General features: G+C 45.0%; 70 protein-coding genes and 1 tRNA gene. 61 read left to right on the top strand and 10 right to left on the bottom strand.

Annotated features, from left to right (window positions below):
- The first annotated feature begins 226 nt into the window (after positions 1-226).
- The 9 genes from AB3351_RS22695 to AB3351_RS22655 all read left to right on the top strand — a co-directional run bounded on the left by AB3351_RS22695 (position 227) and on the right by AB3351_RS22655 (position 9,127).
- A tRNA-Ile gene (locus AB3351_RS22695) sits at positions 227-300 on the top strand.
- 270 nt (positions 301-570) lie between these two features.
- The gene (hppD, locus tag AB3351_RS22690; RefSeq protein WP_371149387.1) at positions 571-1,692 is read left to right on the top strand and encodes a 4-hydroxyphenylpyruvate dioxygenase; all 1,122 of its coding nucleotides are present in this window, start codon (positions 571-573) and stop codon (positions 1,690-1,692) included.
- Positions 1,692-2,636: a fumarylacetoacetate hydrolase family protein gene (locus tag AB3351_RS22685; protein ID WP_371149386.1), complete on the top strand. Its 945-nt coding sequence runs from the start codon at positions 1,692-1,694 to the stop codon at positions 2,634-2,636. The genes hppD and AB3351_RS22685 overlap by 1 nt, the downstream gene beginning before the upstream one ends.
- A gap of 22 nt (positions 2,637-2,658) precedes the next feature.
- Positions 2,659-3,765 carry a histidinol-phosphate transaminase gene (hisC, locus tag AB3351_RS22680; protein ID WP_371149385.1) on the top strand — a complete coding sequence of 369 codons (1,107 nt, stop codon included), beginning with the start codon at positions 2,659-2,661 and terminating at the stop codon, positions 3,763-3,765.
- Between the two features lie 15 nt (positions 3,766-3,780).
- Positions 3,781-4,941, top strand: coding sequence for a homogentisate 1,2-dioxygenase (locus tag AB3351_RS22675; RefSeq protein ID WP_371149384.1), 1,161 nt, complete (start codon positions 3,781-3,783; stop codon positions 4,939-4,941).
- Positions 4,942-4,954: 13 nt separating this feature from the next.
- Positions 4,955-5,578 carry a flavin reductase family protein gene (locus AB3351_RS22670; protein WP_371149383.1) on the top strand — a complete coding sequence of 208 codons (624 nt, stop codon included), beginning with the start codon at positions 4,955-4,957 and terminating at the stop codon, positions 5,576-5,578.
- A gap of 24 nt (positions 5,579-5,602) precedes the next feature.
- Positions 5,603-7,039 carry an amino acid permease gene (locus tag AB3351_RS22665; RefSeq protein ID WP_371149382.1) on the top strand — a complete coding sequence of 479 codons (1,437 nt, stop codon included), beginning with the start codon at positions 5,603-5,605 and terminating at the stop codon, positions 7,037-7,039.
- On the top strand, positions 7,039-8,796 hold the full coding sequence (locus AB3351_RS22660) for an aromatic amino acid hydroxylase (RefSeq protein ID WP_371149381.1): 1,758 nt from the start codon (positions 7,039-7,041) through the stop codon (positions 8,794-8,796). Before AB3351_RS22665 ends, AB3351_RS22660 begins: the two co-directional genes overlap by 1 nt.
- Before the next feature lie 4 nt (positions 8,797-8,800).
- On the top strand, positions 8,801-9,127 hold the full coding sequence (locus AB3351_RS22655) for a 4a-hydroxytetrahydrobiopterin dehydratase (RefSeq protein ID WP_371149380.1): 327 nt from the start codon (positions 8,801-8,803) through the stop codon (positions 9,125-9,127).
- Positions 9,128-9,368: 241 nt separating this feature from the next.
- Here AB3351_RS22655 and AB3351_RS22650 read toward each other — a convergent pair whose 3' ends face one another.
- A complete protein-coding gene (locus tag AB3351_RS22650) occupies positions 9,369-9,677 on the bottom strand; it encodes a MerR family transcriptional regulator (protein ID WP_371149379.1) in 309 nt (102 codons plus the stop codon).
- A gap of 189 nt (positions 9,678-9,866) precedes the next feature.
- Here AB3351_RS22650 and AB3351_RS22645 point away from each other — a divergent pair, with 189 nt between their 5' ends.
- Both AB3351_RS22645 and AB3351_RS22640 read left to right on the top strand, forming a co-directional pair.
- A complete protein-coding gene (locus AB3351_RS22645; RefSeq protein WP_371149378.1) occupies positions 9,867-10,709 on the top strand; it encodes an SPFH domain-containing protein in 843 nt (280 codons plus the stop codon).
- Positions 10,710-10,713: 4 nt separating this feature from the next.
- Entirely contained in the window at positions 10,714-10,899 is a 186-nt protein-coding gene (locus AB3351_RS22640; RefSeq protein WP_371149377.1) for a type II toxin-antitoxin system antitoxin, read from the top strand.
- A gap of 45 nt (positions 10,900-10,944) precedes the next feature.
- Here the strand turns inward: AB3351_RS22640 and AB3351_RS22635 are convergent, their stop codons facing one another.
- From AB3351_RS22635 to AB3351_RS22625, 3 genes are all read right to left on the bottom strand, one after another.
- A complete protein-coding gene (locus tag AB3351_RS22635; protein ID WP_371149376.1) occupies positions 10,945-11,331 on the bottom strand; it encodes a kinase-associated lipoprotein B in 387 nt (128 codons plus the stop codon).
- A 293-nt stretch (positions 11,332-11,624) separates the two neighbouring features.
- Positions 11,625-11,780 carry a hypothetical protein gene (locus tag AB3351_RS22630; protein ID WP_371149375.1) on the bottom strand — a complete coding sequence of 52 codons (156 nt, stop codon included), beginning with the start codon at positions 11,778-11,780 and terminating at the stop codon, positions 11,625-11,627.
- Positions 11,781-11,802: 22 nt separating this feature from the next.
- Complete coding sequence (locus AB3351_RS22625) at positions 11,803-12,150, bottom strand: hypothetical protein (RefSeq protein ID WP_371149374.1); 348 nt, start codon at positions 12,148-12,150, stop codon at positions 11,803-11,805.
- 98 nt (positions 12,151-12,248) lie between these two features.
- Between AB3351_RS22625 and AB3351_RS22620 the strand changes: the two genes are divergently transcribed.
- The 7 genes from AB3351_RS22620 (at position 12,249) to AB3351_RS22590 (ending at position 22,902) form a co-directional block, all read left to right on the top strand.
- Positions 12,249-14,030: a protoglobin domain-containing protein gene (locus tag AB3351_RS22620; protein ID WP_371149373.1), complete on the top strand. Its 1,782-nt coding sequence runs from the start codon at positions 12,249-12,251 to the stop codon at positions 14,028-14,030.
- A gap of 70 nt (positions 14,031-14,100) precedes the next feature.
- Positions 14,101-14,664, top strand: a complete 564-nt coding sequence (locus AB3351_RS22615) for a glycerol-3-phosphate responsive antiterminator (protein WP_371149372.1) — start codon at positions 14,101-14,103, stop codon at positions 14,662-14,664.
- Between the two features lie 208 nt (positions 14,665-14,872).
- Positions 14,873-15,583: an MIP/aquaporin family protein gene (locus AB3351_RS22610; protein WP_371149371.1), complete on the top strand. Its 711-nt coding sequence runs from the start codon at positions 14,873-14,875 to the stop codon at positions 15,581-15,583.
- Positions 15,584-15,632: 49 nt separating this feature from the next.
- Positions 15,633-17,135: a glycerol kinase GlpK gene (gene glpK / locus AB3351_RS22605; protein ID WP_371149370.1), complete on the top strand. Its 1,503-nt coding sequence runs from the start codon at positions 15,633-15,635 to the stop codon at positions 17,133-17,135.
- Between the two features lie 205 nt (positions 17,136-17,340).
- Positions 17,341-19,023, top strand: a complete 1,683-nt coding sequence (locus AB3351_RS22600) for a glycerol-3-phosphate dehydrogenase/oxidase (RefSeq protein WP_371149369.1) — start codon at positions 17,341-17,343, stop codon at positions 19,021-19,023.
- Positions 19,024-19,232: 209 nt separating this feature from the next.
- Positions 19,233-22,031 (top strand): ATP-binding protein, encoded by a 2,799-nt coding sequence (locus AB3351_RS22595; RefSeq protein WP_371149368.1) that lies wholly within the window; start codon positions 19,233-19,235, stop codon positions 22,029-22,031.
- A gap of 7 nt (positions 22,032-22,038) precedes the next feature.
- Positions 22,039-22,902 (top strand): CheR family methyltransferase, encoded by an 864-nt coding sequence (locus AB3351_RS22590; RefSeq protein WP_371149367.1) that lies wholly within the window; start codon positions 22,039-22,041, stop codon positions 22,900-22,902.
- Positions 22,903-22,946: 44 nt separating this feature from the next.
- On the opposite strand, the gene AB3351_RS22585 is transcribed toward AB3351_RS22590, so the two are convergent.
- The gene (locus tag AB3351_RS22585) at positions 22,947-24,083 is read right to left on the bottom strand and encodes a SpoIIE family protein phosphatase (RefSeq protein ID WP_371149366.1); all 1,137 of its coding nucleotides are present in this window, start codon (positions 24,081-24,083) and stop codon (positions 22,947-22,949) included.
- Positions 24,084-24,479: 396 nt separating this feature from the next.
- On the opposite strand from AB3351_RS22585, the gene AB3351_RS22580 reads away from it, so the two are divergent.
- Positions 24,480-25,805 (top strand): protoglobin domain-containing protein, encoded by a 1,326-nt coding sequence (locus AB3351_RS22580; RefSeq protein ID WP_371149365.1) that lies wholly within the window; start codon positions 24,480-24,482, stop codon positions 25,803-25,805.
- Between the two features lie 513 nt (positions 25,806-26,318).
- On the opposite strand, the gene AB3351_RS22575 is transcribed toward AB3351_RS22580, so the two are convergent.
- The 3 genes from AB3351_RS22575 to AB3351_RS22565 all read right to left on the bottom strand — a co-directional run bounded on the left by AB3351_RS22575 (position 26,319) and on the right by AB3351_RS22565 (position 27,882).
- Complete coding sequence (locus AB3351_RS22575; protein WP_371149364.1) at positions 26,319-26,693, bottom strand: GIY-YIG nuclease family protein; 375 nt, start codon at positions 26,691-26,693, stop codon at positions 26,319-26,321.
- Between the two features lie 15 nt (positions 26,694-26,708).
- Positions 26,709-27,473 (bottom strand): DUF2087 domain-containing protein, encoded by a 765-nt coding sequence (locus tag AB3351_RS22570; protein WP_371149363.1) that lies wholly within the window; start codon positions 27,471-27,473, stop codon positions 26,709-26,711.
- A gap of 214 nt (positions 27,474-27,687) precedes the next feature.
- Positions 27,688-27,882, bottom strand: a complete 195-nt coding sequence (locus AB3351_RS22565) for a hypothetical protein (RefSeq protein WP_371149362.1) — start codon at positions 27,880-27,882, stop codon at positions 27,688-27,690.
- A gap of 400 nt (positions 27,883-28,282) precedes the next feature.
- Between AB3351_RS22565 and rpsJ the strand changes: the two genes are divergently transcribed.
- From rpsJ to AB3351_RS22370, 39 genes are all read left to right on the top strand, one after another.
- Positions 28,283-28,591, top strand: a complete 309-nt coding sequence (gene rpsJ, locus AB3351_RS22560; RefSeq protein WP_040305031.1) for a 30S ribosomal protein S10 — start codon at positions 28,283-28,285, stop codon at positions 28,589-28,591.
- Between the two features lie 80 nt (positions 28,592-28,671).
- Positions 28,672-29,304 (top strand): 50S ribosomal protein L3, encoded by a 633-nt coding sequence (gene rplC / locus AB3351_RS22555; RefSeq protein ID WP_371149361.1) that lies wholly within the window; start codon positions 28,672-28,674, stop codon positions 29,302-29,304.
- A gap of 20 nt (positions 29,305-29,324) precedes the next feature.
- Complete coding sequence (gene rplD, locus AB3351_RS22550; protein WP_371149360.1) at positions 29,325-29,948, top strand: 50S ribosomal protein L4; 624 nt, start codon at positions 29,325-29,327, stop codon at positions 29,946-29,948.
- Positions 29,948-30,238 carry a 50S ribosomal protein L23 gene (gene rplW / locus AB3351_RS22545; protein WP_371149359.1) on the top strand — a complete coding sequence of 97 codons (291 nt, stop codon included), beginning with the start codon at positions 29,948-29,950 and terminating at the stop codon, positions 30,236-30,238. Before rplD ends, rplW begins: the two co-directional genes overlap by 1 nt.
- A 33-nt stretch (positions 30,239-30,271) precedes the next feature.
- Positions 30,272-31,102 (top strand): 50S ribosomal protein L2, encoded by an 831-nt coding sequence (gene rplB / locus AB3351_RS22540; RefSeq protein ID WP_371149358.1) that lies wholly within the window; start codon positions 30,272-30,274, stop codon positions 31,100-31,102.
- A gap of 62 nt (positions 31,103-31,164) precedes the next feature.
- A complete protein-coding gene (gene rpsS, locus AB3351_RS22535) occupies positions 31,165-31,443 on the top strand; it encodes a 30S ribosomal protein S19 (protein WP_206248981.1) in 279 nt (92 codons plus the stop codon).
- 37 nt (positions 31,444-31,480) lie between these two features.
- Positions 31,481-31,813, top strand: coding sequence for a 50S ribosomal protein L22 (gene rplV, locus AB3351_RS22530; protein ID WP_371149357.1), 333 nt, complete (start codon positions 31,481-31,483; stop codon positions 31,811-31,813).
- A gap of 13 nt (positions 31,814-31,826) precedes the next feature.
- Positions 31,827-32,489, top strand: a complete 663-nt coding sequence (gene rpsC / locus AB3351_RS22525) for a 30S ribosomal protein S3 (RefSeq protein WP_371149356.1) — start codon at positions 31,827-31,829, stop codon at positions 32,487-32,489.
- 2 nt (positions 32,490-32,491) lie between these two features.
- A complete protein-coding gene (rplP, locus tag AB3351_RS22520; RefSeq protein ID WP_206248984.1) occupies positions 32,492-32,926 on the top strand; it encodes a 50S ribosomal protein L16 in 435 nt (144 codons plus the stop codon).
- The gene (gene rpmC / locus AB3351_RS22515; protein ID WP_371149355.1) at positions 32,916-33,113 is read left to right on the top strand and encodes a 50S ribosomal protein L29; all 198 of its coding nucleotides are present in this window, start codon (positions 32,916-32,918) and stop codon (positions 33,111-33,113) included. The genes rplP and rpmC overlap by 11 nt, the downstream gene beginning before the upstream one ends.
- 24 nt (positions 33,114-33,137) lie before the next feature.
- A complete protein-coding gene (rpsQ, locus tag AB3351_RS22510) occupies positions 33,138-33,404 on the top strand; it encodes a 30S ribosomal protein S17 (protein WP_021624755.1) in 267 nt (88 codons plus the stop codon).
- Between the two features lie 43 nt (positions 33,405-33,447).
- Positions 33,448-33,816: a 50S ribosomal protein L14 gene (rplN, locus tag AB3351_RS22505; protein ID WP_206248987.1), complete on the top strand. Its 369-nt coding sequence runs from the start codon at positions 33,448-33,450 to the stop codon at positions 33,814-33,816.
- 61 nt (positions 33,817-33,877) lie between these two features.
- Positions 33,878-34,189: a 50S ribosomal protein L24 gene (gene rplX, locus AB3351_RS22500; RefSeq protein WP_371149390.1), complete on the top strand. Its 312-nt coding sequence runs from the start codon at positions 33,878-33,880 to the stop codon at positions 34,187-34,189.
- Between the two features lie 25 nt (positions 34,190-34,214).
- Positions 34,215-34,757: a 50S ribosomal protein L5 gene (gene rplE, locus AB3351_RS22495; RefSeq protein WP_371149354.1), complete on the top strand. Its 543-nt coding sequence runs from the start codon at positions 34,215-34,217 to the stop codon at positions 34,755-34,757.
- A 33-nt stretch (positions 34,758-34,790) separates the two neighbouring features.
- Positions 34,791-34,976: a type Z 30S ribosomal protein S14 gene (locus tag AB3351_RS22490; protein ID WP_040305028.1), complete on the top strand. Its 186-nt coding sequence runs from the start codon at positions 34,791-34,793 to the stop codon at positions 34,974-34,976.
- A 29-nt stretch (positions 34,977-35,005) separates the two neighbouring features.
- Complete coding sequence (gene rpsH, locus AB3351_RS22485) at positions 35,006-35,404, top strand: 30S ribosomal protein S8 (protein WP_206248989.1); 399 nt, start codon at positions 35,006-35,008, stop codon at positions 35,402-35,404.
- 31 nt (positions 35,405-35,435) lie between these two features.
- Positions 35,436-35,975: a 50S ribosomal protein L6 gene (gene rplF, locus AB3351_RS22480; protein ID WP_371149353.1), complete on the top strand. Its 540-nt coding sequence runs from the start codon at positions 35,436-35,438 to the stop codon at positions 35,973-35,975.
- A gap of 34 nt (positions 35,976-36,009) precedes the next feature.
- Positions 36,010-36,378, top strand: coding sequence for a 50S ribosomal protein L18 (gene rplR, locus AB3351_RS22475; RefSeq protein WP_371149352.1), 369 nt, complete (start codon positions 36,010-36,012; stop codon positions 36,376-36,378).
- 36 nt (positions 36,379-36,414) lie between these two features.
- On the top strand, positions 36,415-36,912 hold the full coding sequence (rpsE, locus tag AB3351_RS22470) for a 30S ribosomal protein S5 (RefSeq protein WP_043066246.1): 498 nt from the start codon (positions 36,415-36,417) through the stop codon (positions 36,910-36,912).
- A gap of 14 nt (positions 36,913-36,926) precedes the next feature.
- On the top strand, positions 36,927-37,112 hold the full coding sequence (rpmD, locus tag AB3351_RS22465) for a 50S ribosomal protein L30 (protein ID WP_206248993.1): 186 nt from the start codon (positions 36,927-36,929) through the stop codon (positions 37,110-37,112).
- A 31-nt stretch (positions 37,113-37,143) separates the two neighbouring features.
- The gene (gene rplO / locus AB3351_RS22460) at positions 37,144-37,584 is read left to right on the top strand and encodes a 50S ribosomal protein L15 (RefSeq protein ID WP_371149351.1); all 441 of its coding nucleotides are present in this window, start codon (positions 37,144-37,146) and stop codon (positions 37,582-37,584) included.
- Positions 37,584-38,891: a preprotein translocase subunit SecY gene (secY, locus tag AB3351_RS22455; RefSeq protein ID WP_371149350.1), complete on the top strand. Its 1,308-nt coding sequence runs from the start codon at positions 37,584-37,586 to the stop codon at positions 38,889-38,891. The genes rplO and secY overlap by 1 nt, the downstream gene beginning before the upstream one ends.
- A 43-nt stretch (positions 38,892-38,934) precedes the next feature.
- Positions 38,935-39,588: an adenylate kinase gene (locus AB3351_RS22450; protein WP_371149349.1), complete on the top strand. Its 654-nt coding sequence runs from the start codon at positions 38,935-38,937 to the stop codon at positions 39,586-39,588.
- Positions 39,585-40,331, top strand: coding sequence for a type I methionyl aminopeptidase (map, locus tag AB3351_RS22445; protein WP_371149348.1), 747 nt, complete (start codon positions 39,585-39,587; stop codon positions 40,329-40,331). Before AB3351_RS22450 ends, map begins: the two co-directional genes overlap by 4 nt.
- A 128-nt stretch (positions 40,332-40,459) precedes the next feature.
- Positions 40,460-40,678, top strand: coding sequence for a translation initiation factor IF-1 (infA, locus tag AB3351_RS22440; protein ID WP_003322635.1), 219 nt, complete (start codon positions 40,460-40,462; stop codon positions 40,676-40,678).
- A gap of 83 nt (positions 40,679-40,761) precedes the next feature.
- Positions 40,762-40,875: a 50S ribosomal protein L36 gene (gene rpmJ, locus AB3351_RS22435; protein ID WP_015617898.1), complete on the top strand. Its 114-nt coding sequence runs from the start codon at positions 40,762-40,764 to the stop codon at positions 40,873-40,875.
- A gap of 23 nt (positions 40,876-40,898) precedes the next feature.
- Positions 40,899-41,267: a 30S ribosomal protein S13 gene (gene rpsM, locus AB3351_RS22430; protein ID WP_371149347.1), complete on the top strand. Its 369-nt coding sequence runs from the start codon at positions 40,899-40,901 to the stop codon at positions 41,265-41,267.
- A gap of 15 nt (positions 41,268-41,282) precedes the next feature.
- On the top strand, positions 41,283-41,681 hold the full coding sequence (gene rpsK / locus AB3351_RS22425; protein ID WP_371149346.1) for a 30S ribosomal protein S11: 399 nt from the start codon (positions 41,283-41,285) through the stop codon (positions 41,679-41,681).
- 182 nt (positions 41,682-41,863) lie between these two features.
- Positions 41,864-42,781: a DNA-directed RNA polymerase subunit alpha gene (locus AB3351_RS22420; RefSeq protein ID WP_371149345.1), complete on the top strand. Its 918-nt coding sequence runs from the start codon at positions 41,864-41,866 to the stop codon at positions 42,779-42,781.
- Positions 42,782-42,817: 36 nt separating this feature from the next.
- The gene (rplQ, locus tag AB3351_RS22415) at positions 42,818-43,183 is read left to right on the top strand and encodes a 50S ribosomal protein L17 (protein ID WP_043066255.1); all 366 of its coding nucleotides are present in this window, start codon (positions 42,818-42,820) and stop codon (positions 43,181-43,183) included.
- A 73-nt stretch (positions 43,184-43,256) separates the two neighbouring features.
- Positions 43,257-44,090, top strand: coding sequence for an energy-coupling factor transporter ATPase (locus AB3351_RS22410; protein ID WP_371149344.1), 834 nt, complete (start codon positions 43,257-43,259; stop codon positions 44,088-44,090).
- Complete coding sequence (locus tag AB3351_RS22405; RefSeq protein WP_371149343.1) at positions 44,075-44,968, top strand: energy-coupling factor transporter ATPase; 894 nt, start codon at positions 44,075-44,077, stop codon at positions 44,966-44,968. Before AB3351_RS22410 ends, AB3351_RS22405 begins: the two co-directional genes overlap by 16 nt.
- A 5-nt stretch (positions 44,969-44,973) precedes the next feature.
- The gene (locus tag AB3351_RS22400) at positions 44,974-45,768 is read left to right on the top strand and encodes an energy-coupling factor transporter transmembrane component T family protein (protein ID WP_371149389.1); all 795 of its coding nucleotides are present in this window, start codon (positions 44,974-44,976) and stop codon (positions 45,766-45,768) included.
- Between the two features lie 49 nt (positions 45,769-45,817).
- Positions 45,818-46,594 carry a tRNA pseudouridine(38-40) synthase TruA gene (truA, locus tag AB3351_RS22395; protein ID WP_371149342.1) on the top strand — a complete coding sequence of 259 codons (777 nt, stop codon included), beginning with the start codon at positions 45,818-45,820 and terminating at the stop codon, positions 46,592-46,594.
- A 182-nt stretch (positions 46,595-46,776) separates the two neighbouring features.
- Complete coding sequence (gene rplM / locus AB3351_RS22390) at positions 46,777-47,214, top strand: 50S ribosomal protein L13 (protein ID WP_371149341.1); 438 nt, start codon at positions 46,777-46,779, stop codon at positions 47,212-47,214.
- An 18-nt stretch (positions 47,215-47,232) separates the two neighbouring features.
- Positions 47,233-47,625 carry a 30S ribosomal protein S9 gene (gene rpsI, locus AB3351_RS22385; protein ID WP_021624732.1) on the top strand — a complete coding sequence of 131 codons (393 nt, stop codon included), beginning with the start codon at positions 47,233-47,235 and terminating at the stop codon, positions 47,623-47,625.
- 139 nt (positions 47,626-47,764) lie between these two features.
- Positions 47,765-48,208 carry a hypothetical protein gene (locus tag AB3351_RS22380; protein ID WP_371149340.1) on the top strand — a complete coding sequence of 148 codons (444 nt, stop codon included), beginning with the start codon at positions 47,765-47,767 and terminating at the stop codon, positions 48,206-48,208.
- Positions 48,209-48,361: 153 nt separating this feature from the next.
- Entirely contained in the window at positions 48,362-49,078 is a 717-nt protein-coding gene (gene cwlD, locus AB3351_RS22375; RefSeq protein WP_371149339.1) for an N-acetylmuramoyl-L-alanine amidase CwlD, read from the top strand.
- 67 nt (positions 49,079-49,145) lie between these two features.
- On the top strand, positions 49,146-50,273 hold the full coding sequence (locus tag AB3351_RS22370) for an Mrp/NBP35 family ATP-binding protein (RefSeq protein WP_371149338.1): 1,128 nt from the start codon (positions 49,146-49,148) through the stop codon (positions 50,271-50,273).
- A 69-nt stretch (positions 50,274-50,342) separates the two neighbouring features.
- On the opposite strand, the gene gerD is transcribed toward AB3351_RS22370, so the two are convergent.
- The gene (gene gerD, locus AB3351_RS22365) at positions 50,343-50,996 is read right to left on the bottom strand and encodes a spore germination lipoprotein GerD (protein ID WP_371149337.1); all 654 of its coding nucleotides are present in this window, start codon (positions 50,994-50,996) and stop codon (positions 50,343-50,345) included.
- Between the two features lie 212 nt (positions 50,997-51,208).
- Here gerD and AB3351_RS22360 point away from each other — a divergent pair, with 212 nt between their 5' ends.
- Positions 51,209-51,805: a KinB-signaling pathway activation protein gene (locus AB3351_RS22360; protein WP_371149336.1), complete on the top strand. Its 597-nt coding sequence runs from the start codon at positions 51,209-51,211 to the stop codon at positions 51,803-51,805.
- A 23-nt stretch (positions 51,806-51,828) separates the two neighbouring features.
- Here AB3351_RS22360 and pdaB read toward each other — a convergent pair whose 3' ends face one another.
- The gene (pdaB, locus tag AB3351_RS22355) at positions 51,829-52,590 is read right to left on the bottom strand and encodes a polysaccharide deacetylase family sporulation protein PdaB (RefSeq protein ID WP_371149388.1); all 762 of its coding nucleotides are present in this window, start codon (positions 52,588-52,590) and stop codon (positions 51,829-51,831) included.
- A 150-nt stretch (positions 52,591-52,740) separates the two neighbouring features.
- Between pdaB and AB3351_RS22350 the strand changes: the two genes are divergently transcribed.
- Together AB3351_RS22350 and AB3351_RS22345 are read left to right on the top strand one after the other, a co-directional pair.
- A complete protein-coding gene (locus AB3351_RS22350) occupies positions 52,741-53,397 on the top strand; it encodes a stage II sporulation protein M (RefSeq protein WP_371149335.1) in 657 nt (218 codons plus the stop codon).
- 119 nt (positions 53,398-53,516) lie between these two features.
- A complete protein-coding gene (locus AB3351_RS22345) occupies positions 53,517-53,735 on the top strand; it encodes a hypothetical protein (RefSeq protein WP_371149334.1) in 219 nt (72 codons plus the stop codon).
- Positions 53,736-54,022 lie beyond the last annotated feature (287 nt).

The following is a 54,022-nucleotide window of genomic DNA, read 5'->3' as shown; positions in this document are numbered from 1 at the left end:
GAGGGTTCAATTCCTTTCGCCGGCATCTCTTATTTCTACTACGTCGAATTACTTCGAAGCGAAAATAAGATCAGTAGTACTCGAAGAGTGCATCTTTTCATTCCTGCTACGTCGAGAGATTAGTATCATTTTAAAGAGTACATTATTTGTTTTGTACATGTTGTTTAATTGAACCACGTTGCGTTAGCAGGGTGTGTTTTTTATTTTTTATGACAAAGTTTATTCAGGGCCTATAGCTCAGTTGGTTAGAGCGCACGCCTGATAAGCGTGAGGTCGGCTGTTCGAGTCAGCCTAGGCCCACTACTGTAACAAGCCTTCTATACTTAGCGGACAAACACTCTCTTCAATGAAGAAGAGTGTTTTTTAATTTGTTTTATTGTCCAACTTGTTTTCCCTCCTACTAATCCCTATTAACACCATGTTTAACTTTAATGAAGTGCAGTATACATGCGTTAATGTAAGCGTTTGCAAGATAAAAATAAACATTGTATGATTTTAACTAATAAAATAAATCTAAATAAAAAAATATTTCCAACAATATATTATTTAATATACTTGGGAGGGAATTGCATGTCTAAAGAATTGTTTGATGCAAAAAAAATGGTGAAGGAAGAAATTTTCCCTGTACAAGATATTCACCATGTAGAAATTTATACCGGGAATGCGAAGCAAGCAGCATATTATTATTGTCGTGCGTTCGGGTTCAAAATGAAAGCATATCGCGGCTTAGAAACGGGCTGTCGTGACCGTGTGTCGTATGTAGTAGAGCAAGGTGCAATCCGTCTGGTCTTAACAGGTACTCTTGAGGATACAACAGATGTTGCTGAATTTATCAAATTGCACGGCGAAGGAGCCAAGGATATCGCATTAAAAGTTGAAAATGTGGAAGAGGCGTATAAAGGTGCGATTGCACGCGGCGCGATTGCAATCCGTGAACCATGGACCGAAAGTGATGAAAACGGTCTTATAAAAAAAGCCGTAATTGGTACATACGGAGATACGGTTCACACACTTATTGAGACAGCGGATTATAATGGAATCTTCCTGCCGGGATATCAGTCAACTGAATTCGATATTCCTGCTGCTTCTACTGGTCTTGTCGGTATTGATCATATTGTAGGTAATGTAGAGCGTATGGATGAATGGACTTCATATTATGAGACTGTATTTGGTTTTAATGTGTTGAAGCAATTTGATGACGAAGATATCTCTACGGAGTATTCCGCATTAATGTCCAAAGTTATGACAAATGGTACGGGTCGCATTAAGTTCCCCATTAATGAACCTGCAGAAGGAAAACGGAAATCACAAATTCAAGAGTATCTCGATTTCTATAAAGGACCGGGTGTACAGCACTTAGCACTTCTTACAAACGATATTATTTCTACCGTTACTGCTCTTAAGGAAAACGGAGTAGAGTTCCTTCATACGCCTGATACGTATTATGAAGAGCTATCCGGCCGTGTGGGAACGATTGATGAGGATGTTAAAAAACTACAGGATCTAAATATTCTCGTAGATCGTGATGATGAGGGATATCTCCTGCAGATTTTTACGAAACCGATCGTAGACCGTCCGACGCTCTTTATTGAAATCATTCAGCGTAAAGGGGCGCTTGGTTTTGGCGACGGCAATTTCAAAGCACTGTTTGAATCCATTGAACGTGAACAAGAACGTCGAGGAAATATTTAATGAAACTGATTAGCTATTACACACAGAAAAATAACATAAGAGCCGGATGGATTCATCAAAACAATATATATGATATGGAACAAACATATCGGGCTCTGATCGAAGCAAGAGGGGAAGACATTTCCCCTCCTGTTTCAATGCTCGATTATCTGAATCTTCCGCAAGATAAAAAACAATGGTTACTTACATCAGCAGACGCGTTTAAGCATTCTCTGCCCGTAATAGGTATTGAAAAAGACATTCGGCTTGCTTCTCCTCTTCCACGGCCTAATAGCTTTCGAGACTTTTATGCTTTTGAAGAACATGTTCGAAATGCACGTAAAAGAAGAGGACTGGATATGATACCGGAATGGTATCAGTTTCCGGTTTTTTATTTCTCCAATGCTTGCGCCATTAAAGGACCCGAGGAGCAGATAGAGAAGCCCGGCTATACCGAATGGTTGGACTATGAGTTGGAAGTAGCTTGTGTAATCGGCAAGGAAGGACGCAATATTAAGCGGGAGGAAGCGCTCGATTATATAGAGGGGTTCATGGTTCTTAATGATTGGAGTGCACGCGACGTTCAGCGTGAAGAGGTAAAAGTGGGACTTGGACCAGCGAAAGGAAAAGACTTTGCTACATCAATGGGTCCTTATCTTGTAACGAAAGAAGAATTGGAGCCATATCGTCAGGGTGAGCAGTATAACCTTGAGATGCGGGCATCAGTAAATGGCAAGCTTCTATCACAAGGCAATATGAAGACTCTATATTTCTCTTTTGCACAGATGATTGAACGGGCGGCAGAGGATTGCACACTCTATCCGGGAGACGTCATTGGCTCCGGTACCGTAGGCACGGGCTGTATTCTTGAACTTGGAGTTGAAACACACCGCTGGCTTCAGCAGGGTGACGTTGTAGAGTTATTCATTGAAAATCTAGGTATGCTTCGTAATGAAATCATATAAGAGCAGGGCGGAGGGCTGATAGATGACAACAGCAGGTCACCAGAAAATTATATCAAGGAAGCAGTTGGAGAACCTTGGTGTATATAAACCGGGCAAGCCGATTGAGGAAGTAAAGCGTGAACTTGGCCTCGATCGTATTATCAAACTTGCATCGAATGAAAACCCGTTTGGTTACTCGCCCTATGCAAAAGAAGCAATGATGCATGAGATGGAGCAGATTACCTTCTATCCGGAAGCAACCGCTCCTATGCTGGCACAAAAACTAGGAGAGAGATTTAGCGTACATCCGGAACAGATCATTATCGGAAACGGGTCTGATGAGATCCTGCACCTTATAACACGCAGCTACCTTCGCGAAGGAGACGAAGCGATTATGGCTGATGTTACGTTTCCACGATATGAGACAAACGTGCGAATCGAAGGAGGTATACCGGTAGTAGTGCCTCTTCTAGATGGCGTACATGATCTGGATGGAATGCTTGCCGCCATTACGGAAAAAACAAGGATGATTTTTGTCTGCAATCCGAATAACCCAACAGGTACTATCGTGGGGAGGAAAGCCTTGCAGTCGTTTATTGAACAGGTACCCGATTATATTCTTCTTGTGATTGACGAAGCGTATTTTGAATACGTAACAGATGATGATTATCTTAATACCGTTCCGCTGGTGGCCTCTCATTCGAACCTTATCGTTCTACGTACATTTTCTAAGATATATGGATTGGGGGCTCTTCGCATTGGATATGGAGTGATGCATCCGGCATTTGTAAGTGAACTGATGAAGGTTAAAGAACCGTTTAACACCAATCGACTGGCGCAGGCCGCTGCATTAGCCTCCTTACAGGATGAGGTATTCATTGATGAATGCAGAATACAAAACGATGCAGGGCGTCGTTACATAGAACAAGAAGTAAGCAAGCTTGGTCTTGACGCTTTTCCTTCACAGGGGAATTTTGTCATGGTGAAGCTGCCCTGTGCTGGGGATGAAGTCTTCCAAGCACTTCTGCATAGAGGCATCATTGTCCGTTCTGGCGGTGTCCTTGGAATGCCGCAGACGATACGTGTCTCGATTGGGACGACAGAAGAAAACGAAGCCTTCATTCAGGCGCTGCGTGACATCATGCTATGAAAAGGGGGATTTGGAATGCCGCATTATGTAAAGCTGGGAAACATCCCGCATAAACGCCATACACAGTTCCGTAAACCGGACGGTGGACTTTATTATGAACAGCTTATGGGTACAAAAGGCTTCTCAGGTATCCAATCGCTTATTTATCATATCAATCCGCCCACACAAGTACGGGAAGCCAAGAAAATAAAAGATATTGAGCTGGAATTTGAAGAAAGAGATGCGCTGAAGCACCGTCACTTCCGAACATGGAATACGGAAGCGGGCGGCGATTTCTATGAAGCAAGAAAGATTGTGATGGCTAATGATGATCTAAGTATCGGTGTGGCTCGTCCTACCCAGCAGATGTCCTATTACTATCGCAACGGAGAAGGCGACGAAATGCTATTCGTGCATGAAGGAAAAGGAAAAATCGAGAGTATTTTCGGAGAGCTGTCCTTTTATCCGGGTGACTATATTGTCATCCCGATTGGAACCACATATCGGGTTGTGCTGGAATCGGAGGAGGCACGTTTTCTCATTGTAGAATCCAACTCGGCGATCGTGCCGCCGAAACGCTACCATAATGAGTATGGGCAATTCTTAGAGCATTCGCCATACTGTGAGCGCGATCTGAGAACACCGGAGAAGCTTGAGCCAAAAGATGAAAAGGGAGAATTCGAAGTACGGGTGCGCGCCCAAGGCATGCTGACCTCGTATGTATTTGACTTCCATCCTCTAGATGCAGTCGGTTGGGATGGCTGTTTGTATCCATATGCATTCAGCATTCATGATTTTGAACCGATTACAGGTCGCGTGCATCAGCCGCCACCGGTTCATCAGACTTTTGAAGCGTGGAATTACGTAGTCTGCTCCTTTGTTCCACGTCTCTACGATTATCATCCGGAAGCAATTCCGGCTCCGTATGTGCACAGCAATGTGGAAAGCGATGAAGTATTGTATTATGCGGATGGAGACTTTATGAGCCGCCGTGGCATTGAGGAAGGTTCCATTACCCTTCATCCAAGCGGTCTTCCGCATGGTCCGCATCCGGGTAAGATGGAGGAGAGCATTGGCAAGAAAGACACGAAAGAGCTTGCCGTTATGATTGATACCTTCCGCCCGCTTCGCATTGTAAAACAAGCGCATCAATACGAAGACGCTGGTTATATGTACAGCTGGCTACCTCAAAAATAAAGGAGGGCTTTCGATGAATATTGAGCCAAGCAAACTGCCTTGGAATGAGGCATATAAGCTGATGATCGGCTCCATTCTGCCGCGTCCCATCGCATTCGTATCTACCGTGAACCAAGCGGGACAGGCAAATCTTGCGCCATTCAGCTTCTTTACAGCCATCTCTGCTGAACCTATGATGATCTGCTTCTCCCCCATGCGAAGAGGAACGGACGGCGCCCCGAAAGACACGCTTACCAATATTGAATTGACACGAGAATTCGTCGTAAATATTGTCGGTGAAAAAATCGTTCATCAAATGAATGACTGCGCGATCGAATATCCGTCTGATATTGACGAGTTTGAAGCCGTGGGTCTGAAAAAGGCAGATAGCCATATCGTAAAACCGCCTCGCGTGGCCGAGAGCGATGTCCAGCTAGAATGCGTTCTTCATGATGTGCTGCACTTTGGTGACAAGCCTGGTGCGGGCAGCCTGGTTATCGGTCAGGTTGTTAATATTCATGTGAATGATGATTTGTACTTTGACGGAAAAATTGATACAGAAAAGCTGCAGCCTATTGGACGTCTTGCAGGCCAGGTCTATACAAAAGCCGTGGCCGATACGTTCGTGCTGGAGAGAAAGAAGCAACCGATGAAGTAACAAAACTGCTGCAAGGAGAGACATATGGACTTATTTCGCAAAAAATCCATTAGTGATTTTACTGCTAAGAAGGAAGGGTCACTGCATAAAACACTTGGCGCTATGGACTTAACGATGTTAGGTATCGGTTGCATTATTGGAACCGGAATTTTCGTATTAACGGGGGTGGTGGCAGCGACACATGCGGGTCCAGCCCTCGTTCTCTCCTTTATTATTTCAGGTCTTGCCTGTGTATTTGCTGCTCTATGCTATTCAGAGTTTGCTTCTTCTATGCCGATAACCGGTAGCGCTTACACGTATAGCTATGCTACATTTGGAGAATTTATCGCATGGATTCTTGGCTGGGCCATGATACTGGAATATGGGCTTGCTGCCTCTGCTGTTGCCAGCGGATGGTCCGGCTATTTTCAAGGGTTAATCGCAGGATTTGGGCTTGAACTTCCTACAGCCATTACGAGTGCATATGATGCAGCGAAAGGTACCTATATCGACATACCGGCGATTGCGATTGTGTTGTTGATAACGTTTTTGCTAACAAAGGGTATTCGTGAATCAGTCAAGGTAAATAACATTATGGTGGTCGTAAAGGTTGCTGTCGTCCTCTTGTTTATTGGGATTGGCGTCTGGTACGTTAAGCCGGAAAATTGGACGCCATTCATGCCGTTTGGCTTTTCAGGTGTAGCTGCTGGAGCTGCTAGTGTGTTTTTTGCCTATCTTGGATTCGATGCTGTTGCTTCTGCGGCAGAGGAAGTGAAGAACCCGCAGCGTAATATGCCCATTGGCATTATTTCCTCGCTTGCTGTCTGTACCGTGTTGTATATTATTGTTTCTTTAATCTTAACGGGAATTGTTCCATTTGCTCAATTGGACGTTAAAAATCCGGTTGCATTCGCTCTTACCTATATTCAACAGGATTGGGTTGCGGGCTTCATCTCGCTTGGAGCCATTACAGGAATGACTACCGTTCTGCTCGTTCTTCTTTATGCACAGACACGATTGTTTTTTGCGATGAGCCGAGACGGATTATTGCCCAGGATGATGTCACGGATCAATTTGTCTACAAAAACACCGGTAACGAATACATGGATGACAGGAATTCTTGCGGCGATGTTTGGGGGATTAATTCCGCTGCATAAGCTCGCTGAATTAGTCAACATCGGGACCTTATTTGCCTATCTGGTAGTCTCAGTGGGTGTGCTGGTTTTGCGCAGAACGCAGCCGAACCTGCCTCGTGCTTTTAGAGTTCCTCTCGTCCCGCTTATTCCTATTCTTGCGATTTTATTCTGCGGTTATTTGATGGTCAGCCTGCCTTCCGTTACGTGGGTTGGATTCTTCGTATGGCTGGCACTTGGAACGATTGTATATTTTGCATACGGCTACAAGAACAGTGTGCTATCAAGGCAAGGAGACGTGTCAGTAGAAGACGAAAAAGCATATAAAGCGAAAGAGGAGGTTTTATAATGAATATTCCTTCTCACCTGCGTGAGTTTGTCGTAGATCAGGAATATGAGAAGTATACACCGATCAATCAGGCGGTTTGGCGCTATGTCATGCGTCAGAACCGCGCATTTCTAGGCGAGCGAGCACATGCTGCTTACATTGATGGTCTGCAATCAACAGGTATTGAGGTAGAAGAAATTCCGCGTATTGAGTCTATGAATGAGCGCCTCTCTAAATACGGGTGGGGCGCAGTGACGATCGACGGGTTCCTCTCGTCTGCTGCATTCATGGATTTTCAGGCACATGGGATTTTACCAATCGCAACGGATATTCGTACACATGAACATATTGCATACACCCCGGCACCTGATATTCTGCATGAGGCGGCAGGACATGCGCCCATTCTTAAAGATGCAAAATATGCTTCCTATGTGAAGCGTATAGGCGCATTAGGCACGAAGGCCATGTCAACAAAAGAAGACTATGATGTATATGAAGCGATTCGCCATCTATCGATGGTAAAGGAAGATCCGATGGCTACGCCCCAGCAAATCGAAGAAGCAGAGCTTCGGCTCAAGGAAGTGCAGGATGCGGTTACTGAGGTGTCGGAGATCCAACTAGTATCCCGCCTCTATTGGTGGACGGTTGAATATGGCCTGATTGGCAGCATGGAAAAGCCGCAGATTTATGGAGCAGGCTTATTGTCTTCTGTAGGGGAAAGCAAGCATTGTCTAAAGCCTGATAGCAAGAAGCTGCCTTTCTCACTTGATGCATGTATTGAGACCGGATACGATATTACGGATTATCAACCCCAACTATTTGTGTGCCGGAATTTTGATGAACTGATTGAAGCGGTAGATGAGCTGGAGAAACGCCTTGCCTGCTCGATTGGTGGTACGGAAAGCCTTGTAAAGGCACGTAGATCTGAGAATCTTGCTACAGCTGTCTATAGCTCAGGCCTTCAAGTTACAGGGGTGGTAAACGGACTTGAATATGATGACAACGATGAAGCGGTGTATCTTCAACTTAAAGGACCTTCCGCACTCGCAGTGGAAGATACAGAGATACAAGGACACGGGAAGGATTACCATAAAGACGGATTCGGCTCTCCAATTGGACGTTTGCGAGGAGAGGCAACCCCGCTTGAGCTATACACTGACGAACAGCTGACAGCACAAGGTATCGTAGAGGGTCAGAGCGCATCGTTGGAATTTGAATCTGGCATTCATGTATCGGGGCTGGTCCAATATATTAAGCGCCACAAAGAAAAGATTATTCTTATCGGTTTTGATCAATGTAGCGTAACGAATACAGACGGCAGGACGTTGTTCGATCCGGCCTGGGGTGTTTATGATATGGCAGTTGGAGCGAGCGTTGTGTCCGTATTCTCCGGCGCTGCTGATAAAGAGGCGTTCTCGGCGCATACTGATAAGAAGTCCGCTCTTACTAGAGTACGCCCACAATGGAGCGAGCGTGAGCGCAAGCTGCATGATTTATATCAGAATGTACGTAATATTCGAGAAACAACTATATCAGGAGAAGAAACAGAACAAAAGCTTCTTGCGATTGCGGATATATTAGACGCCGAATATCCGCAGGATTGGCTGCTGCGTCTTGAAATCCTAGAAATTCTGGATAGTAGGGGCGTTGCTGCACAACTGGAGGCGGCACTGCGCCAACAACTGGCAAAGCTAGCTGAACGCGCGGAGAATACAGAGCTGATCACAAATGGCTTGGCCCTTCTTGGGGCTTCTGATTCGTCTGAGCAGCTTGCATGAGTACATGGAAAATAAGAGAGCAGGTGAGAAGCCGGTGAAGCTAACAGAGCCGCAGATTGAAGAACGATTGATGTCCCTTTCAGGATGGAGTCGTAAGGATGAAAAGTGGATTGAGAAGAAGTTTCGTTTTAAGGAGTTTCTTGACGGTATTGAATTTGTCAACCAGGTTGCACATCTAGCAGAGCAAATGGTTCATCATCCGATGATTTCCATTGACTATAAGCTGATCACTCTTCGTCTAACGACATGGAATGAAGGCGGATTAACAGAGCTTGATATGGAATCTGCAAGAGAATTTGACGCATTATATAAAAAGTACCGCAGCGCTTGAGATCAATCGCTGCGGTAATAAGAGGGGAGTTTATTAGGAGAGAGATACACCTAAGTGTGATGGTGATATCTTTATTATAGTAGGCTCCCTTTTTTTTTGTGCAAGTTGGGTACATTTTCTGACAGGCTTTTTTTAAAAAAGAGAAACGTGAAACAGTACAGTCACAGCAAAATTAGCTGAATGTAAGCCAGTATGACAGAGAAACCCCCTCATTTCTGCGGGCAGCAGAAGCGAGGGGGTTTTATTTGTTACGCTGGGGGAATGCTGCGTTAAGCTGTCCGCGCAGCATTCGGTCACGCAATTCTTTATCCCTGCGCATCGCTTTTTGTTCCATCCGTCGAATTTCTGATGTTTGCAGTCCGTCTTCCATATGGTTAGCGATCTGTACAAGACGCTCTACATCGGCAAAAGAGAATTTGCGTGTTCCGCCGGCTGTTCGTTCAGGTGTAATCAATTTTCTTTCTTCATAGTACCGAATTTGTCTCTCCGATAAGCCAGTTAGCTCGCTGACGATGCCGATCGTGATTACCTTTCTTTCTTTGTAAGACAATCTAACTTCTCCTTTCCTCCTGGCTTATTTTTGTTTACTATATCATATTATTTTTCAACTATTTCGTATATTTGTGAGGAAATCTAACAAAAATAATGATATGGAAGAGTTTATTTACATTTACATACAAAGGTGATATCATAATGATATCAAAATGATATCTAAACTATATAAAAAGGAGAGACTATCATGACGGAAAAGAAAGCATGGGCCGTTAACGGTTTTCTTGGCGTGTTGTTCATTGTGGCATTATTAATCGGCGGTGTGTATATGCTGATCGTAGCTCAGAATATAATTGCGGCCGTATTGTTGATTTTGCTAGCTTCAGTCGGAGCAAGCGGTATATTTATTGTGCAGCCGAATCAAGCGGCTGTATTGATTTTCTTTGGTCATTACCTTGGCTCGGTACGTACAAGCGGCTTATGGTTGGGAGTGCCGTTTGCGGTACGGCGCAAGGTTTCATTGAAGGTACGTAACTTTAATAGTAAGCGGTTAAAAGTAAATGATGTGGAAGGAAACCCCGTTGAGATTGCAGCGGTCGTTGTATTCAATGTTGTGGATTCGGCAAAGGCGATGTTTGATGTAGACAATTATGAGCAATTCGTTGAGATCCAAAGTGAGACGGCACTGCGTTATGTTGCCAGCAAGTATCCATATGATAACTTTGAACAAGAGGGTTACTCTCTGCGTGGTAATACAGATGAGATTGCAGCAGAATTAGCACAGGAGTTGCAATCACGTCTTGCCGTAGCCGGTGTACAAGTAATTGAAGCGAGGTTGACCCACCTTGCCTATGCAACAGAGATTGCCAATGCTATGCTGCAGCGTCAACAGGCATCTGCCATCGTCTCGGCAAGAGCGCGTATTGTAGAAGGAGCAGTTGGAATGGTGCAGATGGCGATCGCAGAGTTGCAGCAGGAAGGCTTTGAACTGGATGAAGAAAGAAAAGCAGCGATGATTAACAACTTAATGGTAGCGATTGTTTCAGAGCGTTCTGCCCAGCCAGTCATCAACTCAGGATCACTGTATTAATCGCATGTCCCAGAAGAAAAAATTCCTCCTTAGGATCGATCCGAAGCTATATGAAGCGCTAGAAGGCTGGGCCGCTGATGAGTTTCGGAGCGTGAATACGCATATTGAATTTCTGCTTAGGGAAGCATCTCGTAAGGCGGGGCGTATGCCTAAGCAGCAGCGGGAAAAAAGCGAGGAGGAGACAGATTAACAGAAAAATGGAGCCGATATATGTGTCGGCTCCGTTTTGGTTCATTTAGAAGTATTCACTCCGCAGAGTTTCTAGCTCAGCAAGCGCTCGTTGCCCCCACTCCGATGAATCGTTCTTACGTTCTACAATTGCCTCCTCAACTGCTTTACGAAGAGAGGCCTCGTATTTGGGGATGTCTCCTTCGTAAGGACGCACAGTAGAGAGAGGAACGGAAGCTTTCTCTTCATAAGAAAGGGCTCGCCGCTGATGAAATAGCGGCACATCTACTTGACCGGGATGGTGTAAGTCGCCTTGCTCAGGGTGTTTGCTGACAGCGAGGATTTTTACGACAGCTACACGCGGAGGATACAGATCTACCAGCTCACCGATGTACTCTCCGGATTTATATGAAGCAGTAACTACTGTTCCGGGAGATAGTTGAGAATCAGCCATTGAAATCTCCTTTCTAGCCTTTTCTTTTAGCATACCACATTTTTGTTTGCTTGCTTTGATAGAGGTAACATAAACATCTTTGTTATCGTATTTAAGTAGTTCTAAAGTTACTTGGTAATAAACATATTGAATAATAAGACCCATGAATATAGTACTTGTCATTGATATAATCATATGAAAGTAGGAGTCGTAAATCCGGCTATTTATGCCGTTTTGTATATGTGAAAAATACTGTAGGAGAATTAAAAAACACTACCTGACAGTGTTCTTTCTGACAGGTAGTGTTTTTCCGGTTATTCATCGTGATTTAGTGCATCCTGATGCCTGCGATCATTTGTATCCTGCTGAATTTGTTGGGCGTGAAAACTATTTACTTTAATCTGATCAAGGTCTTTTATAACATTCTGTAAATTTTTATCTACTTGTTTTTCTTCCTTCTTATGTTCCATGTATATTCCTTCTTTCTCTGTGCTAGGGGCTTGTTAGTGTGTGAAGAGTCTGAGCGCATTCATGAATATTCCGCATATATTCCTCAGACAAGTTTTGGATATCCAAGGTTGGGTCGTAGATGGTGTCTCCTTGACGTTGGATATTCAGCAGTGTTACCTGTACTTCGCGCGGGTCAACATACTTGCATTTGTATTCGAATTCGTAATGCTGATGACCGGCTGTGTTGACATGAATATGAAGAGCTTCTGGGTCAAGTTGATCGGCTTGCACTTCGACGTTATCTGTCTGTTTGAATGTGGATGGAAGCGTCTGCTGCCAGGCTGCAAGCAATTCGCTTCGATCTACGGGCATATGTGTTTGTTTGTTCATTACATAGCACCTCCGCTTACCTTAGCGTGTGAAACAAGAAAGGCTTTTATACTGCTTATGGGAAGTCAAGCAGCAAAAAAACGATTGGAGTGGATGCGGTGTTCTTTTCGCGGATCAGTCCCAACTTCGTCTCAGAACGTGTAAAATCGATTCAAGAAAACGAGATACAATCGACCAAGCGATTGAATCAAAAATTAATGTTCTTACAACTTTCCCATACCGATCTGGAAAATCTAAAGAAGCTTCAAGAGATAATCGACAAGCATGCGACAGACATTGCCCGGCGTCATTATGAAATTCTTGCGCAATTCCCTGATTTGCGGCGTATTATCGAAGAACACAGCACCGTTGAGAGGCTGTCAAAAACTTTTGTTCAATACGTCAAGTCGATTCCAAATGTTTCTATCACAACGGACTATATTCAAAGTCGAAGGAAAATCGGTCAGATGCACAGCCAAATTGGGCTTTCGCCTGAGTGGTTCGCCGGTTCGTTCATTCGCATATATGAATACTTGACCCCTGCCATTGTTGCTGCATTTAACAAGCGTCCTGCTGAATTATCCGACATGCTCATTTCTCTTCAGCGCATTCTGACGCTTGATTCTCAGATTGCGTTGGCGGCATATCAGGAGGCGCATGATTTTGAAGTCGTGGAGAATGCAAGCGGTATTATGGAGGTTATTATCGGTACAGAAAAGGTAAACGGACTGTTTGAAACGGTGGAGTCCACAGACGCTACAATGAAAGAAGTGGAAGAAGTCAGTGCAACGACATTGCAATTGGCAGCCTCCGTAGAACAAATCGCAAGTACTGCAAGTGCGGTTTCGCACAATACAGGCACGATGGTACGGGCGATGACATCAGAGCAGAAGGTAATCGAGCACTCGCTTAGCGGTTTCCGCGCTGTTGCGGAAGATTTCCATCATACGAAGGGGAAGCTGCATCAACTTCTATCGGAAGTGAGTGACATTTACCAGGTCGTTGAATTTATTAAAAACATTGCTGAACAGACAAATTTATTGGCGCTTAATGCATCAATCGAAGCAGCGCGCGCCGGAGAACATGGACGCGGATTCTCCGTCGTCGCCGAAGAGGTGCGGAAGCTTGCTGAACAGACGACTGAATCAGTGAGCAAAGTAACAAAGACGATTGAGCGAATGCAGCAGGAAGCAACGAGGGTGGAGAAGATGACCGAAGAAGTCACCCGGCAGCTGCATAATCAGTTGGATACATCTACGGAAGCGATCCACGCACTTGCCTCCATTGTCAAACAAATTGAAGAAACAGGCGCATCAATGGAAATGATCGCTTCGATTACAAGAGAACAGGAAGTCGCTACACATGGCATCACGGTTCGAATTGGTGAAGTTGTCGAGCATATGAAGCAGATCAGCAACCGCTCGATTGATACTGGAAAAGCGGTGTTTGAGATTAGCTTAGAATTTGACCATTTGCGAAAGGAAGCCATTCAGTCCCTTTCCTTCCTACGCAACAAAGAAATGATCCGCATTGTTCAGACTGAGCATCTATTGTGGAAATGGTGGCTGTATAATTATATGCTTGGATATCATCCACTTCAGGAGGAAGATATTACAAGCCATCTGCACTGTCGTTTCGGTAAATGGTATGAGAAGATGCGCGCAAACAAAGCTCTTCAGTCCCTGCCTTCCTTTGTAGCGCTCGATAAGCCGCATAAGCAGGTGCATGATTTGGCGCATGAGATTTTTGGGCTGGTACAACGTGGGGAGAAGAGACGTGCACGCGGGCTTCTCATCGAGCTGGAGCAGCAATCGCTTCGTGTCGTACAGTATCTGCGCACATTAGCAGAAGACATTAGTAATACCGATGTCGAGTGGATGGGGATGGAAGCGGGCAAGTAATATTTGAAACATGGGTAGTCCATGCTACAATATGGATAGCACAGTCAAAAGGACGGAGCGTGGAATACCCATGAGTTTTTTTAATCAACAGGTATTGCCGGCTGTACGACAGATGAAGGACTTTGATATTCTTTTGCGCAGCCGCTTTGAGTATATGGTGCTGCTTGATAGTCATATCGGACAGCTCAAAAGCATTGTAGAGACAGCAAAACGGCATGATAAGAAGCTGCTTGTACATGTAGACTTGATTCAAGGCTTACGAAACGATGAGTATGCCACAGAGTTCTTATGTCAGGAAATTAAGCCGGCGGGTGTGATCTCTACACGTAAAAGCGCTGTTATGACAGCCAAAAAGAATAAAGTACTAGCGATTCAACGCCTCTTTTTGTTGGATACAAATGCGCTTGAGACAAGCTATCGACTGGTTGATCAGACGCAGCCTGATTTCATTGAAGTCTTGCCGGGTGTTATGCCTCATATTATTGCTGAAGTATATGAGCAAGTGAAGATTCCGGTCCTGGCGGGTGGACTAATCCGTACCGTTTCGGATGCGCAAATGGCGCTCAATGGAGGGGCTATTGCAGTTACTACGTCGCGTAGAGAGATATGGAAGCATTTTTCGCCTGTGAAGTAAGAAGCAGGCATCGTTTGAGGGAGTAGCGCGGCGCTTTCTTATATTCCGGTTGACAGCGCTTTCTATTGTTGGTTTAATTAATTGTACAAAGTTAATCACGGTGACGGAGATATTGGAGATCCACAGCAGTTTTCTATGGGTAATAACCTATAGGAGATGTTTGCTGTGGATTTTTATTTTGTCACTAAAAACAGAGGAGGAAACAGGGATGTCACCGTTCTTAGGAGAAATAATAGGAACTATGATTTTGATTATTTTGGGTGACGGTGTTGTCGCAGGTGTGGTACTAAAGAAGACAAAAGCGCATGATTCCGGTTGGATTGTAATTACACTAGGCTGGGGGCTTGCCGTTGCGATGGCTGCCTATGCGGTCGGCGGTATTAGCGGAGCACACTTAAATCCCGCTTTGACGATTGGACTTGCGGTTGCAGGGCAATTTCCGTGGAGTGATGTCCCGATGTATATTCTAGCCCAGTTAATCGGCGCTTTTCTCGGTGCTGTAGTCGTGTGGCTGCACTATCTTCCGCATTGGAAAGTAACAGAAGACCCGGCGGCTAAGCTGGCAGTATTTGCGACGGACCCAGCAATTCCTCACCGTGTTTCAAATGTCATCAGCGAAATTATTGGAACATTTGTGCTTGTACTTGGAATTTTGGCAATTGGAGCAAATAAGTTTGCTGATGGGCTGAATCCGTTTATTGTCGGCTTCTTAATCGTCAGCATCGGATTATCGTTAGGAGGAACGACCGGCTATGCGATTAACCCGGCCAGAGATTTAGGTCCGCGTATTGCCCATGCTGTACTGCCGATCGCAGGAAAGGGAAGTTCCAACTGGGGATATGCCTGGATTCCAATTGTCGGGCCTATTATTGGTGGAGTGCTTGGTGCTTGGTTTTATGCCATGTTTTTTACAGCATAGAGTAACGAATTAGCATATGTACTAACCATAGAAAAAGGAGCGATCGTTCATGGAAAAGAAATACGTTCTTGCTTTGGATCAAGGAACAACCAGCTCGCGCGCCATCTTATTCAATAAAGAAGGTAAAATTGTAACCGTTGCGCAAAGAGAATTCCCGCAGTACTTTCCAAAACCAGGTTGGGTTGAACATAATGCGCATGAAATCTGGGGTTCTATTCTTGCGGTGATTGCGGAAGCGCTCTCAAACTCAAATATTAAGCCAAAAGAGATTGCGGCCATCGGTATTACGAATCAGCGGGAGACAACTGTCGTGTGGGATAAGAATACGGGCGATCCTGTCTACCACGCCATTGTTTGGCAATCTCGCCAGACCTCTGATATATGCAATGAATTGAAAGCTAAAGGATACGCTGATATGGTGCGCGATAAGACCGGACTTCTGATTGACGCTTACTTCTCCGGCACGAAAGTTAAATGGATACTTGATAATATAGAAGGTGTAAGAGAGAGGGCGGAAGCGGGCGATCTGCTGTTTGGAACGATCGATACGTGGCTGATTTGGCGTCTGTCGGGGGGACAGGCCCATGTAACAGACTACTCCAATGCTTCTCGTACATTGATGTACAATATTTATGAACAGCAATGGGATGACGAATTATTAGAGATGCTTGGCATACCTCGCAGCATGCTGCCGGAGGTGCGTCCTTCCTCTGAAATATATGGAGAGACAGTTGATTATCATTTCTTCGGTGAACGCATTCCGATTGCCGGAGCCGCCGGGGATCAGCAGGCAGCTTTGTTCGGACAGGCTTGCTATGAGAAAGGAATGGCTAAGAACACATATGGCACAGGCTGCTTCATGCTGATGAATACGGGTGAGACGGCTGTAAAATCTGAGCATGGTCTTCTCACTACGCTGGCCTGGGGAATTGATGGCAAAGTCGAGTATGCGCTTGAAGGAAGCATATTTGTAGCTGGTTCAGCCATCCAATGGCTGCGTGATGGGCTGCGTATGCTGAAATCTGCGACTGATAGTGAACAATATGCCAAGCGTGTAGATTCTACGGGTGGCGTGTATATGGTCCCTGCCTTTGTTGGATTGGGTACGCCGTACTGGGATAGTGATGTGCGCGGTGCTATCTTCGGCTTAACTCGTGGTACAGAAAAAGAGCACTTTATTCGTGCGACGCTTGAATCGCTCGCGTACCAAACAAAGGATGTATTGTCCGCCATGGAAGCGGATTCTGGCATCGAATTGAAGACGCTGCGTGTAGATGGCGGTGCGGTGAAAAATGATTTTCTTATGCAGTTCCAAAGCGATATTCTCGGCGTGCCAGTAGAACGTCCCGTAATCAATGAAACGACTGCACTTGGCGCTGCTTATCTTGCGGGCCTGGCTGTCGGATTCTGGAGCAGTCGAGAAGAAATTGCAGCCAAATGGCAGATGGAGAAGCAATTTGAGGTAGATATGAAAGAAGAAGAAAGCGCACAACTGTACGCGGGCTGGAAGAAGGCTGTTGAGGCGACGATGGGTTTTAAAATCAAACAGTAAGCAAATGTGTACCTTGATGCATATATGTAGATGTGTTACATTATGTATATCGAAACTTTAAAAGTTAATATGGGTCGGAGAACAGGAGAAGACCACAGCAAATCCTTTAAATAATTAAGGATTTTGTTGTGGTCTTTTTGTTTTTGGGAAAAGGATAAGGGACTGCCCTACGTCTTATACTATAAAAGCAGGAGAGTGACACAACATGAATCAACTATTTGCAAGTAAGCAGCGAGCGCATATTCTACGTGAGATGGAAAATAAACAATTTGACGTTCTTGTGATCGGGGGTGGCATCACCGGAGCCGGTATTGCACTGGATGCACAATCACGGGGAATGAACACGGCACTTATAGAAATGCAGGATTTCGCAGCAGGGACTTCGAGTCGCTCCACTAAGCTTGTGCATGGCGGCCTGCGCTATTTGAAGCAACTTGAATTCAAGCTGGTCGCTGAAGTAGGTAAAGAGCGTGCCATCGTCTATGAGAATGCGCCTCATGTAACGACACCGGAGTGGATGCTGCTGCCGATGATTGAAGGCGGCACGTACGGTAAGTTTGCTACATCCATCGGCCTGCGTGTATATGATACGCTTGCAGGCGTAAAACGCGATGAGCGGCGCATTATGCTAAGTAAGGAAGAAACATTACAAAAAGAACCACTGCTTCGTACAGATAAGCTAAAAGGTGGCGGCTATTATGTAGAATACCGTACGGATGATGCCAGACTGACGATGGAAGTGATGAAGGAAGCGGTACACCGGGGAGCTAAGGCGCTTAACTATGTAAAGGCAGAAGAGCTTCTGTATGAGAATGAAAAAATCATAGGAGTTGTTGCAGTAGATCAGTTAAGCGGAGAGAAGCGTACCCTTCGTGCCAAGAAAGTGATCAATGCGGCCGGTCCGTGGGTGGATAAAATTCGTGAAAAGGACGGCTCGAAAAAAGGCAAGCGTCTGCACTTAACGAAGGGCATCCATCTTGTCATAGACGGTAAAAGATTTCCGCTTCGGCAGTCTGTCTACTTCGATACACCGGATGGCCGTATGGTTTTTGCTATTCCACGTGAGGGCAAAACATACATCGGAACGACAGATACGAATTACCAAGGCGATATTGCAAATCCCAAGATGACCGTAGAAGACCGTGATTATATTATACGTGCGGCAAACTTTATGTTTCCTACATTGAAGCTTACCGCCAACGACGTAGAATCAAGCTGGGCAGGCCTGCGTCCGCTCATTCATGAGGATGGGAAGTCTCCGTCTGAGCTATCCCGCAAAGATGAGATTTTCATCTCCGAGTCTGGGCTGCTAACGATTGCGGGCGGCAAACTCACAGGGTACCGCAAGATGGCGGAGCGTATCATTGATCTGGTTGCATCCCAACTAAAGGAGGAAGGACAGGGATCATATCCGGGCTGCTCAACGGATAAGATCAGGCTCTCAGGTGGGGATGTAGGCGGCTCAGATAACTTTGATGCGTTTGTACAACAGCAGGTGAAAGAAGGAATTGCGGTAGGGCTATCTGCAGAGGATGCGGAGCAGTTGGCACGCCGCTACGGCTCAAATGTAAACAGACTGTATACGATGATTCGTGAACGGAGAGAGAGTGCTGCATCCTCTGGATTATCGAAGGCCGTCTTTGCTTCTGTTGTCTATGCGATGGAAGAAGAGATGGCGGCTACGCCGGAGGATTACTTTGTCCGTCGCACTGGCGCTCTATATTTTAATATTGATTGGGTTACGCAATGGAAAGAACCTGTCATGGCTTATATGGGCAGGGTGCTGAACTGGAATGAGCAAGAAATCACGCAGCATAGAGAGCGTTTAGAGCAGCTCATCCATGATGCGACAACTCCATCAGTCGGAGTCGCTACGGCCTCGGCTTAACATATGGAATGGTCCCGAAAGTAGTCATCGGGGCCATTTTTCTTTGTATATACGAACAACGTAAAAAACGTCGTTCTTTTTACATAATTTTTTTGGGGAAACGTGAAAAAACCCATGGAAAAAGAAGAAATTTTACCATAGTCCACAGGTGCCGATTATACTAAGATAAAAGAATCAATAGGTTTCAAACAGGAAGCGAGAGGAAGAGGATGAGCTTTAAGAAGAAACAATTCTTGGGATTCGGGATGATCTTACTCTTCATTGTCATCTTGTTGGGCGCTATCATCATCATGATGAACAGCGTCAGGAACGATCTTCTAGAGATTGTGGGAGATCGCTACGGTAAGGTGAAGGCGGCAACAGAGATTAGACAGAATTTCTCGGCATCCGATCGGGAACTTCTTTATCTGCTTAATGGACTGAATACAGCCGATATGAAGACAAGCATCCAAACGATAGAAAGCGGTCGGGCAAAGATTCAGGCTGATATAAGAATGCTTTCGGGGATATTGAACCGGCAGAAATCTCAAGAGCTACTTGCTGAACTTCAAACGCAATACGGTATATATGTAGAGATAGAACGAAAAATCATTCAAAACATACAAGCAGGAATGCCGGTAGATGACTTCCGCCCGCTTCTTGAGGATCAGCGTGAGAAGCGTTCCACTCTTGTGAATCAGATTTCTCAATTTAAAGAGTATCAGGAAAGTCTGATGGATGAAGCTCTGCAGCGGGCGAACGGTACCTATGAGATGATGCTGAACTTTACGGTTATAGCTGTTGCAATCTGCCTTGTCATCAGCATGGGAGTCGCGCTTTGGGTGATTCGCAGCACTTCATTGCAACTCCATAAAATCACGCAGGTTATGGGACAGGTAGATTTTACGAACACCACCTCCCTACCGCGAATCGAGGCTAAAACCAAGGATGAAATTGGTCAGATTGCGCTTGCGTTTAATGAGATGGCCTCCTCTTTGGAAGAGCATAATCGAAAAGAACAGAGGTATAATGAAAGAATTGGCGAGCAGAATTGGCTGCAAACAAGGATTGCCGATATTGCTACGATGTATCAGGGAATTGCGTCTGTTGAGACGCTTGCCGGACGCTTTATTGATCGGATATGTGAGATGACGGGGGCGTCCCTTGGTGTATTCTACATTCGCGAAAGCGAAGCAGAAGGAGCAAGGTTTGTTAAACTGGCAGCGTTCGCTTCGCATATGGACGGTGCAGGGAGAGAGAAGATTCGTCTAGGTGAAGGACTGATCGGACAATGTGCACGGGATGGTCGGGTTCGCTACGTGGAAGACATTCCGAACAATTATCAACCGATCGTATCTGGACTTGGCGAAGTGCGGCCGGCAAGCATCATGATCGCTCCGGTTAAATTCGAAGGAAACGTCGTGGCAGTTGTTGAATTGGCAAGTCTTACAGCCTTCACGCCGCTACAGCAAAAGCTTTTAGAGCAACTGCTTGATACATTAGGGATTACGGTGAATAGCGTGCTGGGCAGAATGGAAGTAGAGCGTCTATTAAAAGAGTCGCAGGCTATGACAGAAGAGCTGCAGGCACAATCCGAAGAATTGCAGGCACAATCTGAGGAATTGCAGATGCAATCTGAAGAGCTGCGGATGATTAATGAACAGTTAGAAGAGCGCAGCGAGGAAGCGGAGCAGAAATCGAGTGAGCTAGAACGTGCCAAAACAGAGCTTGAGGAGAAGGCAGAACAGCTGCTGCTCAGCTCTAAATATAAATCGGAATTTCTCGCGAATATGTCGCATGAACTGCGTACGCCGCTTAATAGCATCCTTATTCTTTCTGAGATGCTGTCTGAGAATCAAGATGGCACTTCCGTGGAGGAACAGCGAGAATTTGCACAGGTTATTCATTCTTCTGGACAAGATTTATTAACATTAATCAATGATATTTTAGATCTATCTAAGGTCGAAGCAGGAAAGCTTGATATTATGTTTAGCGAGATGAATATGAGTGAGCTTCCAGTTAGGTTAGAGCGGAATTTCTCTCATATAGCAAAGCAAAAAGAATTGGCTTTTACGATCGAGAAGAGCGAAGATCTTCCGGATATTTTCTATACAGATGAGCAGAGATTTCAACAAATCTTGAAGAATTTATTATCCAACGCCTTTAAATTTACAGAAACAGGTTCGGTCTCTGTAATCATGCGCAAAGTTGAAGAGTCGAGTGTGGCCAAGTGGATCAGAACCGAGGGGGCCGATTGCTGGCTTGAGATCTCGGTTACAGATACAGGCATTGGGATTCCGCGTGAGAAGCAGAATTTGATTTTTGAAGCGTTCCAGCAGGCGGATGGAGCGACGATGCGCAAGTATGGTGGAACCGGGCTTGGCTTATCGATCTGTCGAGAGTTTGTGCGTCTGTTAGGCGGATGGGTTACCGTAGTAAGTGAAGAAGGGCAAGGAAGCACATTTATTCTCTATGTCCCAAGTCTGCCAAATGGGCTCTCACGGACGGAAGAAGTAACTTCTGTCGCTATAGAAGTTGCCGCAGGAGCTTTAGAGACAGAAGAGAAGGAGTTACATTTACTTCCTTTAGGAGTGCCTGAAGAGCAGGGAAGAAATACAAGTGTACCGCTCCTGCCCGCAGAAGATGAGAATGTGTTCCGAGGAAAAAATGTAATCGTGGTCGATGATGATAACCGTAATATTTTTGCATTGAAAAATGCGCTTGAAAATGAAGGCATGCATGTGATTACAGCATGGAACGGAATGGAGTGTCTTCAGGTAATGAATACGATGGAGACGATCGATGTTGTGCTCATGGACATTATGATGCCGGATATGGACGGGTATGAGACAATGCGCTGCATTCGTGAAGTAGATAGGTTCGCTGATCTTCCGATTATTGCATTAACAGCAAAAGCAATGAAGGGTGATCGAGAGAAATGTTTAGAGGCAGGGGCATCGGATTATATCAGTAAGCCGCTAAAGCTTGAGCAATTGATGTCTGTGATGCGAGTATGGTTGACGAAGTAGGTGGGATATGAATAATAAAGACAATGAGCTATGGCTTTCCGTAGAGGAATCGCAGATAAATGAACGGGAGAACCTTGAGATTGACTTGCTTCTTGAAGCAATCTATCGAGTTTCTGGTTTTGATTTCCGTAAGTATATGCGTTCTTCTATCGGGAGAAGGATTCAGAATCGAATGCGGCTTGATAAAATATCCACAATAACCGGTGTGTTGGAGCGTGTGCTTCATCAGCCGGGATATATGGATAAGCTTCTAAGCGATTTCTCTATCAATGTAACGGAGATGTTTCGTGATCCTAGCTTTTTCTACTCCTTCCGAAAAAAGGTTGTGCCGCTGTTGCGGGAATACCCTGAGATCCGCATCTGGCATGCGGGGTGCGCAAGTGGCGAGGAAGCATTTTCTATGGCGATTCTGATGGAAGAAGAGGGATTAGGTGAGCAGACGAAAATTTATGCCACTGATATGAACGAGGTAATACTGAAGAGAGCTGAGGAGGGTGTCTTCTCTATCAATCGGATGCAGACATATACGAAGAATTATCTGCAAGCAGGAGGCATCCGGGCATTTTCTGAGTATTATACGACTGATCATCGACATGCATATCTTCATCGCTCACTTTCGAAGAATATTGTGTTCGCCCAGCATAATCTTGTGACAGATAGCTCGTTTAATGAATTTCACGTAATTATTTGTCGGAATGTATTGATTTACTTTACGTCTGAATTACAAAATCAAGTACATGAGTTATTCTATGAGAGTCTTTGTAAAAAGGGCTTCCTTGGTCTCGGAAGCAAGGAATCACTTCGCTCTGTAAAGCGTGCTGAATGCTATGAAGACTTTGATACTCTAGAGAGAATTTATCGAAAGCTATAATGAAAGAAGCGGTACGCCCGGGCCTGGGGTACCGCTTCTTTCGTTTAATTGGCTTGAACCATAACAATGCACATGTCATCAGCCTGTCCGCTTTGCCAATCCTGAGGCAATACAAGGTCGATGGGGGAATCTGCTGCGTCCCAATGAGTCGTAGCTGCGGATTGTAAACGCGCGAGGTCTTCATCGCCTTCCTTTTGCAGAGTTTCTGTAACACCATCAGTAAATAAAAAGATTTGAATACTATCCTTATAGTGGATGATGGATTTCTGTACATCAATATCTTCAAAGAATCCAACCGCACAGCAACCGCTATCAAGCGGCTGTATTTTTTCTCCATCCAATAAAGCGTAGCCTTGTGGATGCCCCGCGTTTACGTACTCCACGGTTTTATTTTTGGTATCAATAACAAGATAAATGGCGGTAAAGTAATAATGAATGTAATTCTCCCGTTTATACAAAAGCATCATATAGCGGTTGAGTTCTTTGATGACCCATTCCGGGTCTACAAAAAGCTTGATGGCATCCCGTAGAACAGAAGAGATAAACATACATACGAGAGAGGCAGAAATCCCATGTCCCATCATGTCAAGTAGAATGACGCCATATCGATTCTTGTCGATTTTATGCCAATAATACATGTCGCCGGCTAGCTTGAATGAAGGGAGATAAGAAGCGGTGATATGGAGGTTATTTTCGTGTACCGGTTCACTGAGCAGACTACGCTGTACCTGCATCGCCAGGTCAAGCTCGTCGCGAATTTTCTTCTCCTGATTGGCGTGCCAGTCTTTCTCATATTTAAGCCGCAGAGCGACACGAATACGTGCGAGCAACTCCACTTTATTGATAGGTTTCATAATGTAGTCGATGCCGCCTACATCCAATGCCTCGGCCAATTTGTTGGAATCCTCCAATGCAGTAACGAAAATGATCGGAATATCTTTTAGATGGGAGGTTTGCTGCAGGCGTCGACAGGCTTCAATCCCGTCAATTTCTGGCATCATAATATCGAGCAGAATCAGATCAACAGCAGGATACTGAGGTTTCTCCTCTCCCATTTGTAGATATTCGAACAATTCATGGGCGGAAGGAAGAGATACACAGTCCGTATATCCTGCGTTCATAAGGATTTTTTCGATAACGAAGCGGTTAACCTGGTTATCATCTACAATCAGTATCGCCATTCTCTATTTCTCCTTTGGCGTATGTATTGGAAAGCGTGCTATGTATATACAGGTATATGGAAAATCATAGAGCGTGATCTAGCTTGTTAACTATTATAGCGTAAATGCTAGGGCTTTTGAAAACATTGATATACACAAAAGGCTGAGCGCATCAAAATTAGATATGTATACCTACAATTTTTGTGATTCATAGCAAGGAAAGAGTAATAAATTTGTATGTGACTTATTTCCTTGGAGTGGAAAGGAGAATTTTTGAATGGGTGTGATAAATGTCATATAAAAACAAAAATTATGATAAAATAAAAGCATTCCAAAAACATACAAACAAGGATGTTGAAACAATTCTATGCCAGAGGATATAGAAGAATGTATTGAGTGATAAAGGAGAGTAGAGCAATGAACAGTACCTTAGAGAATCAGATGGAAGACTACCAAGAAAGAATTCGCAGCGGAAGACCGAATATCTTTGAGCATATTACGATAGCAGAGTTAGAGACACATAAGCGATTCCTTAATCTTACGCCTGCTCGTTTGCGGCTCTTAGCCGAAAACAAAGAACTGATTAGTAATCTGGCACAGGAGCTTGTTGAGGTTTTCTATGAGAAGCTGATGCAGCATGAGGAATTGAAGTCCATTATTCATGAGCATTCTACCGTCGAACGACTTGGGAAGACCTTTGTTATGTATTGTGAGAGTCTTGCTACTGATAAGGTTGATTTAGAATACGTACAGGCACGGATGCGTATTGGTAACGTACACAATCGTGTTCGTCTTCTACCGAGCTGGTACATTGCGGCCAACCAGGTGATTACAGAGTTTTTTGTACAGCGTATCGCAGAGAAATACGCCCGCCATGACTTACATAAGGGGATAGAAATAATATCGGCTCTTTCTGGACTTATGAATCTGGATACACAGATTATTATGGAGTCATACATTGCCATCTATATTAAAGACCGCATGCGTGTACAGGAAGAGATTAAGCATGTGCAGCGCAAGCTGGTTGAGTCAGGGGAAACATTGGCAGCGACTGCCGAGGAAACAAGCTCGTCGGCGAGTGAGATGTTCTATGCGACAGAGAAAGTGTATGATGATGCCCAGCTTATTGAAGCAAGCGCGGAAAATATTGTAACACATGCAAGCGAAGGCGAAAAAATTATTGATAAAACGTTTGAAACGATGGGGCAGATCGAAGCGTTTTTTAACAGCGTGCAGGACAAAATTATGAAATTAAGCGAGAGTTCCAGTCAGATCGAATCCATTATTGAGTTCATTCAAAAAATCTCGAAGATGACCAATATCCTGGCGTTAAATGCGGCGATTGAAGCATCGCGCGCCGGTGGTGAACACGGTCGTAGCTTTATGGTCGTAGCGAATGAAGTGAAGAAGCTCGCGGATGATACAAGCAAAGCGCTGACAGAAATCTCTGAGTTGGTGCAGATTTCGCAATCGAATGTACAGGAAGTCGTCGGTTCACTAAACGGAACGACTAGTATGATGGAGACTGGTACGAGTTATGCTTCGCAGGCAAAAACGAGCTTCCAGGATATTATGAAGGCAATCTCTGCATCTCTTGTGGGCATCAAGAAGGTAACCGGTGACATTAAGAATCTAGAGGTTGTCTCTCAGGAAATGCGTGATGCGTCAAGCAATGTAGCTGAACTTGCCAGCGAGCTGGCAGAGATCAGCCGGGAGATCAATCGGAAAATTAATCAGGCATAATACAGCGGAGAAGGCAGCCCCACTATAAAGAGATGATTAGGAGGTATGCAAAATAGATAAATTCACGAAATGGTTTGTAGCTTCATTTATGTTGGGGATTGCAGGGCTCATAGCAGTATTTTTCGTGGAAGATATTGCAAGTGTAACTGGTGAAATGAATCGAAACATATTGTTAATTAGCACTCTAACTATATTCATTTTAGTTCTCTCTTCATTATTTAGTATTGTTAAAGCTAATTCAAATAGAACCAAAAGGGAATTAGTTATATCCGCATTTGTTGCCATCGTTCCTTTATCAGCATTAGTGATCAATGGGTTAGTTTTTACTATTTATTTTGTAGGTAAATAAAGTGGCTATTGTAAAGAAATGTACGTAAAAATAACGCACACAAAACAAAAAAGCCAAGCATGTTCAAGTGACAGCATGCTTGGCTTTTCTTTTCGTTTAATTATCTTTTTTAATGTAGGTCTTGATCATGCTGACGGGATTGTTTTTTTCTATTTGGTATCACGTTATATGGAATGATATCCTTTATCTCCATACGGCGTAAGCTTCTGCAGCCATTTTTCTTCCATCTCCTGCAGTTGTTTGCGATATACACGGGGATGTTGTTGATTTCCTGCTGTTCCTTCGGCGGGTTTTAACTGCTCCAGTATTTCAAATGAAAAGTTGTCTTCACCGTATGTTTTCCAATCGGCCATCAGTTCCGTATTTTGATGGGAACCCATATTCAGTTCAAACCATTGGCGATTTTTCATCGCCTCTAGATTGGGACAGCTTCCTATAAAAATTTTCCCTGTCGTCAGGTTTTTGATTTGGTAAACGCCCATAGGAGCACTCTTTTGCTTATATTCTCGTTTGATCTCCGCTCGTTTTTGCTCGTTCATTTCTTTTCTCCTTCTTTATGGTTTTATCCAATAGGCACTGCAATCGGGGTAGCGATCCATAAATCCATACTCAATTAGATAGCGCCGAATCGTCACGTAATCGGGATATATTTCTTTTAGGATATTGTTGATCTCCTTCTCGGTATAGTGCCGGTTCATCTCAAAGCGACGCGCAATATGTGTAAGAATTGCGATCTTACGTTTTTCCTTCTTTGGAAATTCTGATAGCGGGCCATCGAGCCCCTGTTTGAAATACGCAGTAAGAATCGCTTTGTTTTCCTCTTCGGTGATCGCAAAGCGTTCATCCACCATAGTAGCGCTGCGGGGAATGCTAATAAACTGCTGTGGTTTAGCTGTTTTTTCTTCCATAAGCTCCATAATTGCGAGCAACATTTTCGCCTGCTTTGCCTTCTCCCTCAAAGTAAAGCGATGATTACGAATAGTAGATGTACTGCCTCCATCCAATTCCTTGACGATATCATGATCGCTAAGCCCCTGATAGAAATAACGGATGATTGTTTTTTGGTGATCAGTAAGCCCGGTTAGCTTCTTATCGAGATTAATGAGGAAGTCGAATGGAGAACCATGCTCATGTGTAATATGCAGACGTGTAAACGTCTCGGCATCATAGAGCACATCCTCATATGGATAAATAACACCCTGAATAAAACGGCGCCCACAAATGAGACAGGTATAGTTTTCTGTTTTGGCTTCGTAAATATAGCCTCGTTTTATTTCTGGTAATGAAGCGTTCCAGAATAAGTCGGTAACTGCTTGCATAAAAACAATCTCCCTATTTGTTTATTTAATATATAGATATATTATCATTTCGTTTATTTTTGTTCAATGTTTTTCTCTTGTATGCAAACACATGAAGCTACAGTGAATCAGTATACGTTGCTGTTCCTGAGTAAGTGCGTGTGACAAAGCGTACATTGAATCGCTTATAAAAAAGAAAGCGAGAACCTTATAGATAGGTCTCGCTGCTTCTTATTTATTGATTATCATGTACGCCGCTATCTCGATGGTTTACTTCGTCCTGCTCTATTTTGTCCGCTACATTTGTCGTGGCAGGCATTTTCTCTAGCTGGTTGATCAATGTGTGGACATCCTGAATTTCCTGTTTCTTCTTATTCTTTTGTGCCATCTCGCCCATCTCCTCATAATTAAAGTAATGCAATGCCGTCATGCATGCTCTTCCTTAACGTGCGGCAATGTCCAAGCATTTATACATCATATAAAGAAGCATGAACTCATGGAAGAGCAGAAGAAGAGGATAAATAATGGCATATATATAGGAAGAAACAGAAAAGAACGCGGACAGAAAAAAAGTTAAGCCTGATTACTTGCTTTTTACCCAAGTATACGATAGAATATTCAAGGTCTGAGTCATTATATAAAAATGATGCAGATACAGAAAAACCTTGCATTCAATCTATATTCTCGATATAATGTTGAATGTTGGTTTGATGAACGCGATGACGCGGGAGGTTGCTGACACACCAGGCTCCGATGCCATGGCCTGGCGGTCGGGTTTTTCCGCTGAGAATTGTCTGTTTATCAAAATAGGCGAAAAAGGAGGGACTAAAATGGCAAAACAAAAAATTCGTATCCGCTTAAAAGCATACGATCACAGAATTCTTGATCAGTCCGCAGAGAAGATTGTTGATACTGCGAAGCGTTCCGGTGCAGAGGTATCTGGCCCGATCCCGCTTCCGACTGAGCGTAATGTATTCACGATTCTTCGTGCGGTACACAAATACAAAGATTCTCGTGAACAGTTCGAGATGCGCACACACAAGCGCTTGATCGACATTGTGAACCCAACACCGCAAACGGTTGACTCACTGATGCGTTTGGATCTGCCGTCCGGTGTAGATATCGAAATCAAGCTGTAAGTTTGAATTCGAACTACTTATTAATAATAAATGAACGAAATAAATACATGAATGTAATTACTCAATAGGAGGTGGCTATCATGACCAAAGGAATCTTAGGTAAAAAAGTTGGGATGACCCAAGTTTTTACTGCTGAAGGTATCGTAGTTCCCGTAACTGTTATCGAAGCAGGTCCTTGTGTGGTTCTTCAAAAGAAGGATCAAACCACTGATGGATATGAAGCAATTCAAATTGGTTTCGCCGATAAGAAAGCAGTGCGGACCAATAAGCCTGAAAAAGGCCATGCAGCAAAAGCTAACACAACACCTAAGCGATTTGTTCGTGAACTTCGTAATGTTGATCTCGCTAACTACGAAGTAGGTCAAGAGTTAAAAGCAGATGTTTTCGCAGAGGGAGACGTTGTTGACGTAACCGGCACTTCAAAAGGTAAAGGTTTTGCAGGTGCGATCAAGCGTCACGGTCAATCTCGCGGACCGATGGCTCACGGTTCCCGTTACCATCGTCGTCCTGGTTCCATGGGTTCTATCGCAGCGAACCGCGTACTGAAAGGCAAAGCATTGCCAGGCCGCATGGGCGGAGAGAAAGTTACGGTTCAAAATCTTGAAATCGTATCTGTAGATACAGAACGCAACTTGCTGCTCGTTAAAGGTGCCATTCCAGGACCGAAAAACAGCTTTGTAGTTGTGAAAACTGCCATTAAAGGCGGTAACTAAGCAGGAAAGGAGGACTTGTAATGCCTAAAGTAACACTTTTCAATCAAGCTGGCTCCCAAGTAGGTGAAATCGAACTGTCCGATGCAGTATTCGGTATCGAACCAAACGAAGCGGTGCTTGCTGATGCGGTTATCATGCAACAGGCTTCTCGCCGTGCTGGTACACACGCTGTAAAAAATCGTTCCGCCGTACGTGGCGGTGGTCGTAAACCTTGGAAGCAAAAAGGAACAGGACGCGCCCGTCAAGGTAGCATTCGTTCCCCTCAATGGGTAGGCGGCGGCGTGGTTTTCGGACCAACTCCTCGCAGCTACTCTTACAAGCTTCCGAAAAAAGTTCGTCGTCTTGCGATCAAATCCGCTCTGTCTTCTAAAGTGAAGAACGAGGGAATCATGGTACTAGACGCACTGAGCTTCGATGCACCAAAAACCAAAGAAATGGTAAAAGTGCTCGGAAATCTCAAAGTGGATAACAAAGTGCTTGTTGTAACTGGTGAATACAATGACAACGTGGCACTGTCCGCTCGCAACATTCCTGGCGTGAAATTCGTTTCTGCTAACGGAATCAACGTTCTTGATGTTCTGCATCATGATAAGTTGCTGATTACGCAGGATGCAGTCGCAAAAGTTGAGGAGGTGCTTGCATAATGAAAGATCCTCGTGATATTATCAAGCGCCCGGTTATTACCGAACGTACTGCTGACATGATGTCCAGCAACAAATACGTATTCGAAGTTGATTTGCGTGCAAACAAAACAGAAATCAAAGATGCGGTTCAACGCATTTTCGACGTAAAAGTTTTGAACGTAAACACAATGCGTGTTAAAGGTAAGCCGAAGCGCGTAGGTAAATATTTCGGTAAACGTTCTGACTGGAAAAAAGCGATTGTGCAGCTGAGCGAAGATAGCAAATCGCTGGATTTCTTTGAAGGTGTCTAAGTTCTAGCGACGTAAGTGAAGGAGGGAAAACAAATGGCAATTAAAAAGTATAAACCGACTTCTCCTGGTCGCCGTCAAATGACTGTGTCTACTTTTGATGAGATTACAACTTCCACCCCGGAAAAATCTCTACTTGCGCCGAAAAGCAAAACAGCTGGCCGCAATAACCAAGGTAAAATCACAGTTCGTCATCATGGTGGCGGTCATAAGAAGAAATATCGTATCATTGACTTCAAACGTAACAAAGACGGTATTCCTGGTCGCGTTGCTACAATCGAATACGACCCGAACCGTTCTGCAAACATTGCGCTGATCAACTACGCTGATGGTGAAAAGCGCTACATCCTGGCTCCGAATGGTCTGCAAGTAGGCATGACTATTGTATCCGGTCCGGATGCTGATATTAAAGTAGGTAACGCACTGCCGTTGGCTAACATCCCGGTAGGTACAGTTATCCACAATATCGAGTTAAAAGCAGGTAAAGGCGGACAGCTCGTTCGTTCTGCTGGTACAGAAGCTCAATTGCTTGGTCGCGATGGCGAATACGTAATCGTGCGTCTGGCTTCTGGCGAAACTCGTATGATCCGTAAAGAGTGCCGTGCAACAATTGGTCAAGTTGGTAACCTTGAGCATGAACTTATCAACATCGGTAAAGCAGGTCGTTCTCGCTGGTTAGGCAAGCGCCCTACAGTCCGCGGTTCTGTAATGAACCCGAATGATCACCCACACGGTGGTGGTGAAGGTCGCGCTCCGATCGGTCGTAGTGGCCCGCTTACTCCTTGGGGTAAACCGACACTTGGTGCGAAAACTCGTAAGAAAAACAAGCATTCTAGCAAATACATTATCCGCAGCCGCAAGAAGTAATGCTGCTTAACTAAGGTGCGGTCGCAAGCCACCGCACTTCTAATATGAAGGGAGGTTCGTTCATGGGACGCAGCTTAAAAAAGGGACCTTTTGTTGATGATCATTTAATGAAAAAGGTCGAAGAGCAAAATGAAAAAGGCGACAAAAAGGTTATCAAAACTTGGTCTCGCCGCTCTACAATCTTCCCTGACTTCATTGGTCATACATTTGCAGTGTACGACGGACGTAAACACGTACCTGTATATGTAACCGAAGATATGGTCGGACATAAACTTGGAGAATTCGCTCCAACTCGTACCTTTAAAGGTCACGTTGATTCCGACAAGAAAACAAGAAGATAATCACTGATACGTTGAAGTAAGAGAGGGGGTTACTCAAATGGAAGCTAAAGCGGTAGCTCGTAATATCCGTATTGCTCCTCGCAAGATGCGCCTGGTAGTTGACTTAATCCGTGGCAAGCAAGTAGGCGAAGCAATCGCCATTCTGAAGCACACGCCGAAAGCATCTTCTCCGGTTGTGGAGAAAGTCTTAATGTCAGCTATTGCAAATGCAGAGCACAACCTGAACCTTGACGCAAATAACCTGGTTATCACCAAGGTATTTGTTGATGAAGGTCCAACACTGAAACGTTTCCGTCCTCGCGCCATGGGTCGTGCGAGCCGAATCAATAAACGTACAAGTCACGTTACAGTAATTTTATCCGAGAAATAAGGAGGGATAGCGAGTGGGTCAAAAAGTTAGCCCGATAGGACTTCGGGTTGGCGTCATCCGTGATTGGGAATCCAAGTGGTTCGCAGAGAAGGATTACGCTGATCTGTTACACGAAGATCTTAAGGTACGTGAATATGTAAAAACCCAGTTGAAAGACGCTTCCGTTTCTACTGTTGAAATCGAGCGTGCTGCCAACCGTCTAAATGTTTCTATCCACACTGCTAAGCCAGGTATGGTTATTGGTAAAGGTGGTAGTGAAGTTGAGAAGCTTCGCAAAGCGCTGTCTGCTTTGACTGGCAAGAAAGTGCACATCAACATCAACGAGATCAAAAATCCTGATATGGATGCGACTCTTGTTGCACAAAGCATCGCACGTCAATTGGAAAACCGTATTTCTTTCCGTCGTGCACAAAAACAATCTCTGCAACGTTCTATGCGTGCAGGTGCTCAAGGTATCAAAACAATGGTAAGTGGTCGCCTTGGTGGCGCGGATATCGCTCGTTCTGAAGGATATAGCGAAGGAACAGTTCCGCTTCACACACTGCGTGCTGATATTGATTATGGTACAGCTGAAGCCGATACTACGTACGGAAAAATCGGCGTTAAAGTATGGATTTATCGCGGAGAAGTTCTTCCTCAAGCGAAGAAGAGAACTCAAGAGGAAGGAGGCCAATAATCATGTTGATCCCTAAACGCGTAAAACACCGCAAACAACATCGCGGAAAAATGAGAGGTCAAGCTAAAGGCGGTACTCAAGTAACGTTTGGTGAATATGGCCTTCAAGCTTTAGAAGCCTCTTGGATTACAAACCGTCAAATCGAAGCCGCTCGTATTGCGATGACTCGTTACATCAAACGTGGCGGTAAAGTATGGATTAAAATTTTCCCAGACAAACCGATCACTGCGAAGCCGCTTGAAGTACGGATGGGTTCCGGTAAAGGTTCTGTTGAAGGCTGGGTAGCAATCGTAAAACCTGGAAAAGTAATGTTTGAGCTGGCTGGCGTACCTGAAGAGGTAGCTCGTGAAGCAATGCGTCTGGCTATGCACAAACTTCCGGTTAAATGTAAGTTTGTAAAACGGGAAGAATTGGGTGGTGACGCAAATGAAAGCTAATGAAATTCGCAACCTAACCACTGCCGAAATTGAACAAAAAGTCACTTCCATGAAGGAAGAGCTTTTCAACCTCCGTTTTCAATTAGCGACTGGTCAATTAGAAAACCCTGCACGTATTCGTCAAGTGCGCAAAGATATCGCAAAAGCAAAAACGATCCTGCGTGAACGTGAATTAGGCATTAGCTAATAGATTAGAGAGGAGGTCGCAAACATGGCAGAAGAACGCAATGCACGTAAAGTTGTTCTTGGTCGAGTTGTTTCTGACAAAATGGACAAAACAATTGTTGTTCTGGTCGAAACATACAAAAAGCACCCGCTTTACGGAAAGCGCGTGAAATATTCCAAGAAGTTCAAAGCTCATGATGAGCAAAACACTGCAAAGATCGGCGATCTAGTTAAAATCATGGAAACTCGCCCGTTGTCAAAAGACAAACGTTGGAGACTGGTTGAAGTGGTTGAGAAAGCCGTTATTATTTAAAATATGATCGAACGTTAGTTACAACTGAAGGGAGGGACTCTCCGTGATCCAAACTCAAACTCGTTTGCGCGTAGCTGATAACTCTGGCGCGAAAGAACTGATGTGTATTAAAGTGCTCGGCGGTTCTGGCCGTAAATCCGCTAACATTGGCGACGTTATTGTTTGCTCGGTAAAACAGGCAACACCAGGTGGCGTTGTTAAGAAGGGCGACATTGTCAAAGCTGTAATCGTACGTTCTAAGAGCGGTGCTCGTCGTAAAGACGGTTCATACATTCGCTTTGATGAGAACGCAGCGGTAATTGTTCGTGATGATAAAGGCCCGCGTGGAACTCGTATTTTCGGACCAGTTGCCCGGGAACTTCGTGATAAAGAGTTCATGAAGATCGTATCTCTGGCTCCTGAAGTACTGTAAATCCTGCTTAAAAGGCATTAAGTAAACATAAGGAGGTGCCGTCATGTCCGAACAAAAGAAAATGCACGTGAAATCCGGTGACAACGTAGTTGTTATCAGCGGTAAAGATAAAGGTAAAAAAGGACGCGTTCTTGCTGCGTACCCGAAAACAGGCCGTGTGCTTGTAGAAGGCGTAAACATGGTTAAGAAACACACTCGTCCGAACGCCAATAACCCGCAGGGCGGTATCGTTACACAAGAAGCTGCCATTCATGCTTCTAACGTAATGATCGCTGATCCGAAAACGGGCGAGCCGACTCGTATCGGTTCAAAAATTGTAGACGGAAAGAAAGTACGCATTGCAAAAAAATCTGGCGAAGCATTGGATAAGTAGTCAGGTCGGAAAGGAGGTCATCTAAATGGCTGCAAGAATGTTAGAGCAATACAAAGAGAAAATCACTCCTGCTTTAATGCAGAAGTTCGAATATAAGTCTGTTATGCAGGTTCCTAAAATCGACAAGATCGTGATCAACATCGGTTTGGGCGAAGCCGTTGCTAACCCAAAAGTTTTAGACAATGCGGTTCGTGACATCGAAGCAATCGCAGGTCAAAAGCCGGTTATCACTCGTGCGAAGAAGTCTATCGCAGGCTTCCGTCTTCGTGAAGGCATGCCAATCGGCGTGAAAGTGACACTGCGCGGCGAGCGTATGTACCACTTCCTGGATAAATTATTCAACATCTCTCTTCCGCGCGTACGTGACTTCCGTGGTATTTCCAACAAAGCGTTTGATGGACGCGGAAACTACACGCTCGGATTAAAAGAACAATTGATCTTCCCGGAAATCGAGTACGATAAAGTGGACGCAATTCGCGGAATGGACATCGTAATCGTAACAACGGCACAAACGGACGAAGAAGGCCGCGAACTGTTGACACAATTTGGCGCTCCTTTCGTCAAGTAAGTACGGATTCCTATACGATAAGGAGGGAAACAAGTGGCTAAAAAATCAATGATCGTGAAACAGCAACGTAAGCCGAAGTTTAAAGTTCAGGCCTACACACGCTGCGAACGTTGTGGTCGTCCGCATTCCGTGTACCGTAAATTTAAACTTTGCCGGATTTGTATTCGCGACTTAGCATACCAAGGCCAACTGCCTGGAGTGAAGAAAGCAAGCTGGTAATCCCTTAGAATGGGAAGGAGGTAAAACATATGGTAATGACAGATCCAATTGCAGATATGCTTACTCGCATTCGCAATGCCAACATGGTGCGTCATGAGAAGCTGGAAGTACCTGCTTCCAAAATCAAGCACGCCATCGCGAATCTGCTGAAAGAAGAAGGCTTTATTCGTGACGTTGAGTACGTAGAAGATAACAAGCAAGGCATTCTCCGTATTTTCTTGAAATACGGTGCAGATAACGAACGTGTAATTAACGGTCTGAAGCGCATTAGCAAACCTGGTCTGCGCGTATACGCCAACAAGGGCGAGATTCCTCGTGTTCTGGGCGGATTAGGAATCGCCGTTGTTTCTACATCAAAAGGCGTTATGACTGACAAACAAGCTCGCCAACAACAAGTCGGCGGCGAAGTGATCGCATACATTTGGTAATAACATTCGAGAGCGAATGGAGGTGTAACGGATGTCCCGTATTGGTAAAAAACCGATCGCTATTCCTGAAGGAGTAGACGTAAAGCTTGATGGAACAGTATTGACCGTTAAAGGTTCGAAGGGTACGCTTACTCGTACGCTTCATAGTGAAGTAATCGTGAAAGTAGAAGGAAACGAAATCGTTGTTGAACGTCCTTCTGATAACAAATTGCACCGCGCCCTGCACGGTACAACTCGTAGCGTTATCGCCAACATGGTGGAAGGCGTAACGAACGGATTCGCTAAAACGCTTGAATTGGTTGGTGTAGGTTATCGTGCAGCTAAAAGCGGTAGCAACCTGACACTCAACGTTGGATATTCTCATCCAGTTGAAATCACTCCGGAAGAAGGCATTGAATTCGAAGTTCCGGCACAAACGCAAATCATTGTTAAAGGTATTGACAAAGAGCGCGTAGGCCAAATCGCTTCTGAAATTCGTGCTGTACGTCGACCTGAGCCTTACAAAGGTAAAGGTATTCGCTACCAAGGCGAACGCGTACGTCGTAAAGAAGGTAAAACTGGTAAGAAGTAATCGCTAAGGCGTATGTAAGAAAGGAGTGAATCACGTGATCTCTAAACAAGATAAAAACAAAGCACGGAAGAAAAGACACCTGCGTGTACGCAAAAAAATCTCCGGTACAACTCAAGCTCCTCGCCTGAACGTGTACCGTTCTTCTAACCATATCTATGCTCAACTGATCGATGACGTAGCTGGCGTAACCATCGCTGCTGCTTCTACTGTTGATCCTGAGCTTAAAGGTCAAATCAGCCACGGCGGCAACCAAGAAGCTGCTGCAAAAGTAGGCGAATTGATTGCAAAACGCGGTATCGAAAAAGGCGTGAAAGAAGTCGTATTCGACCGTGGTGGATACTTGTATCATGGACGTATTAAAACTCTTGCAGATGCTGCGCGCGAAGCCGGTCTGCAATTCTAATTGAACGAAATTCCTTACACAAGGAGGGAAAACTTCATGCGTATTGACGCTTCGAACCTGGAGCTTGAAGAGAGAGTAGTCGCCATTAACCGTGTTGCAAAGGTTGTTAAAGGTGGACGTCGTTTCAGCTTCAGCGCTCTCGTAGTCGTTGGCGATAAGAATGGACACGTAGGTACTGGCATGGGTAAAGCTCAAGAGGTACCAGATGCGATCCGTAAAGCCATCGAAGATGCAAAGAAAAATCTAATTAAAGTTCCACTCGTAGGAACAACACTGCCTCACGAAATCAACGGACGTTTTGGTGCCGGTAAAGTATTCATGAAGCCAGCTTCAGAAGGTACTGGAGTTATCGCCGGTGGCCCTGTTCGTGCGGTTCTTGAACTTGCTGGTGTAGGCGATGTATTGAGTAAGTCTCTAGGCTCTAATAACCCAATCAACATGGTAAATGCTACGTTAGAGGGTTTAAGCCGTCTGAAAACTGCTGAGCAAGTTGCAAAACTGCGTGGTAAAACTGCGGAAGAGCTTTTAGGTTAGGAGGGACTTAGACAATGGCTAAATTGCAAATCACCCTCAAAAGAAGTCTTATTGGGCGTACGCAAAACCAAAAAGCGACAGTAGCAGCTCTTGGTCTTCGCAAAATTCACCAGTCTGTTGTAAAAGAAGACAATGCCGCAATGCGCGGTATGGTGGAAAAAGTGAAGCATATGGTTGAAGTTAAGGAAATCGCTGAGTAATAGATATCTTGCGTAAAGAGGAGGTGCAACGATGAATTTACACGAAATTAAACCTGCTGAAGGTTCCCGTCACACTCGTAAGCGAGTAGGTCGTGGTATTGGTACCGGCAACGGTAAAACGGCCGGTCGTGGACATAAAGGTCAAAACGCTCGTTCCGGTGGCGGAGTTCGCCCAGGTTTCGAGGGTGGTCAAAATCCACTGTATCGTCGTTTGCCGAAGCGCGGTTTTACAAACCCGAATCGCAAAGTGTTTGCTGTAATCAATCTTGATAAATTGAACCAGTTCGAAGAAGGTACGGTAGTAACACCGGAAGCTCTTCTTGAAGCTGGTGTAATTAAAAACACGCACGATGGCGTGAAGATTTTAGGGAATGGAGAACTAAACGTGAAGCTGACGGTTCAAGCCCAGAAGTTTTCTCAATCTGCGGTTGAGAAAATTGAGGCTCTTGGCGGAAAAACCGAGGTGATCTAATGTTCTCCACGTTTGCCAATGTGTTTAAGATTGCCGACTTGCGTCGAAAGGTGATTTTCACCCTTTTGATGCTTGTCGTCTTTCGGATTGGCAGCTTTGTTCCGGTGCCGAACATCAACGTCTCGGTACTTGAACAGCTGTCGCAGCAAAACAACATCTTCGGCTTCTTGAATACATTCTCGGGCGGTGCGCTGCAGAACTTCTCCATTTTTGCAATGGGGATCATGCCGTACATTACCGCTTCGATTATTATGCAGCTGTTAGCGATGGATGTTGTTCCGACATTTACCCAGTGGCAAAAAGAAGGAGATATCGGACGTCGTAAAATTGCCCAGTTTACACGTTATTTTACGATTGTATTGGGTTTGATTCAGGCGGTGGGTCTCTCCATCGGTTTTAATGGAATGATGCCTGGCCTCGTACAGAATCCTTCTTTTACAACCTACGCAACGATTGCGATTGTGTTGACCGCAGGTACAGCTTTTCTCATGTGGCTTGGTGAACAAATCACCGAGAAAGGCATCGGGAACGGTATTTCCATTATTATCTTTGCGGGTATCGTAGCTGCAATTCCGAATGGTGCAAAGCAATTGTATGCCTCAGAATTTATTGGCTCTGAGGATCAGATGTTCCTAAATATCGTTAAAGTTTTAGGCATTCTGCTTGCGATTATCCTTGTCATTATAGGAATTGTTTTCATCCAGCAGGGAATGCGTAAGATTCCTGTGCAGTATGCAAAACGGGTCGTTGGCAGAAAAATGTACGGTGGGCAATCGACTCACATACCGCTGAAAGTAAACAGCGCAGGAGTAATTCCGGTTATCTTCGCTTTGTCGCTGATTATTTTTCCGCCTACGATTGCTCAATTCTGGCCAGGGCATCCTGTTTCCAACTGGGTGATTCAAACGTTTAACATCCAGACGTTTAGCTCTCAGAACTGGATTGGCATGGTGTTGTATGTGCTTCTGATTTTTGGATTCACCTACTTCTATGTGCACGTACAAGTTAATCCAACGCAGATGGCTGACAACATGAAAAAGAACGGCGGATATATCCCAGGAATACGTCCAGGAAATGAGACAGCCCAATTTATTACTCGAACGTTAAACCGAATTACTTTGGCAGGAGCAACTTTCTTGGCACTTGTATCCATTCTTCCGGTTTTCTTCTCCAAAGTGAGCGGACTACCGCCTTCGATTCAGATCGGTGGTACAGCCATTCTGATCGTAATCGGGGTTGCATTGGATACAATGAAACAAATCGAGAGCCAACTTGTGAAACGCCATTACAAAGGGTTTATTAAGTAATACGAAACAGGCTGTAAACTCACTGACGTATGGAGGGGTAGAGATGAATATTATCTTAATGGGATTACCAGGAGCGGGAAAAGGAACCCAGGGGGAAAAGATTGTGGAAGCTTTCGGTATTCCGCACATTTCCACCGGCGATATGTTTCGTGCAGCCATCAAAGAACAAACAGAGATGGGTAAACAAGCGAAATCATATATGGACCAGGGACTCTTAGTACCGGATGAGGTTGTCATTGGTATTGTAAAGGAACGTTTAGGTAAAGCTGATTGTGAGAAAGGTTTTATGTTAGACGGCTTCCCGCGCACTATGGCTCAGGCGGAAGCGCTGGACGCAACGCTTGCTGAAATGGAACGCAACATTGACCATGTGATTAATATCGACGTAGACCGCGGCATTCTGATGGATCGGCTAACCGGCCGCCGCATTTGCAAAAACTGCGGAGCGACGTATCATGTAATATTCAATCCTCCTTCCCAAGAAGGGATCTGCGATAAGTGCGGCGGGGAATTGTATCAGCGTGATGATGACAATGAAGCGACCGTTGCAACTCGCCTCGATGTAAACATCGAGCAATCCGCTCCGATCTTACATTATTATAAAGAAAAAGGATTGCTTCGTAACATTAACGGGCAACAAGATATAGACCAGGTTTTTGAGGATGTTGCAGAACTATTGAGAGGTCAAGCTCAATGATTATATGCAAGTCCAAAGCAGAGATCGACATCATGAGAGAAGCAGGGCGTATTGTTGCTCTCACGCATAAAGAACTGCAAAAAGCGATTCGTCCAGGTATCACGACAGGTGAACTTGATGCAATCGCCGAGACTTTCATCCGCAAGCATGGAGCAAAACCTTCTTTCAAAGGATACGGCGGCTTTACAGGCAGCATATGCGCTTCAGTTAACGAAGAGCTCGTTCATGGTATTCCAGGCAGCCGCAAGCTGAATGAAGGGGATGTCATCAGCCTCGACATCGGAGCTGAATTGGACGGCTATCATGGCGATTCGGCCTGGACATATGGAGTAGGTTCGATTTCTCCGGAGAATCAGCGTTTGCTAGACATCACCGAGAAGTCTCTCTACGAAGGATTGGCACAGGCAAAGCCGGATGCCCGTCTAACAGATATCTCACATGCCATTCAGGTTTGCGTAGAAGAAGCCGGTTTTTCAATCGTTCGTGAATATGTAGGTCATGGCATCGGACGGGATTTGCATGAAGATCCGCAAATTCCTAATTTTGGACCTCCAGGACGCGGACCGAGATTAAAACCGGGCATGGTACTGGCGATTGAACCAATGGTAAATGCGGGTAAACGTCATGTACGTACACTCGCTGACAATTGGACGGTTGTCACCGTGGACGGTTCAATGTGTGCTCACTTTGAACATACAATTGCAATTACTGAAGAAGGCTATGAAATCTTAACCGCAGAATAAATAATAATAGTATTTCCCTTTGGTATATACATTGTGTTATGATTGCCGGTGGGGATATTATAGGTTTATCGACTGAGTTAAGAATGCTTACCTATAAGCAGCTGTGCTGAAGAAAGGAGAGTGGCTTTATGGCAAAAGAAGACGTAATTGAAGTGGAAGGTACCGTGATTGAACCTCTTCCGAACGCAATGTTTCGTGTAGAGCTTGAGAACGGGCATAAAGTGCTGGCTCATGTATCCGGTAAAATCCGTATGCACTTCATTCGTATACTGCCGGGTGACAAAGTCACCGTTGAATTATCACCGTATGATTTGACCCGCGGGCGGATCACATATCGCTATAAATAGAGAAGGAAACGTGAAGAGTTAGAGGTTAGCTTAGCCTCCAACCTCTAATATTTCCACTCTAGAACCGACAGGAGGTTATCCAAGTGAAAGTAAGACCATCTGTAAAGCCGATTTGCGAGAAATGCAAGATCATTCGCCGTAAAGGCAAGATCATGGTAATCTGTGAAAATCCGAAGCATAAGCAAAGACAAGGCTAATTTATTAAGGAGGTGCATGATACATGGCACGTATTGCTGGGGTTGACTTACCTCGTGACAAGCGCGTAGTAATCGCGTTGACTTACATTTTTGGCGTGGGCCGTTCCACTGCCGTGAAAATCCTGAGCGAAACAGGTATTGATGAGAACACGCGTGTTCGTGATCTGACCGAAGATGAAGCAGCGAAGCTTCGTGAGTATATTGATAAAACAGTTAAAGTTGAAGGGGACCTTCGTCGTGAAGTATCTCTCAACATCAAGCGTCTGATCGAGATCGGCTGCTACCGTGGTGTTCGTCACCGCAAAGGTCTGCCGCTTCGTGGTCAACGTACGAAAACGAATGCACGTACTCGCAAAGGGCCGCGCCGCACTGTTGCGAATAAGAAGAAGTAAAGGAGGTAAATGAAGTTGGCGAAAAGAAAAGTAGCTGCGACTCGTACTCGTCGTCGTGATCGCAAAAATATTGAGTCTGGTATCGCGCATATCCGTTCTACATTCAACAACACGATCGTTACAATCACGGATCCACACGGAAATGCAATCTCCTGGGCAAGTGCTGGTGGCCTTGGTTTCAGAGGCTCTCGTAAAAGCACTCCGTTTGCTGCTCAAATGGCTGCTGAGCAAGCTGCAAAAGCTGCAATGGAGCACGGCATGAAGGCTGTTGAAGTTATGGTTAAAGGACCGGGTTCTGGTCGTGAAGCTGCCATCCGTTCTTTGCAAGCTACGGGTTTGGAAGTTAACATGATCAAAGACGTAACACCTATTCCTCATAATGGTTGCCGTCCACCAAAACGTCGTCGTGTATAATTTGGCAGCAAGTCGCATAAACTAGCAGTTTAAAAAGTTATACACCTGTGCATACTATTATAATATGACACAAACAGGTCTGTGCTTTGGTTGCGATTTACTGGTAACCGCCAAAGGGGAATTCCGGTCGTGGACCTTAGACCCGTCCGGAATTTTCGACGTTTTGAAGGAGGGTTTGTTTGATGATCGAAATCGAAAAGCCAAAGATCGAAGTGGTAGAAGTAAGTGATGAGTCTACCTATGGCAAGTTTGTGGTAGAGCCTCTTGAGCGCGGATACGGCACAACGCTCGGCAACTCCTTACGTCGTATTTTACTTTCTTCACTTCCAGGTGCCGCAGTAGTTAGCGTTGAAATCGATGGGGTCCTCCACGAGTTCTCCACGATCGAAGGCGTGGTAGAAGATACTACCCAGATCATCTTAAATGTAAAAACTCTTTCTCTTAAAATCCATTCGGATGAAGAGAAAGTGCTTGAAATTGACGTGGAAGGCGCAGGTGTCGTCACGGCTGCTGACATTCGCGCAGATAGTGATGTAGAAATTCTGAATCCTGAATTGGTTATTGCCACATTAGAAGAAGGAGCACGTCTCCATATTCGTATGGTTGCCAATCGTGGACGCGGCTATGTACCTGCCGATCAGAACAAACGCCCCGATCTGCCAATCGGTGTAATTCCGATTGATTCCATCTATACACCGATCAACCGTGTAAACTATCAGGTAGAAAATACACGTGTAGGTCAGGTAACAAACTATGACAAGCTTACGCTTGAAGTGTGGACAGACGGAAGTATTCGTCCGGAAGAAGCGGTAAGCCTTGGCGCAAAAATTATGACGGAACACCTCAATTTGTTTGTAGGTCTCACCGATGAGGCGCAGGAAGCCGAAATTATGGTAGAGAAAGAAGAAGACAAAAAAGAAAAAGTACTCGAGATGACGATCGAAGAACTGGATCTTTCTGTCCGCTCCTACAACTGCTTGAAGCGTGCCGGTATTAATACTGTACAAGAGCTGACGCAGCGCAATCTTGGCCGTAAATCGCTTGAAGAAGTACAAGAGAAGCTTGAAGAGCTGGGTCTTGGGCTTCGTAAAGACGATTAGAAACGATAGATTGTTTGTCTTAAGGAGGGAAAAAGGATGGCATACTCTAAATTAGGCCGTAATAGTGCCGCTCGTAAGGCTCTTTTCCGCGACCTGGTAACTGACCTGATTATTAATGAGCGCATCGAGACAACGGAAAGCAAGGCGAAAGAAGTTCGTTCGATCGCTGAAAAAATGATTACGCTGGCTAAACGCGGTGACCTGCACGCTCGTCGTCAAGTAGCCGCTTTTGTGCGTAAAGAAGTGGCAGATAAAGAAACAAACCAGGATGCAATTCAAAAACTTTTCGATACTGTTGCACCTCGCTTTTCTGAGCGTCAAGGTGGTTATACTCGTATCTTGAAAATTGGGCCTCGTCGTGGAGACGGCGCACCAATGGTATACCTTGAGTTAGTTGAATAGTTAGCACTGGCGCAAGAAAGGGTGAGGATGAAATCACCCTTTTTTTGCATAGTAAAATGGTGGTGGGATCGGCGTGAGTGAAGCGATCATTCGCCTGACCGATGTTTCTTTTACGTATGAAAATGCGGTAGAGAAAGCGGTGAATGGCGTAACATTTGATGTAAAGAAGGGCGAATTCCTTTCCATTATCGGGCATAACGGTTCAGGTAAATCCACGCTGGCGAAGATGCTGAACGGTCTGCTGCTCCCTTCTGAGGGCAATATCGAAGTATCTGGAATCGTAACGGCGAATGAAGAGCGTATCTGGGAAGTACGGCAGCAGGTTGGTATGGTGTTCCAGAACCCAGATAATCAATTCGTGGCGCCGACGGTAGAAGATGATATTGCGTTTGGTATGGAGAATATCGGTGTCCCGTCTATAGAGATGGAGGAGAGGATTAAGGAAGTACTGCTTCAAGTTCATATGACTGAATTCCGCACTGCGGAGCCGAATCGTTTGTCCGGTGGGCAAAAGCAACGTGTAGCTATTGCAGGTGCACTTGCGATTCAGCCGGCAGTGCTTGTTCTTGATGAGGCAACAGCGATGCTTGATCCTCGGGGACGTAAGGAAGTCCTTGAAGTCGTACAGCGTATGAACCGCGAATTCGGGATGACCGTAATCCAGATTACACATTACCTTGAAGAAACGCTTCATAGTGACCGCATTCTTGTTATGGACGGCGGGAAGCTTGTTGGAGAAGGCACGCCAGGCAGTGTGTACCAACAGGTGGAGTGGCTGCGTGGGCTTGAATTGGATGTGCCTTTTGCTTGTGATCTGCAGTATCGCCTCCGTCAAAGAGGCTTGGTTTTTGATGAGTTGAAAATGACGGGGGAGGGAGTGTTGGACAGCTTATGGATATCCGATTAGAAAATGTAGGATATACGTACTCCCCGGGTACACCGTTTACTTATCAGGCGCTTCGGAGTGTGTCTCTGTCTATTCCGCATGGCCGCTATGTTGCTGTAATCGGCCATACAGGCTCTGGGAAGTCTACTCTCATCCAGTTATTAAACGGCTTGCTTATCCCGACAGAAGGCACGATGCAGGTAGGAGAGTTTACGCTGCCTGCCAAAAAGAAAAAAGGCCTTGAGAAGCTCCGTCAGCAAGTGGGGCTGGCTTTTCAGTATCCGGAATATCAATTGTTTGAAGAGACGGTGCGAAAAGATGTGGCTTTTGGTCTTACCAACATGGGTCTGCCGCAAGACATGATTTCTGGGCGAGTAGACGCTGCTCTGCGGCTTGTAGGACTTGATCCTGAGAAGTATGGGGAGAAGTCTCCCTTTGCCCTTAGCGGCGGTCAGATGAGGCGTGTGGCGCTTGCTGGAGTGCTTGTCATGAATCCGAAGATATTGGTGTTGGATGAACCGACTGCAGGTCTTGATCCGTCAGGGCATCATGCCATTCTTGAGATGGTGGCCCGCGTTCATCGTGAAGAGAAGCGTACAACCATTCTAGTTACACACAGCATGGAAGATGCAGCGTTGTATGCCGATTATTTGTATGTGATGAATGAAGGACGTATCTGGATGGAAGGTACGCCTAAGCAAGTGTTCGAGAGCCCGGATAAGATTCGGCAGGCAGGTCTTGAGCTGCCGGAGATTACACGCTTTATTTCTCAATTCAATGAGCGGATTCAGATGACTGGGGACAGTATGGCTCCTCTTCCTTTTGATATTTTTGATCCGGAGACGTTAGCCGATGAACTGGCGCGACGTTTTCCAAAGAAGGGAGGGGGCCTGGGATGAGTTTCATGAACTCTATACCGATTGGACAGTATATACCCCGCGATTCGTTCCTGCATCGTTGTGACCCGCGTAGTAAGCTCTTATTCGTATTCTTTTTCATTATTTTTATCTTCTTGGCGAACTCGTTGTATGCATTTCTATTCGTCGCGGCGGTAAGTCTTCTGGGTATTATATTATCCCGCATTCCGATCATCTATGTTCTAAAAGGGCTGAAGCCTGCATTATGGATTATTGCACTGACGGTAGTCTTACAGATTTTTACGAACAAAGAGGGTCCGGTGCTTTTCTCTTGGAAGTTCATCGAGATACATGAGAAGGGGCTCATAGACGCCGCATTTGTATCAGCGCGTATTATCTTGCTGATGATGTCTGCGTCTCTGCTGACGCTAACCACCTCACCGATCCAGTTGACGGATGGATTGGAGAGTTTGTTTTCCCCGTTGCGTCGGTTTAAGTTCCCTGCTCATGAATTAGCGCTGATGATGTCGATTTCACTGCGTTTTATTCCTACTCTTTTGGAGGAAACGGACAAGATTGCCAAAGCGCAGATGTCACGAGGAGCGTCGTTTTCTAGCGGGTCTATCATTCAACGGATTAACGGGATTATTCCGCTTATTGTACCGTTGTTCGTGCAATCATTTCGCAGGGCTGAAGAATTGGCCTTTGCGATGGAGGCGAGAGGATACCGCGGCGGAGAAGGACGGACGAAGTATCGGCAGCTGCGCTATGGCATGCGGGATGCGATTCTTTTTGGTATTACCATTGTAATTGCCATCGTCGTTTTGCTGCTGCGTGCGTAAAAAATGGTGGTAGCTTTGGTTTGCTTTGTGAGAAAGGATGAAGGGTACATTGGAATGGCGCAAGATTAAAGTAACGTTTGGCTACCAGGGAACGGCATATTACGGCCTGCAACGCCAAACGAACGGACCAAGTGTACAGTTAGAGATCGAGAAAGTACTTCATCGTGTGCTTCAGCATGAGACGGTGATCGTAGCATCAGGACGTACAGATTCTGGAGTGCATGCAAGGGAACAGGTGGCGCATTTTCGCACGACCAGTCGGATTCCAGCAGACCGGCTTATTCCGGCCATGAATACACTCCTGCCTGATGATATCGTTGTCCTGAATGCGGAGGAGATGCCGATGTCTTTTCATGCGCGCTATCATGTCACAGAGAAGACGTACCGCTATCGTTTGCTGAATCAGCCTATTCCTGATCCGTTTCTGCGCGAGTGGTCCCAGCATATTAAAACTCCGCTCAATATAGAGAATATGCGAGCCGCTGCTAGTTATTTAATTGGTACGCATGACTTCACATCCTTTTGCTCCGTACGAACAAGAGTGGAGGATAAGATTCGTACCATATATGAGATCCGCATTGACGAATATGAGCGCGATTCGGCACTGCCGCATCAGGGCAAGGATATCTGGTTGACGTTTCGAGGCAATGGCTTTCTCTATAATATGGTCCGAATTATGGTAGGTACGCTGGTCGAAGTTGGCAAGGGGAAGTGGCAGATCGAAGATGTCAAGAAAATGCTTGAAGCTAAAGATCGCAACCTTGCCGGTATCACAGCTCCTCCACACGGACTCTATCTTTGGAAGGTAGAATACGAGGCAGATTAAACATCCTCTCAGACAGTCAACGCGACCTGGTGTATAATTTTATCTTGACTTTGTAACCCGATGTGTAGTAATATCAAATTCGGTATTTTAAAACCCCACTATGCCCCGAAATGTGTTGGTTTTTAAAATATATAGGTTAACGGAACAATCGTGTAATGCACGCTTTTTTAGGAGGGAAAATAATGCGCACCACATACATGGCCAAGCCAAACGAAGTAGAGCGTAAATGGTATGTAGTTGATGCTGAAGGGCAAACGCTTGGACGTCTTGCCAGTGAAGTAGCAGCAATTCTTCGCGGAAAATTCAAACCTGAGTTCACACCACACGTTGATGCAGGCGATTTCGTTGTTGTAATCAACGCTGAGAAAATCCAATTATCTGGTAAGAAAATGGCTGATAAGAAATACTATCGCCATTCTGGATACCAAGGCGGATTAAAAGTAACTACAGCTGGTCAAATGCTTGCTACAAAGCCTGAGCGCGTAATCGAGCTTGCTGTTAAAGGCATGCTGCCGAAAAACCGTCTGGGTCGCAAACTGATCGGAAAGCTGAATGTATACGCTGGAACTGAACATCCACATCAAGCGCAAAAACCTGAAAACTGGGAACTGCGCGGGTAGTAAAAGGAGGGAAAATTCGTGGCACAAGTTCAATATTACGGAACAGGTCGTCGTAAAAACTCCATTGCACGCGTTCGTCTCGTACCGGGTGATGGTCAAATCATCATCAACAAACGTTCAATGGATGAATTCTTTGGTCTTGAAACATTGAAACTGATCGTAAAACAACCACTCGTTCTTACTGAAACAGAAGGTAAGTACGATGTGCTCGTAAATGTAAATGGTGGCGGTACAACAGGTCAAGCGGGTGCAATCCGTCATGGTATCTCCCGTGCGCTGCTTGAAGCTGATCCAGAACTGCGCGGTGCGCTGAAATCTGCTGGCTTCTTAACTCGCGACCCACGCATGAAAGAACGTAAAAAATACGGTCTTAAAGCTGCTCGTCGTGCGCCTCAATTCTCCAAGCGCTAATTTTGGAGACATTCATACAGATACGAAAACCCAATCCATCATGGATTGGGTTTTTTGCTGTTTTCATGTAGGAAGGTATGAACGGATAAAAAGAGAGGCAATCCTATAATGGAGACATAAGATAAAGCAAGGTGATCGCATGGAGAATAACATTGTTTCTTTTGAAAAGCATATGCGCACACGGGATGAAAGCGTTCGTAAGCGGGTGCTGGAATGGATTGATCGGGAAGAAGTGCATCAATACTACATCGATATTATTGAAGTCTCCATCCGGCACCTTACCAGATTGCAGCGATACTTGGTGGAAGAATACCTGGGTGAAATGATTGCGGAATGCTTTTTCCAGGGAGTAGATGCAAGTAAACAGTACGAGGCAGGATACACAACGGAAGAGATTGAAAGCCGATATAGTAAAGATCAGCTCTCTACGATACACTCCCTAATGAGCAATTACCGGCTATATCGCCACCTTGGAGAATGGGACTTGTATTCTATCTCCATTATAGCTGAAGATGTGGCACGTAGATGGTTTCGTAAGGGTCTGGCTTATGGAAGGAAACAGCGCAAACTAAAACTCCTGTAGAAAATAGAAAGCGAGCTTCGATAGAGAAGCTCGCTTTCTATTTGGCATAAATGTCTATATAGCTATTGTCGAGGAAAGTGGCTGTAAGAAGAATAAACGGGGAGGTTGTACATATGTTGTAGTAAAGCACATACAGAGAAGGAGCGGGTGTCATTGAAGCAGAAAATCATGTTCTGGCTAGGGGCTCTTATGCTTTTGGTCTTCTTATTTACATATAATATGCCTATGGATGATGAATCATGGTCTTCCTGGTCGCTTCCGTTATCCGGAAAGGTAATCGCGATTGATGCAGGGCATGGTGGTCCGGACGGGGGAGCAGCGAGCAAGCAGGGCTTGATTGAGAAGGATGTGACATTGCCAATTAGTCTGTATCTGCGGGATTTTCTTCAGGAGGCCGGTGCATTGGTTGTCATGACAAGAGAAATTGATACAGATTTGGCGAACCCAGATACGAAAGGGTTAAGCAAACGTAAAACGGAGGATCTGCTTAGGCGGGCCAGAATGATTAAGGAGAAGGAAGCGGACTTATTAATCAGTGTCCATCTAAATGCGATACCTTCACCCCGCTGGAAGGGAGCGCAGACATTCTATTCCCCTACACGAAAGCAGTCCGGTCAAGTAGCCCAATTGATTCAGGATGAAATTAAACGTGTGATTAATAATACAGACAGAACCGCTAAAAAGACGGATGATATCTTTATCCTACGTACTGTGGAATGCCCGGCTGCACTAGTAGAGGTAGGATTTCTCTCCAATGAGGAGGAAGCAAGGCTCATGAGTTCCTCCCAGTATCAGAAGCAGATGGCAAATGCGATATACCAAGGAATCCTTCGTTATTATTCCGGGGAAAGTGTCGAAGACGTACAATAAACTTTGGAGGAAAAATAACAGGATGGTATAATAAGGGGAGCACGTCATTTCGAAGAGGTGAACTATAGTGATTACAGAAGAAAAAGTGTTAGAAGCATTACAAGGTGTAGAAGACCCGGAGATCCACCGCAGTGTAGTGGAGTTGGGCATGGTGCGTAATATTAAGATTGATGGCGATAAAGTAGAGTTGGATGTAATTTTAACAATTCAGGGCTGTCCGTTGAAGGTCAAGATTCAAGAAGATGTAGAAAATGCGATCAAAGCGCTGGGTGCAACGCAGGTAGTGGTAAACTTTGGAGCGATGACCGATGAAGAACGTGCGCGTGTCGCTGCTATGATTCGCGGCGGTAATGCACAGGCTTCTGCTTCTGCACCGAATAATGGCACGGTACAGGGACATGGAGCAGGTCTTGATCAGGTGTCACCGCTTCTTAGACCGGATTCTAAGACACAATTTATCGCTGTTACAAGCGGTAAGGGCGGTGTAGGAAAATCGACGGTTACGGTTAACCTTGCTGTTTCCCTTGCGCGTATGGGCAAAAAGGTTGGTGTGATCGACGCCGATATTTATGGCTTCAGCGTCCCGGATATGATGGGGATTACTCAGCGCCCGGTAGTAGTGGAGAATATGGTTATGCCTGTGCAGCGGTTCGGTGTAAAAGTTATCTCGATGGGTTTCTTTGTCGAGGATAATTCACCAATTATCTGGCGCGGACCGATGCTTGGTAAGATGCTGCGTAACTTCTTTAGTGAAATTCATTGGGGTGAGCTTGATTATATGATTTTGGACTTGCCTCCAGGAACAGGCGATGTAGCGCTTGACGTGCATCAGATGATCCCGCAAAGCAAGGAAATTATCGTGACGACACCTCATCCGACAGCTGCATTCGTGGCAGCCCGTGCCGGAGCGATGGCAATTCGTACGAATCATGAGATTCTCGGTGTGGTGGAGAACATGTCCTACTACATTGACAAAGACGGGCAGAAGGATCCGATCTTTGGCAGCGGCGGTGGACAAAAGCTGGCAGAAGAGCTGCAGAGTGAAGTATTGGTACAAATTCCGCTGGGTCAGCCGGAGCCGATGCGCGATGAAGAACGATTCGGCCCGTCTGTGTATCAGGAGCATGAAAACATCGGCAAGATTTATATGGAATTAGCAAGAACTGTTGATCAGAAAGCGGGCATCAAAGTATAATTACGAAACGGAAGAGAAGGTACGCCTCCTCTTCCGTTTTTATGTGTAAAGAAATAAAAAGTGAGGTAGCTATTTTCCTCCTCCACCACCGCCACCTTTTCCGCTGCTACCTTGTTCCTGTCCGCCGCCACCTTGACTGCCGCCCTTTTCCTTCTCTTTTCCCTTGCTCTGCTCAGGCTTCATCATCTGCTCCTGAGCTTTCTGGGCAATGTTAATCATCTCAAGTCGAAACATAGGGCTTTGCAGTGATTCTTTCATAACGTTCATCGTTTGCTGGCGATATGCGGGACTTTTCATGGTTTCAAGAACCATTTTTTGATAATCTGGATCCTTCATAATATCAAGCATCATTTTTTGATACTCCGGATCTTTCATCAAATTTTTGAGGGTTTTTTCATTTTCCTTTTCCATGGCTTTGGCCATCGAACTGGCGAACTTCGGGTCCTGCATCATCTCGTGAGCCTGCATTTGTCCGGCTTCCTCACCGCCGCCCTGTCCACCGCCTGTACCTGTACTCTGTGTACTCATTTTGCTACCTTTGCTGGCTTCTTTAATAGCTTTTTGTCCCTCTTTTGTTTTTAGAATATCAATGACCATTTGTTTTGTCTCGTTGTAATCGGAAGAGGCAGATTTCCCTTTTTGCTGAGTCACACCACCGCATCCGGTAAGTACGATCATCAGCAGAAGAATGCAGGAAAGGGCGGAGCGTGTGCTAACAATCATATCCTTCATCCTATTCGTCCCTCTTTTCTCAAGTAGTATGGCTATTCCTAGCATGTGAAAGGAGGAAGCTGTTTATCCTTTTTGAGCAATTAGGATAGGTCGGTGAATATTGGTAGTGCTGGGCTTTATGGCAAATGCGCGAAATTGCTGGTTTTTTTATAGGGCGATTGGTACAATCAAAATGGAAAAAGAGCAAGCATGGGGGTAGAGCGGTGACATTACGGAAGTGGTCCTTTCTTTTTTATACGACGCTTCTGATCGGGGCATTGGGTGCCGTGATTTCAGGGGTGCTTATTGGACAGGAGACAACCAGCGGCGGGTTTGCGAATTTTGGTATGGGGGTTATCGGAAGTTTGATTGCCGGGCTGATGTTCAGTGTGGTAAGCCAAATGGGTTTTTTTGCTTATTTGACGGTGAACTATCTCGCTTTGAGCGTCTTCAGACGAAAAAGCCTCTGGTACGGGATTCAGGTGATTATTATTGCTTTCGTTTTTATTGATTTAGTTGTCCTGCGGCATGATATTTTTGCGAAGCACGAGTCCATGCTTAGCTATGTATGGCTGCCGTTGGGCCTGCTGGCGTACGCGGTTGCCGTGGCTTATGCGAAGGTACGGGCGACAAATCGCTCGGCATGGATTCCGACCATATTTTTTATGTTTGTTGTAACGATTCTAGAGTGGATTCCTGCTCTGCGGGAAAATAATTTGAAATCAATGACGATGATGATTGTTCCGCTCCTGCTCTGTAATACATGGCAGATCATGCAGCTGCATCGTATTTTACGCAAAAACGAAAGCCTGGCGAAGTAATCGCCCGGCTTTTTTTATGTTGGTTATTTCACTTCTTTTGTGTCGACTTTGGCGCCTGCCATCAATTCAGATACAGACACGAATTCATAGCCTTTACCGCGTAATTGATCGATGATTGCAGGAAGTGCAAGGTGCGTTTGCTTGCAAGAATCGCTGGCATGCAAGAGGACGATGTCACCTGGATGAGCTTTACCTACGACGTTTTTAGTAATTTGTTCGGTGCCGGGGTTCATCCAATCCTTCGAATCGGTATCCCACTGAACTACTGTGTAGCCCATCTTGTCCGCAATTTTGAGTACGCGTTTGTCGAAGTCACCGTTGGGGGTACGAATAAGTGTGGGGGCGGCTCCGGTTAAGCCCTTTAAAATTTCGTGTGATTTACTAATCTGCGTGCGGATTTCATCATCAGTTAAACCGCTGTAATTAACATGCTTATGGCCGTGTGACCCAATTTCATACCCCATATCCTTAATGCGTTTTACGATATCGGGATGACTCTCGCTCCAAGGGGAGGAGAGGAAGAAGGTTGCTTTTTTAACTCCCTTTTGTTGAAGGATGTCCAAAATCGGGCCGGCTCGCTCTTCTCCCCAGCTAATGTCGAAGGTGAGCGCGAGCTTTTTTTCCTTTGTTTCTACTTTGTAAATAGCATTGGGACCACTCTTGCCCGATGTGAAGACTGAAATATTATCTCTCTCCGCCCAGGCGATACCGATAGCGAATAAAGCGGCTGTGAAAATGATAAGATACTGCTTAAGACGTCTGGCGTTTACAATCCAAAACAAAATTACACCTCCTAACAGGATTCATCCTTGTCCATTACATATGTATGCAGGTGAGACAAGGATATGCTTGTAGAATAAAAGGAATATCGAGAAAAGAATTTATGATATGATGCAAGAAGGGGAAGCTGCTTAGGAAAGGGGAACAACAGGTAAATGGTACGTAGACTAGGGAGTATTGTCCGTGAGAATAAACGCTATGTATGGATCGCTGCCGTGCTTATGCTGCTCGGGATTGTATTGGGTTATACTAATGCAGAGACGATCAAGCAGCTTGTCAAGCAGATGATGGAGAGTATCGAGCGCATTGCACGCGATATTGGAGCAGCGAATAATCCGCTTTATACGTTTTGGGTTATTTTTGAAAATAATGTAATGGCGGCGTTTAGTATGATCGGTCTTGGGATTTTTTTCTTTGGCCTATATCCTGCTATGGGATTAATCACAAACGGTTTGCTGCTTGGATTTCTGCTTAAAATGTATGCAGTAAGTGGGATTAGTCCGCTCAAAATCTTTTTGACCGGCATTTTACCACACGGCATTCTAGAACTTAGTGCCATCATTTTCGCTTCCGCGATTGGAATTAGGCTGGGCGTTTTAACATACGATTGGCTAGTTAGCCTATTTGTCAAAGAACGTAGAGGTACAACGAAAGCGAATTTTAGCAAGTTGCTTCGCGATTTACCATTGATTGTAGGGAGCGTTGTGGTCATGCTGTTTTTGGCAGCGGTGATTGAAAGTACAATTACGCCAATGTTGATTCAAAGCTTCATGGGGCAGGAAATGGAAATGATGAAACAAGTGTTTAAATAAAGCTGCAAGAAGTCAAGCCACGCTTTGTCGTGGCTTTTCTTTAGTAAAGGGTATAAAGAAGATAAAAAACTGGAAATATAATCCCATATCTATATGGTATAGAGGAGTGACGACTGCTGATGATGGGATTCTTATTTTCAACACGTGAGTGTTCAGAAGTTCAATATTTAATTCGAAAAGAACTTGAAGAGGTTTTGTTTGATCTTGGTGATCATCGCACAGATGAGATTGTACGTAAAGCCATGGAGCAGCGATATTACGTTTTATTTAAGCTGTATTCCCGTTTCGTATCCTCTAAAGAACTTTCTAAGTATATACGAAATAAAAAGTATACATAAGTGTGTTGACTTAATAAATGAATATATGATATATTATTTTTTGTCGCTGAAAAACAGCACATAAACCTCTGGAATAAAGCAAAACATTTTTTGAAAAATGGTATTGCATTTTAACTGGTTGTTTGATAAGATATAAAAGTCGCTGTTAGTGATAAGCGACATACAAAAAAGTTCCTTGAAAACTGAACAGTGAGACTCGATGTGTGCGAGTAAATATATCTGTGAAGGTGACGAATCGCTTTGTAGCGAATGCCTGATCCTTATCACAGACCCCGAAAAGATTTCTT

This window comes from Aneurinibacillus sp. REN35 (genome assembly GCF_041379945.2).
Taxonomy (GTDB): domain Bacteria; phylum Bacillota; class Bacilli; order Aneurinibacillales; family Aneurinibacillaceae; genus Aneurinibacillus.
This window is presented reverse-complemented; position numbering and strand designations above follow the sequence as displayed.

Coding starts and splice junctions, on each gene's coding strand:
- hppD (WP_371149387.1), top strand. CDS start 571: ATGTCTAAAGAATTGTTTGATGCAAAAAAAATGGTGAAGGAAGAAATT.
- AB3351_RS22685 (WP_371149386.1), top strand. CDS start 1,692: ATGAAACTGATTAGCTATTACACACAGAAAAATAACATAAGAGCCGGA.
- hisC (WP_371149385.1), top strand. CDS start 2,659: ATGACAACAGCAGGTCACCAGAAAATTATATCAAGGAAGCAGTTGGAG.
- AB3351_RS22675 (WP_371149384.1), top strand. CDS start 3,781: ATGCCGCATTATGTAAAGCTGGGAAACATCCCGCATAAACGCCATACA.
- AB3351_RS22670 (WP_371149383.1), top strand. CDS start 4,955: ATGAATATTGAGCCAAGCAAACTGCCTTGGAATGAGGCATATAAGCTG.
- AB3351_RS22665 (WP_371149382.1), top strand. CDS start 5,603: ATGGACTTATTTCGCAAAAAATCCATTAGTGATTTTACTGCTAAGAAG.
- AB3351_RS22660 (WP_371149381.1), top strand. CDS start 7,039: ATGAATATTCCTTCTCACCTGCGTGAGTTTGTCGTAGATCAGGAATAT.
- AB3351_RS22655 (WP_371149380.1), top strand. CDS start 8,801: ATGGAAAATAAGAGAGCAGGTGAGAAGCCGGTGAAGCTAACAGAGCCG.
- AB3351_RS22645 (WP_371149378.1), top strand. CDS start 9,867: ATGACGGAAAAGAAAGCATGGGCCGTTAACGGTTTTCTTGGCGTGTTG.
- AB3351_RS22640 (WP_371149377.1), top strand. CDS start 10,714: ATGTCCCAGAAGAAAAAATTCCTCCTTAGGATCGATCCGAAGCTATAT.
- AB3351_RS22635 (WP_371149376.1), bottom strand. CDS start 11,331: ATGGCTGATTCTCAACTATCTCCCGGAACAGTAGTTACTGCTTCATAT.
- AB3351_RS22630 (WP_371149375.1), bottom strand. CDS start 11,780: ATGGAACATAAGAAGGAAGAAAAACAAGTAGATAAAAATTTACAGAAT.
- AB3351_RS22625 (WP_371149374.1), bottom strand. CDS start 12,150: ATGAACAAACAAACACATATGCCCGTAGATCGAAGCGAATTGCTTGCA.
- AB3351_RS22615 (WP_371149372.1), top strand. CDS start 14,101: ATGAGTTTTTTTAATCAACAGGTATTGCCGGCTGTACGACAGATGAAG.
- AB3351_RS22610 (WP_371149371.1), top strand. CDS start 14,873: ATGTCACCGTTCTTAGGAGAAATAATAGGAACTATGATTTTGATTATT.
- glpK (WP_371149370.1), top strand. CDS start 15,633: ATGGAAAAGAAATACGTTCTTGCTTTGGATCAAGGAACAACCAGCTCG.
- AB3351_RS22600 (WP_371149369.1), top strand. CDS start 17,341: ATGAATCAACTATTTGCAAGTAAGCAGCGAGCGCATATTCTACGTGAG.
- AB3351_RS22595 (WP_371149368.1), top strand. CDS start 19,233: ATGAGCTTTAAGAAGAAACAATTCTTGGGATTCGGGATGATCTTACTC.
- AB3351_RS22590 (WP_371149367.1), top strand. CDS start 22,039: ATGAATAATAAAGACAATGAGCTATGGCTTTCCGTAGAGGAATCGCAG.
- AB3351_RS22585 (WP_371149366.1), bottom strand. CDS start 24,083: ATGGCGATACTGATTGTAGATGATAACCAGGTTAACCGCTTCGTTATC.
- AB3351_RS22580 (WP_371149365.1), top strand. CDS start 24,480: ATGAACAGTACCTTAGAGAATCAGATGGAAGACTACCAAGAAAGAATT.
- AB3351_RS22575 (WP_371149364.1), bottom strand. CDS start 26,693: ATGAACGAGCAAAAACGAGCGGAGATCAAACGAGAATATAAGCAAAAG.
- AB3351_RS22570 (WP_371149363.1), bottom strand. CDS start 27,473: ATGCAAGCAGTTACCGACTTATTCTGGAACGCTTCATTACCAGAAATA.
- AB3351_RS22565 (WP_371149362.1), bottom strand. CDS start 27,882: ATGACGGCATTGCATTACTTTAATTATGAGGAGATGGGCGAGATGGCA.
- rpsJ (WP_040305031.1), top strand. CDS start 28,283: ATGGCAAAACAAAAAATTCGTATCCGCTTAAAAGCATACGATCACAGA.
- rplC (WP_371149361.1), top strand. CDS start 28,672: ATGACCAAAGGAATCTTAGGTAAAAAAGTTGGGATGACCCAAGTTTTT.
- rplD (WP_371149360.1), top strand. CDS start 29,325: ATGCCTAAAGTAACACTTTTCAATCAAGCTGGCTCCCAAGTAGGTGAA.
- rplW (WP_371149359.1), top strand. CDS start 29,948: ATGAAAGATCCTCGTGATATTATCAAGCGCCCGGTTATTACCGAACGT.
- rplB (WP_371149358.1), top strand. CDS start 30,272: ATGGCAATTAAAAAGTATAAACCGACTTCTCCTGGTCGCCGTCAAATG.
- rpsS (WP_206248981.1), top strand. CDS start 31,165: ATGGGACGCAGCTTAAAAAAGGGACCTTTTGTTGATGATCATTTAATG.
- rplV (WP_371149357.1), top strand. CDS start 31,481: ATGGAAGCTAAAGCGGTAGCTCGTAATATCCGTATTGCTCCTCGCAAG.
- rplP (WP_206248984.1), top strand. CDS start 32,492: ATGTTGATCCCTAAACGCGTAAAACACCGCAAACAACATCGCGGAAAA.
- rpmC (WP_371149355.1), top strand. CDS start 32,916: ATGAAAGCTAATGAAATTCGCAACCTAACCACTGCCGAAATTGAACAA.
- rpsQ (WP_021624755.1), top strand. CDS start 33,138: ATGGCAGAAGAACGCAATGCACGTAAAGTTGTTCTTGGTCGAGTTGTT.
- rplX (WP_371149390.1), top strand. CDS start 33,878: ATGCACGTGAAATCCGGTGACAACGTAGTTGTTATCAGCGGTAAAGAT.
- rplE (WP_371149354.1), top strand. CDS start 34,215: ATGGCTGCAAGAATGTTAGAGCAATACAAAGAGAAAATCACTCCTGCT.
- rpsH (WP_206248989.1), top strand. CDS start 35,006: ATGGTAATGACAGATCCAATTGCAGATATGCTTACTCGCATTCGCAAT.
- rplF (WP_371149353.1), top strand. CDS start 35,436: ATGTCCCGTATTGGTAAAAAACCGATCGCTATTCCTGAAGGAGTAGAC.
- rpsE (WP_043066246.1), top strand. CDS start 36,415: ATGCGTATTGACGCTTCGAACCTGGAGCTTGAAGAGAGAGTAGTCGCC.
- rpmD (WP_206248993.1), top strand. CDS start 36,927: ATGGCTAAATTGCAAATCACCCTCAAAAGAAGTCTTATTGGGCGTACG.
- rplO (WP_371149351.1), top strand. CDS start 37,144: ATGAATTTACACGAAATTAAACCTGCTGAAGGTTCCCGTCACACTCGT.
- secY (WP_371149350.1), top strand. CDS start 37,584: ATGTTCTCCACGTTTGCCAATGTGTTTAAGATTGCCGACTTGCGTCGA.
- AB3351_RS22450 (WP_371149349.1), top strand. CDS start 38,935: ATGAATATTATCTTAATGGGATTACCAGGAGCGGGAAAAGGAACCCAG.
- map (WP_371149348.1), top strand. CDS start 39,585: ATGATTATATGCAAGTCCAAAGCAGAGATCGACATCATGAGAGAAGCA.
- infA (WP_003322635.1), top strand. CDS start 40,460: ATGGCAAAAGAAGACGTAATTGAAGTGGAAGGTACCGTGATTGAACCT.
- rpsM (WP_371149347.1), top strand. CDS start 40,899: ATGGCACGTATTGCTGGGGTTGACTTACCTCGTGACAAGCGCGTAGTA.
- AB3351_RS22420 (WP_371149345.1), top strand. CDS start 41,864: ATGATCGAAATCGAAAAGCCAAAGATCGAAGTGGTAGAAGTAAGTGAT.
- rplQ (WP_043066255.1), top strand. CDS start 42,818: ATGGCATACTCTAAATTAGGCCGTAATAGTGCCGCTCGTAAGGCTCTT.
- AB3351_RS22405 (WP_371149343.1), top strand. CDS start 44,075: ATGGATATCCGATTAGAAAATGTAGGATATACGTACTCCCCGGGTACA.
- AB3351_RS22400 (WP_371149389.1), top strand. CDS start 44,974: ATGAACTCTATACCGATTGGACAGTATATACCCCGCGATTCGTTCCTG.
- rplM (WP_371149341.1), top strand. CDS start 46,777: ATGCGCACCACATACATGGCCAAGCCAAACGAAGTAGAGCGTAAATGG.
- AB3351_RS22380 (WP_371149340.1), top strand. CDS start 47,765: ATGGAGAATAACATTGTTTCTTTTGAAAAGCATATGCGCACACGGGAT.
- gerD (WP_371149337.1), bottom strand. CDS start 50,996: ATGATTGTTAGCACACGCTCCGCCCTTTCCTGCATTCTTCTGCTGATG.
- AB3351_RS22350 (WP_371149335.1), top strand. CDS start 52,741: ATGGTACGTAGACTAGGGAGTATTGTCCGTGAGAATAAACGCTATGTA.
- AB3351_RS22345 (WP_371149334.1), top strand. CDS start 53,517: ATGATGGGATTCTTATTTTCAACACGTGAGTGTTCAGAAGTTCAATAT.